This is a genomic window from Asticcacaulis tiandongensis (assembly GCF_006475605.1).
Lineage (GTDB): Bacteria > Pseudomonadota > Alphaproteobacteria > Caulobacterales > Caulobacteraceae > Asticcacaulis > Asticcacaulis tiandongensis.
Map to the genome: position 1 here is coordinate 1 of NZ_ML636837.1, position 55,917 is coordinate 55,917.

Here is a 55,917-nt window from a genome sequence, read left to right on the forward strand (position 1 = left end):
GACTACCGCCGCCTGCGTTTCCCTTTCCAATCTCACAATGTCAAAGACCCAAACAACCAGACCAGCCTAGCCGACCCGGCGAACAACTTATCCTAAGCTGTCAGAAGGAGCGGCGTATATAACCGCTATTTTTTTCCAGTCAAGCCGTTTTATAAAAAACTTCTAAACCAGATCGCCTCAATTCTCGTCGTTGCCTCAGAGCCTTTTTAGCGAAGAGCGGCGCTTATAACCGCTCCAAATTCTCAGTCAAGTCCTTATTTTAAAAATGTTTTTCAACACCAAAACCAGAAACTTAACCCCGCCAGATCCAACACCTCAAAGGCACCGTCTCCGCCAGAGCGGCGTAACTACGCCCCACCCAACTCAGAGTCAATCAAAGAAAATCACTTCCCCGATTCAGTCCACAAGAAGTCCAAATAAGCCAGACAGGCTAACCCGCCGCTATATATTGCTTGAGTGTATGGGCCTCATGTTCTGCCTGTGCGATCTTGGCCTTAACGAGATCACCAATAGAGACGATACCAGCCAGACGCTGACCCTCCATAACCGGAAGATGGCGGATACGACGATCCGTCATACGCTCCAATAAGGAATCCACGGTTTCACCCAGAGAGGCGACAATAACGTCCTTAGTCATAATTTCCTGCACGGGACGCTCAAGGGCGCTGGCACCATATTGTGCGAGCGCTCTAATGACGTCGCGCTCCGATACAATGCCAACCACGCGCCCAAGCCGATCCGCCACAACAAAGGCACCGACCTTACGCGCATATAGAAGTGCCGTTATAGAAGACACTGTTTCATCGGGCGTCGCGGTAAAGACCTGATGACCCTTGGCGTTCAGCAATTGATTTATCAGCATAGCCACCCTCTCCCATAGCGCTATACAACAAGAGAGGCAGAATTACCCACAGGGAGCAGACTGACAAGCACTAATTTGACTAAAATGTCAAATCTGCGTGAAAGAACGATTTGTGAAAGAGTTTAAGCCAGATGCCTATGGTCAGAAGACCGAAGACATAGCCGAAAATATGCGCTTCCCAGGCAATAGGCCCGCTGCCCGGCGTTATAACCACAAAGGCCGACAATATATTGATAAGCCCCCAGGCCAGTGTCATACCTACCACACGTGGATGCGTTAATGGCAGGAGGTAGCCGCGCCCAAGACGGATAGCCGCCCCCATCAGGCCGGACACAGCACCGGAAGCCCCAATCAGATAGACATAACGATCCGGATAGACCGCACAGTACATCAGGCCCGCCGCTATCCCACAGACTATATAATATATAAAGAATGAGGCGGCGCCCGAAGGTCCCGTACCAAAAGCGCGTGCCACACCGCTGGCGAAGGCCAGTGCGAAGAACCCGTTAAGCAGCGCGTGCCCCCAGTTACCGTGCAGAAACAGCGACGTCACCAGATTGTATGAGGTTGGCACAGAGAGCTGCGCCGGATTAAGGCCGAACAGATAGACCAGATGCTCATCTGTGCCAAAAGTGGATTGCAGCGCATAGAGCCCCAAAATGAGCCCGATCAGCGTCATGGCTGGCCAGGGCGCGGTAAAAATAGGCTCTTTCACAGGGTGATTCATTACGGATTTTCGCTCTCTGGCCGATATTCGTAGCGGCATATAGACCACATTTAACCTTAAAGGACTGAATTTTAAGCCCGCATGCCACTTTTTCCTGAAAAATATACCTAATTTTTAAGGTTCCGCACGAGATTGGCACTCTTATTGCTTTCCCCTTTCAAGCGAAGGGGACTGCCCCCGACAGGAGTGTTCCATGTCTTTTGGTAAAATTTCGGCCATCGCCCTCATGGGGGTAATGATCGGATCCGGTGTACAGGCCCAGTCGATGTCGACGGCATCGGCAGGTTTTGAGACCGGTTATGGCCGCGCACGTGGCGCGGAAGAACGCGCCATCAACCCATCCACGCGCGATGCCAACGGCAATCGTCTGATGCTTGACGGTGTGATTGTGACGGGTTCGGACAATAGTGTTTATTCCCAATCGCGCACCTATGGGGCGGGCGATTCCTATTCCGGCGCAGGTGCGCTCGGCGGGGCCACGGCGATCGGTAACTATCTCTCGGTCGTGGTTCAAGGCAACTACAACACCGTGATCATCGACTCCACACAGATTAATAACGGTGACATCACCGCGACCAACAAGAACCAGACCGCGACTGCCGGTGCTGAAACGGATATTACAGGAAGCCTAGCATGGTAACCCCCAAGACAAGAAAATCTTTTGCCCGCACCCGCACAGGCCTGAGCCTGATTGCCCTGGCTGCCGGTGCCATGACCTTAAGCGCCTGTGTGTCACCAACGGCTGGCCCAAGCGGCCTCTATGCCCGTCCTATCGGCAATGCGCCGGTAACTGCCAACCCGACGGCCTATTCTGACGCACTGGTCTGCCTTGGCACCTACGCCCGTCAGCACCGTCTGGCCTCGCCGCGTATGGCCGTTGGTCGGATTTCTGACTATACGGGTAAGGTCGAATATGAAGGTGGTCGCAAGATCACGCAGGGTGCATCCCTGATGGCCATGACCGCACTGGCCAAGTCCGGTGCTCGTCAGGTCGAGCGTTTCGACACTTCGGTCTCCGAGCTTGAGCTGAAATATGCCAACAATAAGCTGATTACCGATGCCCCTATGGCCAACCCGCTTGAGGCCGGTGATTATCGCCGCATCATGGCCGGTCAGATTGCCGGTTCCGATTTCCATATCGTCGGCGGCATTACCGAACTGAACTACAATATCCGCTCAAGCGGCATTGATGCCTATGTCGGCGATGCCGATCCGCGTGACACCAAGGGCATTTTCAACGGTCGTCTTTATGTGATGAACGTTGCCCTTGACCTGCGTCTGGTCGATACCCGCACGCTTGAGGTTGTGGACGTCATTTCCTATCAGAAGCAGATTATTGGCCGCGAAATCAAGGCCGGTGTATTTGACTTCTTTAACGGCAACATCTTCGACATCTCTGCCGGTGAAGGCGGCCTTGAGCCGATGCAATTGGCGGTACGCGCCCTTATTGAACGCGCCACCCTTGAGTTCATGGCCAATCTCTATGGTGCTTCCGGCCCCGAAGTCTGCCTGAGCGCCGATAACGACTTCCTTAATTACGATGACCCGACCATTGGTCGCACCGGCGCTCTGACGCCCGCCTATGATAATCTGGAGCAGAACAATGCTGGCACGCGCGAAGATCCTAACCGTTGGCACAATACTCGTAGCCGCTCCGGTTCTTCTGAGCGCAACAGCCGCTACTAGTCAGGTCGTTATCGACAACGTTCAGTTGGAATCCGGCGATATCTTCGCCAATAACCAGTTGGATGTCGTCGAGAACAATGGCCTGACGCAAGCCCTGACGACGGCGCATGGCAATACGGTGAGTGGCGGCAATAGCTTTGTCGACGCCACCGTCACCTCGCGTCAGACCCTTGAAGGCAATGCCAGTGCCCGCACGGTCATTAATGGCACAGCCGCGCCTGAGGATTACCGCAGCTCTCTGGGCACCGGTGTGCATGTCACGACCCAGACAACGGGTAACTATGGGGCGCATACGGCCTGGCAGGGCAATGCCGTGACGGATACACAACAGACCGTTGACACGGCCACTGTTCACGCCGGCACGCAGATCAATTCGGATAATAATTCGATTTACCGCAGCGGCGAAGTCAACACACTGGCCATCGCCAACCATCAGGCCTATCAGGTCGATCAGGGTCGTCTGGAAAGCACAGCCGTTCAGACATCAAACGCTGAAACCCGCGCCCGCACAGGTGTTGTGCTGCGCTATTCGCCGTCGCCTAATCTCTATACGGCCAGCGCAACCAGCAACAACTACACATCCAATAGCGATGATCGCGGATCGCAGGAACATGTAGTGACGCAAGACGTAACCGGTCGCACCGAAGCTTATGTCTCGGCCAATCTGGGCAACTCCTGGCACGTCGCCAATCAGTCTGCGGCCACCGGCAATAGTGTGAGCCTCTATAATACCGGAGGGTCTCTGGTTACCGAAACGGCCCAGACCAATGAAGGTCAGGTGCAATCCACCAGCGTCATGACCGCCTATCAGTATGGCGAAGCCCATTCACAGGCCTATGGCGTCGGCAACACTATGTCCGCAGGTAATGGCGATATCTATCTTAATATCGACAACAACCAGTTCAATTCCGGCCCTATCGATGTCCTGGCTTCGTTCGAAAGTCAGGGCAGCGGTTATGACACCTACGTCACCGCCGATGCCGTGGGCAACTCAGCCACGGGCTATGCCTGCGGCGACTGCCGCGCGGACATGACGGTCACCAACCGTCAGACCAATACCGCAGGCGTCAACGCAACCGCAGACGTTAGTGTAAACTCGGGACGCTCGATTGTCTCCACTGCCCGCGCAGTCGGCAATTCGGCCACCTATTATGTTACGGGCAACCGCTAACAGCCTGTCTGAGATTTAACTTTATTCAGACACAAAACTTTGTAAGGGTCGCGTCCATATTTAATGGAGGCGGCCCTTATGTTTTCGCGCAAACTGTTTGTTTGTACCCTTATAAGCTTTGCAATGGCCTCAACGGCCCTGACGCCCGTAAGCGCTTATAGCGCCCCTCCTGCGAAATCCACATTGGTTGCCGCGCCCAAGGGCGGGATTGAGTTCCCCCATGACCATAGCGACATAGCGCCGGATCCGGCCACCCGTTTCGGTCGCCTGCCGAACGGTTTTACCTATATCATCTATCCCAACAAAACACCGCCAGGCGTGGTGTCCGTGCGTTTGCGTGTTGCCGCCGGTTCGTTGCAGGAATCCGATCAGCAACTCGGTCTGGCCCACTTTGTCGAGCACATGGCCTTTAACGGCTCAAAGAATGTGCCCGAAGGCGAGATGGTGAAAATCCTCGAGCGTCATGGTCTACAGTTCGGGCCGGACACCAATGCCTATACGTCTTTCGGCGAGACGGTCTATATGCTCGACCTACCGAAAAATGACGCGGAAATCGTCGATACCGCCCTGTTCCTGATGCGTGAAACGGCGGGCAATCTGAACATGGATATTGCCGCCATTGATAAGGAGCGCGGTGTGGTTCTGGGCGAAGAACGTGTGCGCGATACGCCACCGCTCAGAGCCTATGTCGATTTCATCAAGACCGCTTTCCCGAACCAGCGCCTGTCGAAACGACTGCCGATCGGCTCGGTGGACACCATCCGCACCGCACCAGCTCAAGCCTTCGTCGACTATTATAATGACTTTTACCGGCCTGAGCTGACCACCCTGATTGTGGCTGGAGACATCAATCCTGATGAAATCGAAGCCAAGATCAAAGACCGCTTCACCGATCTTGAGGCGCGTTCCGACCGTCCGCTTCAGGATACGGATTTCGGCCCCTATACGCCTCTGCCCCTGACGGCACACAGCTATACCGAAGCGGGTTTGCGAAAATCCATTCAGATCAACTGGTTCAAACCGTTTGATGATCGCTATGAAACCCAGTCAGTGCTTGAGGAAACCCTGCTCGACAATCTCACCCTAAGCATTCTCAATCAACGCCTTGAGCGACTGGCCACCAGTGATACCGCCGAATTTATTTCGGCTGGCGCAGGTCAATCCGGCCTGCCGCACACCGCCGACAGCGTGTCACTGGCGGTTATTCCGAAGCCCGGCCGTGACCGTGAATCCTTTGAACAGGCCTTCACGACCTTGCGCCAGTTTGAAGCCTTCGGCGTGACTGACGCAGAAATTGAACGGGTTCTGAGTAACTGGGACGCCAGTTACGAGGCTGCGGCCAAGGGGGAAAACACCCGCAATACAGGCAGCATTGTCAGCGGCCTGACCGGTGGCCTTGAGGATCGCAGCGTCTATAATTCGCCCTCTCAGGCGCTGGCATTATATAAACAGTTGCGTCCCAAACTGACGCGCGATGCGGTCAATGGCCGTGCCAAAACGCTGTTTGCCGGCGATGGCCCTATGATTACCCATACGGCAGACGACCTGAAAGGCTTTGACAAGCCCGCCATGATCGCCAGTTTCAATGCGGTGCGCAGCCTGGCCCTTGAGGCGCCGATAGCCGTTGAGAAAAAGGCCTGGCCCTATACCGATTTCGGACAAGGCTCGGCTCTGGTGAGCGAAACCCAGCTGGCCGATTTAGGGGTCACCCAACTCAGCTACGCCAATGGCGTCCGCGTCAATATCAAACCCACGGACTTCAAGGATAACGAAATTCTGGTTTCGGTACGTTTGGGTAAGGGCGTTCGTGATTTCGGCACAGCCGATGCCGCCCCCATCACCGCCGCCAACTGGACGGGCATAACCGATGGCGGTCTGGGGCAGCTTGAGGCCGAAGAAATCCGCGAAAGCCTGTCGGGCCATATCTACGGCACCAGCTTTAACATAGGTAATGATGCCACGACCCTTTCGGGTACCACTACGCCTAACGATTTTGCCCTTCAGCTTCAGTATATGGCGGCTTTCCTGACCGATGCCGCCTTCCGTCCGTCAGCGTTTGAACGCATCAAAGGCCTGCTGCCTGACTATTATGCCAGCCTGTCGACCACCCCTAATGGCGTCTTCAGTCGTTACGGCAGTGTCATTTTGCATGGCGGGGATAAACGCTTCGGAATGCCGGAACCCTCAGAGGTTCTGGCGCTTGAAAATCAGACCCTGAAAACACTGGTTAGCGGCATATTCACCGGTGCTCCCCTTGAGATTACAATAGTCGGTGACATCACCCCCGAAGCGGTCAAGGCACAACTGGGTGACACCTTTGCCGCCCTGCCTCCGCGTCCTGCACCCGCCACAAAGGACATGTCTGCGGATGTGCGCTTCCCGCGTGACGGACTGCATCAGGTACTGACCCATCAGGGCCGTGACGATCAGAACCTGAGTCTGCTGGTCTGGCCCGCAACGGATTTTTACGCCAACATCCCCGAAAGCTATGCCACGGAGCTTTTGTCAGCGGTTCTGACCTTACATCTGACCGAGGAAATCCGTGAAAAACAAGGTGCGGCCTATGGCTCAACCTCAAGCGCCAGCCTGTCCGGCACCTTTAAGGACTTTGGTTACATCACCGCTTCGGCCACGGTCAAACCCGATATGGACCAGACCTTTTACGATTCCGTGGTCGCCATTGCCGAAGACCTGAAAGCCAGACCGATCAGCGATGACGACCTGCTGCGCGCCCGCAAGCCGGTGCTTGATCGTCAGGAGGTTCAGATCAAGACCAATGGCTACTGGCTCGGGGCCTTAAGCGGCATTCAGTCTGATCCGCGTCGCCTCGATAATATCCGTGAGCGCAAACAACGGCTTGAGCAGGTGACGCCTGCCGAGATTCAGGCCGTCGCCCAAAAGTGGCTACAGTCTGACCGCCTGCTGCGCATTCAGGTGAAACCCGCTGAAAAGGCAGAATAGGCAAAACAAAACCCCCGCCTCGGAAACGAAGCGGGGGTTTTGTTTAGACTAAGGTTTTTTGCGCTTACTGGACGAAGCCACCGACCCCACCGTCAAACACCATGTTCGACGAATAGGAGGCTGAGGATTGTTTGACGATCTCGCGTTGCGCCATATAGCTCTCGGTGGTCGTCAGTGTCAGAAGCTTAGTGCCTGCGCCGAATTTACGCAGCAGCGAGCGCTCATTACAGGCGCGGGCCGACTTCTGACGGCGGCATTCCAGACGACCGCCTTCGTGCCAAAGGGCATCGTTTTTGGCGCAGTCATAGCTCTTGCCATCGGCAATATATTGCAGGCGTGTACCGGCAATGCAGCGATAGACTTCGCCGGTATAGTTGCCATTGACGTCACGGCCACCAAAGACCTGTGAGGCCGGATGCGGCACACCCTTATCGTCAATACAGGATGCCTGAAGCAGCACTTCGCGGGTCACGATGCGTGAGGCTTCGTAGGATTCAAAGCCGCGCTCTTCCGCGCCCTGTACATTCAGGCCCATGCTGGACGGGATGCCTTGCGCCTGTGACCAGTTGCCATAGCCGCCGCCATAATAGACCGCGCCGGAACCGGAACCGTTATAGGAACCGGGACCTGCGTGTGCATTGGCATTGGCGCGGACGTTCACGTTGACATTGACGTTGACATTGCCACCGCATTTACCGCCACCGCAGCCCGGCATGTTCGGCCCACCCGGATGCACCGGTGGTGATGGCGGAGGCGGAGGCGCACAACCGTTTGAACACTGAGCCTGAGCCACCCCTGCGCCGCCAATGATGGCCACGACTGCCAGAGCGGCAAAAAAACTAAAAGGCTTCACGCGCATATGACGCTCCATAAAAGTCCAAATCCGTCAGATGTTCCAAATCAGTGCAAACGCATCTGTGGACATCCCTATCCGGACGATCTTAGCAAGAACCGTACCGGACTAATCCCCGTCAACTTATCCTGCTAAACTTGTCGTTTCCTTAAATTCAGACGTAAAATGCGAAAGAGTTTTCACTTTTTACGCGTTTTCAATGCCAATTTTCGGGCCTTTTGTGCCCCCCGGGGGATAAGACGCCCCCCAAGATGGTCCAAGATGACACAGAGACGCGGGCTTTGCGCCGGTCTCTTGATCAGCCCGCCTGACTGCGTCATGCTCAGGGTCATGACAGACACAAAAGACACCCATCAGAAACGGCTTGAGCAGCTTCAGGTATCATTGGTTGATGCCCAGATATGGTCGCAGGCCGAAGGCAAGAAGATCATTATAGTGTTTGAAGGCCGAGATGCCGCCGGTAAGGACGGCGCCATCAAGCGGATCATTGAGCCTCTGTCCATACGCCAGACCCGTGTCGTTGCCCTGCCGAAACCGTCTGATCATGAAAAGAGCCAATGGTGGTTTCAGCGCTATGTCGCGCACCTGCCGGCGTCAGGTGAATGGGCCCTGTTTAACCGGTCATGGTATAATCGCGCCGGTGTCGAGCGGGTCATGGGATTTTCAAGCGCCCATGAGCAGGAGATCTTTCTGCGCGATGTCAGGCCGTTTGAGACCATGCTGCACGATTCCGATATCACCCTGATCAAGTTCTGGCTCGATATCTCAAAGGATGAGCAGAAGGCGCGTCTGGAGGCGCGGCGTTCCGATCCGCTGAAGCGCCTTAAGGTGTCCGATCTCGATAAGGTGGCGCAGGATAAATGGGCGGATTATTCCAAGGCCCGCGATGTCATGCTGGCGCGGTCGCACCATGATGAAGGGGCCTGGTACTGCGTTAAGACCAACAACAAGAAAAAGGCGCGGGAAAATATCATCCGGCACATCCTGACGGCCATTGGCTGCCCGGCCTACAGCCAGACGCCGGAACCACCTGACCCTGAGGTGGTCTTCAGTTATGACGAGGTCATTGCCGGTAATAAAACCCTGTTCAAATAGAGGGTTTAATGGACGTTAACCTTGTTTGGTAACGCTTTCTTGACTCTGTTTAACCATCATGGCGCGACTGTGTCCTGCTGAGAACAGCGGGCGATGAACAAAAGGTTCCGAGTTAAGTTTACCGTGATGACCGAAGCCCCCCTGCATTCCCCCCGTTCAAGGGCCGCATTGAAAGTGTGCGGTGAATGCAATCTGTGCTGCACGGTGTACGACACCCCCGACATGGGCAAGAAGGCAGGCCAGACCTGTCAGCATTCAAAGTCTGATGGCGGATGCGGCATTTGGGGCCTGCATCCCGAAAGCTGTCAGGATTTTAAGTGCCTGTGGCTCAAGCATGATGACCTGAACGGTCTGTGGCGACCGGATACCGCCGGTTTTGTCATGCGCTTTGAGGCCGAAGGCAACAGCCTGTGTGTCGATGTGGATCCTCAGCGCCCGAACCACTGGCGACGCGAACCCTATTATGATCAGCTAAAACTATGGTCAGAAGGCATCAGACGCGGCGACAGCCGTGTGCTGGTCTATGCGGTCGAAGGCCTCTATGTCGTGACGCCTGACGAAGACCTGCTGCTGCGCAAACCGCGTCGCGGGGATCGTCTCGAAACCGGTATGGAATATACGCTGTTTGGCCTGACACCCTTCGCGCGCATTGTACCGGCGGCACAGATCCGGCAGTTAAAACGCGCCTGATTCCAAAAAGACCTGATCCTACTCGACTTTTGATACGGGCCGGTTCATCAAGGCATTATGAGCGAATCCGATCCCCTGTCCTTACCTGATGCGGCCCGAAAGAACTGGGTCGACGCCTATGCGCCCGCCTCTGTGCGCCCGTGGCTGCGGCTGGGGCGCTTTGATCGTCCTGCCGGTATCTGGCTCCTGTTTTTGCCGGGTATGATGGGGCTGCTTTATGGTGCAACGACACCGTCATGGGAGCTGGCCTATAAGCTGGTGCTGTTCCTGATCGGGGCCGCCCTGATGCGCGCCGCCGGATGCGCCTATAATGATATTGTTGACCGCGATATTGACCTTAAGGTCGCGCGCACGCGCCTGAGGCCGATTCCGTCCGGTCAGATTAGCATTAAACAGGCCGCCGCCTTTATTGTCGCCTGTTCGCTTATCAGTTTCCTGATCCTCATTCAGTTAGGCACCACGGCTATCTGGCTCGGGTTCGCGTCGTTGGGATTAGTGGCCGCCTATCCGTTTATGAAGCGCATCACCTGGTGGCCGCAGGCCTGGCTTGGCCTGACCTTTAACTGGGGCTTTCCCATGGGCTATGCGGCGATTACCGGACATATCACGGTCGCCGCCATGATATTTTACAGCGGTCTTATCTTCTGGACCATCGGTTATGACACCATCTACGCCTTGCAGGATCGTGAGGATGACGCCCTGATCGGTGTTAAGTCCAGCGCCCGTATTATGGGGGACAAGGTGCATCTTGGGGTCGGCATCTGTTATGCCATTGCCGTCGCCCTTACCGGATTAAGCGCCTATCTCGGCGGCCTGTCGCCCCTGTTCTATATTGGGCTTGCGGGTGTAGCGGTGCATCTGTGGCGTCTGGTGGCGACACTGGATACAGGCGATGGAGCCGGTGCGCTGAAACGTTTCAAGGCCAGTGGCCTTACCGGCCTGATCTGGGCCATAGCCATTATTCTGGGTCATCAGGGAGTATAACCATGCGCATCGCCCCTAAACTTATATCTACGCTGATGGCGACCGGTCTTTTAGTGACCGGTGTCGTTTCCTGCTCAAAGCCAAAAGACGAAGCCGCGGCAACAAGCACCCTGCCCCTGAGCTATAGTCACGGGGATGAAAATGCCGAGGTCAGCCTGACCCTGCCTGTGGATTTCCGACGCTTTCCGGCCCTGCATGAAACCCTTTATAGCGAAACCGAAACCGAGCTTAAGGCCTTCGTTGAGAATGCCACCAAGACCCGCGCCGACCTTAAGAGCGAAGGCTTTGACTCACCGCCCTATTTCCGCACGACCGTCTGGCACCTAAGCGGTGAAAGCCCGCAACTGGCCTCCTTCTATGCCGAGCATATGGAGTTTAGTGGCGGCGCGCATGGCAATATGAACTTCCAGACCATTTTGTGGAACAAGACGGACAATCAGCCGCTCGACTCCGCGGCCCTGTTCGTTCCCAATGCCGATTTCAGGGCGGTAGATACCTATCTCTGTACGCAGATTGAGGTCGAACGGTCGCGCCGCAACGAAACCCCGACACGTCAGAACCCCTCTGGCTTTCCTTGCCCGAAATTGCTTGAAAGCCGGATCATCCTGATCCCGTCAACAATAGCCGATAAATTCGGGGCGGTCGAAGCGCTTTACGCTCCTTATGATGTTGGCCCCTATGCCGAAGGTGCCTATCAGATCCGCATCCCGCAAAACCTGCTGCGTGAAGTGATTGCGCCTGATTATCGCGCCAATTTCGCCGGTGAGGCCGTGCCGCCAGTGGCCAAAGATAATGCGGGCTGATAGGCGCGAGACCTTTATTCGTCATCATACCGAGGCCTTGCCGGTACCGGCTCTGGCCGATATCCGGCTCTATCAGGCGCATGAGGTCACCGGCCTGTGGCAGATGACCGAAGCAGAGCTTGAGGCCCATAATCTGCCGCCGCCCTTCTGGGCCTTTGCCTGGGCTGGCGGTCAGGGTCTTGGGCTTTATATTCAGGACCATCCGCATATTGTTAGAGGTAAGCGCGTGCTTGATCTGGCCTGTGGGTCAGGGTTGGTCGGCATTGTTGCGGCCAAGTGTGGCGCAGCCGAGGTTACGGTCAATGATATTGATCCGTTCACGGAGGCGGCCTGTGCGCTCAATGCCGAACTGAACGGCGTGACGTTACGCTTTGACGGCTCTGATCGGCTGTCAGATGATATTCCTGAGGTCGATGTCATACTGGCCGGTGATATCTTCTACGAAAAAGGCATGAGCTCCGCCATGCTGACATTTTTACGCCGTGCACACGATAAGCATATTGCCATCTTTCTGGGTGACCCGCACCGTAGCTATCTGCCGCGTGAAGGCTTAAGGCGTGAAGCGCACTATGAGGTCGCCACCCAGACCACGATTGAGGACAGCCCCACAAAAACGGTCAGCATCTGGAGCCTGATATGAGTAAACACCACAAGATTGACTATATCGAATGGCCTGCCGGTGATCTGGGGCCGGTGCGTGAATTTTACGCTCAGGCCTTTGGCTGGGGCTTTGTTGATTATGGCCCGACCTATACCGCCCTTAGTGGGGCGGGTCTGGATGGCGGGTTTGACGCCGATGTGACGCACGCGACACCCAAACCGCTGGTGATCCTGTATAGCGACAACCTTGAGCAAAGCCGTGAGGCCGTGATTAAGGCCGGTGGCATCCTGACGCAGGATATTTTTGACTTTCCCGGCGGGCGGCGCTTTCAGTTTTCTGACCCGTCCGGCAATGAGCTTGGGGTCTGGAGTGATAAATAATTCACTTTGACCGGCAGGGCGATCAGGCCATAAGAGGATAATTTTCATATCCTCAATTTTACGGCCCTATGTCCGAACGCCTGATCACACAGTTAAATATGCGTCTCAAACCGTTTATGACTGATCGCACCCTGCGCTGGGGTTTGGGCGCGCTGGTGCTGGTACTGGCGCTGTTTAATTTCATGCGCGATCTCAATGATCCCAACAAGGCGTTCTGGGACGAAAGCTATTACGTCACCGCCGCCCAGCGCTATGAGGAACAGACGGCGCAATATGCCTCGCACCCGCCGCTGGGCTTCATGCTGATGGTCACGGGACGGGCAATTCTCAATGATAATAAACATATAGATGCCCATGAGGTCGCACGGGTCAAGAAGATAGACACGCGCGAAATCCCCAAAGGCTACAGCTTTGCCGGTATCCGCCTGATGGGGGCGCTGTTCGGGGTAGCCGGTGCGGTGCTGTTTTATCTTATCTGCCTGACCCTGACGCGTGAGGCCTTTTCGGCGTTTATTTTCAGTCTGTTATATGTTTTTGAAAACGCCTTCATTGTGCATTTTCGGGCGGCGCATCTTGATCCGTTTCAGATTACCTTTGCGCTGGCGGGGATTCTGGTGTGGCTCAGGGCCTTTGACGACAAAAGGCATGACGGGCTTAAGTCTGTGGCCCTGTTTGGGGTGCTGATCGGCCTGTCGTTCATGGTCAAGGTCAATACACTGGTGCTGCTGGTGCTGCCCGGACTTACGGTGCTGAGGGACATACTCAGGGCGGGCAAGTCATTGCCAAAGGTGATTGCTGACGGCCTGATGAAAGGCGCGGTGATGGTTGCGTCCTTTGCCGCCGTGGCCGTGGCGGTGTTTGCGCTCCATACCCTGATCAACCCAAAGGCGCCTGATTTTGCGTCCGAGTCCGGCAGACGCGACAAGGCCTATATGAGCGAGGCCTATATTGGCTGGCTTGAGGGGCGTGAACCCTTGAGTGCCACGGTGATGATCGATGCCACCAAGGGCTATTATGCCTATATGAAATACGATTTCACCGGCATCGTAAAGACGGAGAAAAACGGCTCGCGTCCGGCGGCCTGGCCGGTGATGTCAAAGATCATCAATTACCGCTGGGATTCCGGCGGCGGTCAGACCAGCTATGTGCAGATGGTGGGTAATATCTTAAGCTGGACGCTGGGCTTGCTGGCGCTTGGGGGCGCGGCTGTGTTGCTGATCCTCAGGTTTTATCGGTCACGCCCCTGGCTTGAGACGCGCGAGATGGACATGATGGCCGCCGTCTTTGGGATGTATCTCATCTTTATGGGGCTGCATATCTGGCTGGGCACCCAGCGGGTCATGTATATCTATCATTATTTTACCGGCCTGATCTTAAGCTATATGCTGTTGCCGCTGATCTGGCAGGTGCTTAAGGGGCGGTTTGTCGTGCTCGAAAAGCAGAAGGATTACGTCCTCGGTGGCCTGTGTGTCGGCATAGGGCTTTGCTTTTTGTGGCTAAGCCCCCTGACCTATCATTACCCGCTGACCCGCGCCGAGTGCGAGGCGAAGAACATCCCGTTCAGGATTGTGATCTGTCAGCCGATAGCTAAGCCAAATACCCCACCACCCCAATCCTGACGGATTGCGGTCCCCCTCCCCGCCAAAGGCAGGGAGGAGATTTAGTCGAGTTGCGGGAAGGCGATATCGCTGATGACCCGTTCGCCGCCGTGACGTGACAACTGCACCACCACATCAATCAGCGATGAGGCATAGGCCAGGGTTTCGCGGCGGGTTAGTTGCGTGCCGGACTGCATGACCATCAGGGCAATCTGTTCCAACGCCCCCTGAGGCGTATTGGCGTGCACGGTGGTAAACGACCCCGGATGGCCGGTGTTGATGGCGCGCAGGAAGGTGGTCGCCTCCTCGCCCCTGATTTCACCGACAATGATACGGTCAGGGCGCAGACGGAGGCTAGCCTGCAACAGATCATTGATCGTGACGCGGGCTTCACCGGTTTCGCCCTTCACGGCCACCAGCCCCAGCGCGTTTTCATGCGGACAGGCAATTTCCGGCGTATCCTCGACCATGATGATGCGTTCATGCAGCGGCACGGTTTTCAGGAGCGCATTGAGAAAGGTCGTCTTGCCCGATGACGTACCGCCGGAAATCAGGATGGTCTTGCGCGCTGCAACGGCTTCGGTGAGGAACTTCACCGGCTCACGGCGGGCATAGTCAAGGTCTTCGTCGCGGTTTATCGTCGGCACGGGGACGATCGGGCCGCGATCATAGGCCGACAGGTCGAGATCAACCATCACATGACGCCGGATGGCCAGCGCCCAGTGTTTGCGTGTGGCGGGTGGCCCTGCCAGTTGTACGCGCTCACCGCCGGGGAGACTGGCCGACAACAAGGGGGTTTCACGGCTGATGCCCTGATGGGTCAGGCGCGCAATCTGTGCCGCCAGACGCCCCAGAAGGACGTCATCGACCTCAGGGGCGGCAACCTTCAGCATCTGCGGCTGACCGGAGATTTCGACCCACATTTCACCGGGGCGATTGACGAGGATTTCCGTTACGTCTTCACGCTCAAGCCAGTGCGCAAACGGCTTAAGCCATGTGCGCAGATAAACGCCGTCAACAGGTGTAGCCATTAGTCAGCCACCGAGAAATCAAGGTCGCGGGCGACGAAGACCTGAACCGGCGTGCCCTGCGCGACCTTGATGGTCGGTGGGATGCGCATGTTTTCCTGCAAGGCTGAAGTCGCCGCATTGGTCGCATCGCTTGAGGAGCCGATGACGATCGTATTATTGCGCGAGCCGCCGGAGGCCACGACGCCATTGATCACCGACATCAGTATGGCCGAGCCGAAACGCTTGGCAAAATGGGTATCGACCGATCCTGACAAGCCCGCCTGCCCCATATCATCGGTGGCCGGAGACCCCAGTTGCACCGACACGCCATCGGGACGGATGACACGGTTCCAGATGACAAAGGCGCGGGTCACGCCCAGTGACAGGCCGCTTTTATACTGACCGATCAGGCGGCTGCCGCGCGGGATAAGTACGGTCTTGCCGTCAAAGCTGCGGACATCGCGTGTCACCAGCGCCCGTGCATAACCCGGCAGATCGGAGTTCAGCGCCGTCTCAAGGACCGCCGGAATGATTGCCCCTTGCGGCAGGGTTTCGGACGGGTTTTCCATGCGGCTGGCGCGGTTGGACAGGTTCGAGGTCTGGTTCGAGAAAAACTGATCATCGCCACTCAGCATCGGGGCGTTACCGCCCGTCGCGGCAGCGGCCACCGGTGTGCCATCAGGTGCCAGTTGAATGGGGATGGAATTATCAAACACCATGACCGCTGCATTGGAACCACCCGCCACACCCTCGGCGCGAGACGGCGATTCAGGGGGCATGGGCTGCGGTGGTAAGGGCTGCGGCGGCAGGGCCTCACCTTCGGGCAGAGGGGTTGCCGGAAAATCCATAGTCCCGTCAGGTGCAGCCGGCGCAGGGGCTACAGCGACAGGGGCGGCCGGTGGTGGCGGCTGGCGATTGCCGGACATACTAAAAAGCGTTATCCCACCGAGCACACAGGCCCCCAGAACGCCTGCGGCCAGCCCCAGACTATCGCCCACGGTTGAGGATTTGGCGACGGCAGGCATGGCATTGACCGAGGCGGCTTCAAGCGCTTCGGGCGGCAGGTCGCGGCGCGGGTCTGAACCGGTTTTATCCTTGCCCAGCATCAGTTACGTCCTCCGAACCATGACTTTTTCGCCTTGGCTGTACCGAGCTTTTCACCATCGGCGACCGGATCACCGGGACGCGGCGCACGCGGTTGCGGCGACAGGGCATCGAGCGAGGGCACAATGAAGGCGTCGTTGTAAAGTACCGCCGTCTGATCGCCGCTGCGGAGCGTAAAGGCGCGCGCCACCACATCGGCGACCATATAGTCGCCGCGACTGGCATAGTTGATCAGGCTTTCGGTATTACCCGACGTCACGGCATAGACCGCCGGTGCGGCCACGCCGTCGGCCCATAGAAAATAGGTCGAGGTGCCGTCATCAAACACCCTGAGCGGCACCAGTTCTTTCTGGCCGGAATAGGTGTAGCTTGAGTTGCGTTTTACCGGCAGCGGCAGGTCGCCTTCGGGATCAACCGGGGCGGCCAGACTTTGCAGCGCCGTCAGATCGACCGGTTCATCCTTATAGGTAAAGCGCAGGTCATAGACGACATCGCCCCGTCGGCAGGCCGCATTTGAGGCGGTGCGCAGTTCGAAATTATAGCGGTGCCGGTCAGTGACCACGCTCATATTGGAAAAGGCGTTTGGTGAGGTCGGCTTCAGGAACAGAAGATCGCCGCGTTTGTTCGGCGCGACCTGCCATTGTGAGGCGTCCCCCAGACCGATATTTTCCACACGTTCACCGGCACCAAAGGTCACCATGGTCTGAAAATTGACGCAGGCCTCAAGGCGCACCACCGCCCCTTCGTTATGTTCAACCGTGCGGATACGCGGCTCTGACGACGCCTGTAACGGCAAGGCCAGAAGCCCGGCGGCACACAAACCGGTGACGATAAAAGAGGAAGATTTCATCATGAACTGCTTAAAGGCTTGGTGACGGTGGTTGTGGCGGGGCGGTTGGCAGAGCGGAAACGTTGTCCCAGTCCCTGAGTGCGGCGGGGTGTGGCGGTGGCTGGTGCCGTGCCGCCTTCGGTAAAGACGAGGCGTTCACCGCTTTCGCGGGAAGCCGCGCTGGCGTTTTCGCGGTCGATCGCTGTGACCAGCGTATCGCTGCGGCGATCCGTGCTGCCTTCGGCGGTGGCGGCGACGGTTTGAGCGGCCTGACCGGCGGCGACAAAGGCCGACAGGGTTTGCGCCTCCTGCGTCTGGCGGTCGGAGCTTGTTTTGTCACGCAGAGCCGCCTGCCAGTCGCGCACCAGCGAACCAGCCACCCACATCAGCACGGCTAAGAAAGCGGCATAGATCAGCGACCCCATAAAGAGGATAACCATCGGCTGCACCATGCGCACCGAACGCATCGGGTCTTCGGCTATGAAATCGATCAAGGGGATAAACAGGCTTAGGGCCGTTGTACCGCCTAAGACCGCCAGCATGGGGGCCAGGGCAAAGACTACGCTTGTCCGGAGCCAGCCATTGAACAGGCCACGGGTCTGACCGAACAGGGCCATAACGATAAAGATCGGCCCGAGTATCAGAAGCAGGTTCAACACCATGCGCGACAGGATCAAAACCCCAAGCGTCGAAAAGAGCAAAAACAGGCCGCTGAGCCAGAAAAGCGTGACCGGCATGGACTTGGCGGCGAGGAAACCGGTTTGCTGCCCGTCTGCCTGATTCTGTACCGTTTCAAGGCTTTGGGCGATTTCAGCAAAGCGCACGAACAGGGCATCAAGCCGTTCGGCGAAGTTCATGACGGCGCTGCCTTTTTGCCCAAGAAGCGCGGCAGCGATCTGATCCGGGCCGCCCATCAGGAGCCCGTAGAAAATCGCATTGTAAAAGGGCCAGAATGAGACAAAAACCAACACCAGCACCATGGTTATGATGCGCGGGGACATCATAGGCAGTGTCAGACGCGTACGTCCGGTCAGGAAGCCATAGGCCAGTAGCGCGACATAGATGATCAACAACAGGGTCAGGGCATAGCTGAAGGCCCCGCCCGCACCGAACAGACGGTTATAGCCTGTGGCGACTGCCTCACCGATCTGGCAGTCCATGGCCCGCAAGGAGCCTGAAACCGAGGTTTCGCCTACAAGTGTGATCGGCGGGCAGTTGCTCATGAAGCCGCCTTTTGGGCCGCCAGAGGGTTACCCGGATAGGGGTAACCGACCAGATGGGGCCACCACAGTGACGGATGATCGCCATATTGCGCCCGAAGCTCATCGAGATGGCGCACCGTGGCTTCGCGGCCCGACAGCAGGGTAATGACATCGGGCTGTGCCGACAGGTCAAGGCGGGCGACAACGCTATGGTTGCCGTGCTTGACGAGAAAGGCGCGCGAATGGGCCGGAAGGGCGCGGATAAGTTCCAGCTCATGCTCGGTCAGGCCAAAGCCTTCGCAATAGTCTTCGAACTGGGCGCGGGGATTAGGCATGAAAATCTGGGTCGCCGACTGTTCGATGATCGCGGTCGAAATACGGCTGTCCAGCGCATCGCGCGCTGATTGCGTACCAAAGCCCAGAATGGCGTTGCGTTTACGCAAGGTCTTCATCCAGTTACGGATTGCGGCGGCGAACACCTCATCATCAAGCGCCTTCCAGCCTTCGTCGATGATCAGAATTGTCGGCGTCCCGTCAAGGCCTTCCTCCACGCGATGGAACAGATACAGCATGCACGGCGTGCGCAGGATCGGATCATTGAGCAGCTGGGTCATGTCGAAACCCAGCGTGCGGGCATTCATGTCCAGCCGGTCGGTGGCGTTGTCGAACAGCCAGGCCTTATCCCCGTCACCAGTCCACGACGAAAGCCGTGCGGCCAGATCCCCGTGCGTGGGTCTGCGTATCCCCCCAAGCAGTTCGCGGAAATAACGCAGGCGGCGATATTGCGGGTCCTGTTCGTAATTGGATTCAACGGCTTCGGCGATAATCGCCTCTTCTTCGGCGCTCAGGGGCTGGTCGGGTTTATGTACCAGCTGGGCGATAAAACTGCGCAAAAAAGCGCGGTTTGAGGGCGAATCCGGTAGCTGGAGGGGATTAAAGCCGGAAGGCTCACCCGCACGCAGGGTATCGTAGTGGCCATCAATGGCGCGAACGAAAATTTCTGCCCCGCGATCCTTGTCGAAGATGACGGTGCGCGGTTTGAATTTCTGCGCCTGCGCCGCCAGAAAATTCAGCACCACCGTCTTGCCGGAACCGGACGGGCCTATGACGGTGAAATTGCCAAGGTCGGCCTTATGGAAGTTAAAGAAGTACGGCGTGCCGGAGGTGGTTTCAAACACCGTCACCGCCTGCCCCCAGTGGTTGCCTTCGGCCTGACCTATGGGGAAACCGTGGAGGGAGGCAAAGCTCGCGTAGGCACTGGTGGAGATCACCGCCTTGCGGGCAATATAGGCTTCGTTGCCGGGGAACTGCGCCCAGAAGGCCGGTTCGAGGTTGATGTCTTCGCGCACCGCCACGGCCCCAAGATCGGCCAGCGCTGCCAGTGCCTGAGCCGCAGCCGGATCAAGACCATTTAAGGTCGGGGTGCGGACACAGAGGCTCAGGTGGTGTTCGCCCAGCCCCAGAGAACCGGTGGTCAGGTCGTCTCTGGCCTTCATCAGGCCCTGCCGCAGGCTTTGGGCCTCTTCGTTGGCGGCACGCAGACGGCGCAGGGCCAGACTGATGCGCTCCTGACCGATCTGACGGTCAATAAAGCCATAGCTTTCGGTCAGGGTCATTTCAAACGGCAGACGTAAGAGGGCATCGCACATGCCCGGCGTGGCGTGCGGCGGATAGTCCTTGAGCGAGAGCATGGCCGCATATGTCTTGCCTTCAGTAGCAGCGGATTGCTCTATGGCCTCAAGGCCGAAACTGGTGCGGCGATAGGGGATATATTGGCCGATGTCGCTGGTGGGACGCAGCACAGGGCGCAGTTCGCCATTATAGAGCGCCGACAGAAGTTCCAGCGGCTCCGAGCAGCGGCCCGCAGCGGATTCGTAGCCGCCCAGTACACGCGGGCCATAGGCCGAGAGTGCCGCCAGAAGCGCATCGGTGGCCGCCTGAATCTCACGATGGTCGCGCGCAAGGCCTGCGGCCTGAGCGTCTTCGCCCACACCCTGCCCTAACAGACGTAAGATGCCTTCGGCAAAACCGACCTTCCCCTTGGGGTTACGGCGCACCACCGTCAGGAACAGGTCATTGACGAACATCTGACGCGAGGACAGGCGTTCCTGCCATTTGTCGTGGATCAGGCCACAGATGGCGTCATCATAATGCGCGTTCTGGGTGACGCTGACGCGGCGGCGGATGATGTGGTGATAGAGGACAAACCGCGAAGAGCCTATGGCCCTGAGGGCGGCGGCGCGGACGATCTGGCGGTGATTGACCTCATCGGTGTCTGCCGTCTCAAAGGCAAAGCCTTCGAGGTGGATCGACTGCATTAAGGAACCGTCGCGCAAGACGACCGTGCGGTCATCATACAGACGGTCATAAGGGAGGCGGTCCCCCGCCCGCTGTTCTTTGGCGAACCAGCGGCTGAAACCTTGGGAGGGGGCGGGTTTTGCACTCATGTGAAATCAGGGTCTGTAGGAATTACAACGCCAGAAGCGCCAGTTGGGAATACGCGGGCAGCGCGACACCTTGGCCATCCACAGGTCAAAGATGCGTGGCTCACGCAGACAGGCCAGATAACCGATGACATGCACCAGTAGCGCTACACCCAGAGCCCAGAAAGAACGGGTAATGAGGAAGGCCTGCGTCGTTACCACGCCATTGATGATGAAATAGCTGTAGGTGACACCCGCAAACATCTGCGGCTGGGTCAGGGCCTTGAAGACCGGTGTCCTTATAAGATCGGCCACTTAACCGCCCGCCGCCTGACGGATACCGCCAACAATGGTCGCCGCGCCAAACAGGATAAAGCAGCCAAGGATTACCGTCGCGCCAAACTTCCAGTTCAGGCGTCCGGTCAGCATCATGAAGCCGATCATGGCGACGGCAATGACAGCGACGGCGGTGGCGACATTACCGAGCAGTGAACCTTGAATCCACAACAGGGCATTGAGGATCGGGCCGGAACCTTGCGGGTCCTGCGCGAAGGCCTGCGTGGCCATTGCATTCAGCCCGGCCGCCAGCGCAAACCCGAACGCCGTCCGTTTCAGGGAAACTGGCTTAAGCTGAAATGTGGTGTGAAACATACCCGACCCCGATCCTTATAGTTGATTAGGCGACACTTAAGTAACTGACCCGCACTGTCAAGACAGTCTGTTGAACCCTGAGGTCGCGCTTCGGTATCATGGGTATATGACAGTCATGTAACTATCAAAAAATATTCCGTTGGCGGTAAATTATTTTGTGGGTGGTCAGGGGCGCGGAGGCCGCATTTCGCGCCTTAAGTGTGCACACGGGTGTTTGGCACAAGGTTTGAAACCAGACAGGCGAGGCGTACCGAAACGGCACGCCGCATTCAGGGAAAAAATCCCGATAGGAGCGCCTGATGGCTACTGATATTGACCTGCATCTGGGTAAGCGTCTTCGCCGCCGCCGTCGTCTGCTGGGCCTGACGCAACAACAACTGGCGCTGGCTGTCGGCATTCGCTTTCAGCAAATCCAGAAATATGAGTGCGGGGCCAACCGCATCTCTGCCGCCCGCCTGTTCCAGCTGGCCAAGGCGCTGGAAACACCGGTCAACTATTTCTATGACGGGCTTTCGGATGAAAGCGTCGAAGCGGCACCGGTTCAGAATGACGGCATCGAAGTGTTTTCACGCAAAGAAACCCTTGATCTCATTCAGGCCTATTATCGCCTGTCGGAGCGTCCACGCCGCCGTTTGCTCGATCTGGCCAAGTCGCTGAATGGCGAGAGCGAACTGCCGCAGTAAGCGATAATTGCAAAAGAAAGTAAGATACCCCACCACCCCGCCGGTAAACCGGCGCGGTCCCCCTCCCCATTAAAATGGGGAGGCATGAAAAAGGGGACGATTGCGGTTTTGAACGGAAGTCTCTACACACTCAGGAAATATAATATTTTCGGGGTGAACCATGGCGTCTCTTTCAACCGCAGAGCTGAAAGCGCTCGAACTCTTTGCGCTGCAACTGGCTGAGGCCGCCGCCAAGGTGGCCCTGCCGCTGTTTCGTGTCGCCGATCAGGGGGAAGTGTCAAAAGACGGCCATTCGCAGGGCTTTGATCCCGTTACCGAAGCTGATCGCGGAGCTGAACGGGCCATACGCGCCCTGATTAACACCCATTATCCTGACCACGGCATCATCGGTGAGGAATATGGCGAAGAGCGCTCAGATGCCGAATTTGTCTGGGTGCTTGATCCGGTCGATGGCACCCGCGCCTTTATTTCCGGCCTGCCGTTGTGGACGACACTGATTGCCCTTAGGCATCACGGGCGCCCTGTGTTGGGGATTATTTCCCAGCCGTTCCTGAAAGAAATTTTCCTTGGCTCGCCGCTGGGGTCGCGCCTGATTACCCCTGAGGGGGAGACGCCGCTTAAGGTTCGCGATGGTGGCACACTGGAAAATGCGGTGTTTGCGACCACCGATCCTGATCTTTATTATGATGGCGAACATGCGGCGTTTTATAACTTACGCAACAAGGTACGCCTGATGCGGTATGGCTGTGACGCCTATGCCTTTGCCATGGTCGCTCTGGGGACGATGGATGCGGTGGTTGAGACCGGCCTCAAGGCCTGGGATATCGAAGCGGTTATTCCGGTGATTGAAAATGCCGGTGGTGTGGTGAGCAACTGGCATGGCGAGACGGTAGGCCAAAACGGCGGTCAGGTGATTGCCGCCGGTAGTCGGGCGATACTGGACGCGGCGGTTGGGTATCTGAAGCCGGTGGCGGATTAGGAAGATACCGCAAGAAGTAAGATTCCCCCTCCGGCGGGCAAGCCCGCCACCTCCCCCGGCAAGCCAGGGGAGTATGAAACACACAGGTTGGCCACCCCTCACCCCAACCCTCTCCCCTCAGGGGAGAGGGAGCTATAGGGCGAGAACGACCTTGCCGGTGTGGGTACCGCTATCGAGATATTCATGGGCGGCAGCAACCTGAGGGAAGTCAAACACCTTATCCAGCAAGGGCCTGATGCGGCCCGACAGGATATGCGGCCAGACATGGGTGCGCACCTCTGAGACCAGACGGGCTTTTTCGTCGGCGCTGCGGGGTCTGAGCATCGAGCCGGTGATCACGGCCTGTTTTTGCATGACCCGCGCCAGATCAATCTCGACCCTTGACCCACGCGCCATGCCGACCTGAACGATGCGGCCTTTGGGGTTCAGGCACAGGATGTTTTTTGCCGTATAGTCACCGGCAATAATATCGAGCACCACATCCGCGCCGCCAAAGGCTTTGGCGGGCGCTACGAAATCTTCGGTTTGGGTATCAATCACCAGATCGGCCCCAAGTGCGGTGATCCATTCCATGCGTTCTGCGCCGCGTACTGTGGCGATGACCTGTGCGCCGAAGGCTTTGGCCATCTGAACCGTCATGGCCCCGATGCCGGAATTGGCTCCATGCACCAGCACGGTTTCACCGGCCTTAAGACCGCCATGTTCGATCAGATTGGCATAGACCGTCAGGCAGACCTCAGGCAGGGCGGCGGCCTCGGCTGGGCTCCAGCCTTCAGGTATCGGCAACAGGTGGCGGGCATCGATCCGCACATAGTCGGCATAGCCACCGCCATTAACCAGCGCACAGACCAGATCACCGGTTTTCCACAGCACATCATCGCCATAGGTCGGTTCGGGGTGGATGGTTTCAATCACACCGGCCACCTCAAGGCCCAGAACCGGTGAGGCCCCTGCCGGTGGCGGATAAAGTCCCTGTCTTTGCAGTATATCCGGGCGGTTAACCCCTGCGTGGGTGACCCGTAACAGCACATCTCCGGCTTCGGTTTGCGGCAGGGCTGCCTCGGTTATAAACAGGCTGGCGGCAGTTTTCCCGTCACCTTGCACAGCTACGATACGCATGGCTGATTCGTTTTCCTTGATTTCTTCGCCTGAGAAGCGTTTTACTATGCCACCCTAACGGCAGGTGCGGCTGACGCACAATGCCTCTTTTTGTACAGGACGGAGGTGTCAGATGTCAGACGATGATTCAAACCAAGACTATGACACCGGTGCGGAAGCCGGTTCGGCCCTGCACGCCCTGACGCACGAAGACCTTAGTATATATAGTGTTGAAGATTTAACGGAACGATTATCGTATCTTGGGGCCGAAACAGAGCGCACCCGCGCCGCGCTTGAGAAAAAGAAAAGCGGACGTTCGGCAGCCGACTCCCTGTTCTCCTTCAAGGGGAACTAAGCGTTTTTAAAATACCGGCTGAAATCCTGCCGCAAGGACAACTGGCACAGCGGTTGCATGTGCTTTTCACCGGTTAGAGGGCGTGATAAATTGCCCGCCTGTATTATGGAATATGTTGATGTCTGACAGCGTTGCCCGTCCGTTTGCTCCACGCGTGGATATAGTCCGTGACTTTGCCCGCTCGGATCTGTTTGACCGTACCTTCAAGGAGGGTATGGCACTGGTTGAAGAAACCGCCGCCTATCTCGATGGCGACGGACGACGTGACTCACGCATACTGAGCCGTGAAGACGCGCTGGTCTATGCCGGTGAAAGCATGCGACTGACGACCCGCCTGATGCAGATTGCCTCCTGGCTTCTGGTGCAGCGTGCCGTGCGTGAAGGGGATATGGACGCGCAGGACGCCTGTGACGAGAAATATCGCCTGTCGCCGGTCAATGCGGTGCATCTGGGGGAAATGCAGGAGACCTTACCCGAAGGTTTGCTGCACCTTCTTGATCGATCGAACCGCCTCTATGAGCGTATCTCGCACATGGACAAGCGCATGTTCATCGATGAGGACACCGATACGCCTGCGGTTAATGCCGTGCTCGATCAGATGCAGCGCCTGAAGAACGCCTTCGCGCTGAAGGATTGATTTATCTGACGCCCTGGGGCATGGCATAGGCTCTCGGCCTGTCACGCATTTTTATCCGAAAAGTGCGTCACACCTTTCGGAATGCGTTTGCCATGTCACATAGCTGCCAGCTTTATCTTATTACGCCGCCTCAGATTGCCGATCATGCGGCCTTTGCCCGTGAGTTGGAGGCCGCCCTTTCGGCTGGGCCCGTGGCGGCCTTGCAGATCAGGCTCAAAGACACGTCGCTGGATGAAATCCGCAGCCTGTCGCGCCTGATAGCCCCCATTGCCCATGCGCATGGCGTGGCGGTTCTGATGAATGATCATGTGGAACTGGTGCGCGAACTGGGGCTTGATGGCGCGCATGTCGGGCAATCGGATATGGCGCTTAAGGACGCGCGCCGCCTTCTGGGGCCTGAGGCCATGATCGGTGTCACCTGCCACAACAGCCGCCATCTTGGGTTTGCCGCTTCTGAAGGGGGGGCAGATTATGTGGCCTTCGGGGCGTTTTTCCCGACCTCGACCAAAGAGGTCGAACATATGGCCGAGCCGGAAGTGCTCACCATCTGGCAGGAAAGCATGGAAGTGCCGTGCGTGGCCATTGGCGGTATTACGGCGGATAATGCCGCAGAGATGGCGGCGGCAGGCGCTGATTTTATCGCCGTATCCGGTGCGGTCTGGAACCATAAGGACGGTCCCGCAGCGGGCGTTAAGGCATTGATCGGGGCTTTGGGTTAGGACTCTGCTCTTCCAGACGATAGGTCGCAGAGACCCTCCCGTCACTTTGCTTTCGCAAAGCGCCACCCTCCCGCAAGCAGGAGGGAGAAGAAAGTAAGATCACTACGCCAGCCTATCCCCTTGCGCGGGCGCGCTTAAAAGCGTACTAACGCGCCCGAGCTTTCCGAGTGCCGCTAAATGGCGCTTGTTTTCCTGCACCCTTTTGACAAGTCGTATCCTATGCCCAAAATCAACGCCAATACCATCAAGCCCGGCATGGTGCTTGAATACCAGAACGGCCTGTGGACGGTCGTTAAAACCGAGCATGTGAAACCCGGCAAGGGTGGCGCTTTTGCTCAGGTCGAGATGAAAAATCTCGTGACCGGCACCAAACTGAATGAACGCTTCCGCTCTGATGACTCGGTTGACCGCGTTACGCTTGAGCAGCGCGACCATTCTTTCCTGTATGAAGACGGCGACATGCTGGTGTTCATGGATCAGGAAAACTATGAGCAGATCAGCCTGTCGAAAGAATGGGTGGGCGAGGATCAGGTGCGCTTCCTGCATGACGGCATGGTCGTCATCATCGAATCGCACGACGAAAAGCCGATTGGCATGTCCCTGCCGGACACGGTTGTGCTTGAGGTTGTTGAAACCGAGCCGACCATCAAGGGTCAGACCGCTTCGTCTTCCTATAAGCCCGCCAAGGCATCGAATGGTATGCGCGTCATGATCCCGCCATTCATGGGTGTGGGTGAACGCATCATCGTTTCGACCGAAACCGGCGAATATATGAAGCGCGCGGACTAAATCAGATACGCAAAAAAGTTTCACCTTATGGTGAATACATTTTTTGCGATCCATTACGGTCACATCAGGACTTGGGGCAGCCCTTCGTCCTGATGTGTCTTTTTTACTTTCAGGTGTTTTGTCGTGATCCTTCAATCTTCGCTCATTCAGGTTATGGTCGCCTCCATCCGCAAGGCGTGCAAGGGCGTAGCCCGCGACTTCGGTGAGGTCAGCGAACTTCAGGTATCGCGCAAAGGCCCCGGTGATTTCGTTACCGCCGCCGACAAGCGTGTTGAAGGCGTACTGTTTGAGGAATTGTTGCGTGTTCGTCCCGGTTACGGTTTTTTAGGCGAAGAACAAGGCGCGTTTGAAGGCACCGACAAGACGCATCGCTGGATCGTTGACCCGATCGATGGCACCACCAACTTCATGCACGGCATCCCCGTATTTGCCTGCACCGTGGCGCTGGAGCGTGATGGTGAAATCGTCGCCGGTGTGACCTTCAACCCCGTGACCAATGATCTGTACTGGGCAGAAAAGGGTAAGGGCGCCTATCATAACGACCGTCGCCTGCGCGTTTCGGCGCGCAAGAACCTTGAGGACTGCCTGATTGCTACCGGTGCGCCGTTTATCGGCAAGCCCGGACATGCCCAGTTCCTGAAAGACCTGCACCAGATCATGCAGCGCACCTGTGGCATTCGCCGTCTGGGGGCCTGTTCGCTTGATCTGGCCATGGTCGCCGCCGGTCGGGTCGATGGCTACTGGGAACGCGGTCTGAAGCCGTGGGATATGGCGGCGGGTCTTTTGCTGATCACCGAAGCCGGTGGCAAGATCAGCTCGATTGATACGGACGAAAGCCCGATGGTAACCGGCGAACTGATTGCCTGTAATCTGGATCTCTATCCGGCGTTTCTGGAAAAGCTGCATATGGCGAAGTGATCGCCTGACAGGTCAGGAAAATAAAAAACGCCGGTCTGAGGAATCAGGTCGGCGTTTTGTTTAGTAAGATGCCCCCTCTGTCACGGCTTTGCCGCGACATCTCCCCCGGCAAGCCAGGGGAGTATGACCAGATAGTGTGTCAGGCTTCGAGCCAGACTTCCTCATCGCCCGGTTTGGGCGGCGGACGGAAGCCTCGGAACACAGTGGCCACCAGATGCTCGGCTTCCCATTCCTGCATATTAGCCACGCGACCGGTCAGGAAGCGGAACATCAGGGGGCCATAGAGAATATCCAGCCCCATCTGCATATCGATATCCGGACGGATTTCGCCGCGTTCAACCCCGCGCTTCCACATCACCGCGACTTCCATGCGGCGGGTGGTCAGAAACTGTTCCAGCAACACCTTATGGAAGGCTTCGTCGCCATGGCTTTCAGCCAGAATCATGCCGAGGGTGCGTCCGGCCGGGCTTTGGTAGAAACGCACAGCCTCAAGCAGTTGCAGCACAAAATCGCGCTCGGCAGAGCCGGTGTCCGGTGTCGCCACATCTGATTTGAGTTGCGACATGAAGGCGTCAAAGGCGATATGCACCTTGTTGGGCCACCACTTATAGAGCGTGGCCTTTGACACTCCGGCTTTTTTGGCGATGGCCTCAGCCGTGATGTCACGCACGTGGCTGTCCTGCAAAAGCTCAAGCGTGACGTTCAGTATATTGGTACGTGCGCTTTCCGAACGCGGCCGCCCCCTGCCCCTTTTGGCTGGCGAAGGCTCAATGTCGTCAATAATGACATTATCACTCATATAGACCGTCATAACCCCTCCGGCATCCCTGATGCTCTAATGTTGTTTGCGCTGATTCTGTTTATGTTTCCGGCGCATTTTTTCAAGCGGCTCTGTCAGACGACAAACTGATGCGCGCCCAGTTACGCATTTCGGTCTGGGCTTTCTCAAGGCACGACAGGGTGCGTTCGTAGGTTTTCTGACCCAGCACCAGACGCAAGGGCGGTTTCGTCGCATCCACCAGCTGCAAGGTGGCGTCTACCGCCCCTTGCCAGCCATTCTGTTGCAGGTTCTGGGCGTTACCCACCGCCACAATCGTCACCTGAATACCTGTGGCCTCCAGTTCATGGGACAGGGCCTCGGACACACCGTCTATGGCGCGGCGCGCGGCGTTGTACAGGCCGGAAGTACCCTGCTCCGGCATGGCGGAAACATTGATCACATGCCCCTGACGGCGATCGCGCATACAGGGCAATATGGTGCGGGTGACGTTCAGCATACCAAACAGATTAACATCAAAAATCCGGCGGACTTCGCTGTCGCCCGTGGTTTCAACGGCACCGGTCAGGCCGCAAACCGCCGTATTATTGACCAGCACATCTATCTGACCAAAGCAGCTGATAGCGGTTTGCACCGCCGCGGTCACTGAAGCGGGCTTCGACGTATCCATCCCGATGCACACCAGCGCATGTTCATAGCCGGACAGTTTGGTGCGCAGGCGTTCGGGCTGTGCCGACACCGCCAGCACAAAACCACCTTCCGACAGAACCTTCTGGGTCAGGGTGAAACCATACGGGCAATCAGCATCGGTGATAAACCACACCCGCTGGCGGGTAGCCTCGTTATCTTCAATTAAATTCGTCACGATAAATACCTGATATCTGGGCGGCCTGCGCAATCGTTAGATCGATCGTCAGGTTAAAAATAGGCAGATGATTACGCGCTAACGCAACAGGGTACTATTTGCGATCATATAAAACCAAACGTTCAGTATCTCAAGAAATAAGATCGTGATCGACGATAAAAAGGTCACAAAACGTTGTAAAATTACAAAATAAATTATCTTTGGGCGGCATAATACAACCGCACCCGTCATAATTGCACGGTATTATAATGCAGTAATGAAACAATCTGACATTGATGTGACCGATCAGAAACGCAAAACGGGAGGCAAGCGCGAACCTGCCTCCCGTGTATTAAGTTATCGACGAAGCCTTAAGCCTTGTCTTTGTCCTCAGCCTTGTCAGATGTTTCAGGCAAGGCTTCGGGGGCGTCAGGCACTTCGGGCACTGCTACCGCCAGAGGCTCCGCTTCGGTTTCCGTTGACGGCACCGCCAGATTGAAGCTGTGCTCCACCAGAACGCCGGTGTCCTCATCGCGGATGATTTCTTCGCCGTTCAGCACCTTCTCGATTTCTTCGCCGGTCAGGGTTTCGACATCGAGGAGCGTCTGTGCCAGACGGTGCAGGGCCTCAAGATTTTCAGTCAGGATGCGTTTGGCTTCGTCATAACCGGTCTGAACCAGCTTACGCACCTCGGCATCGATCTGCTGGGCGGTGGCTTCGGAGACGTCACGGCCAAGCGCACCATATTCATCTTCGGCGTCCTTATAGTTGACCAGACCGAGCGCATCCGAATAACCCCAGCGGGTGACCATGGCCTTGGACAGGCGCGTGGCTTGTTGAATGTCGGACGAGGCACCGGAGGTGACCTTTTCCTTACCGAAAATCAGTTCTTCGGCCACACGACCGGCCATCAGAATGGCCAGACGCGAGGTCATCTGCACATAGTTTTGCGAATAGCGGTCGCCTTCGGGCAACTGCATAACCATGCCAAGTGCACGGCCGCGCGGAATGATGGTCGCCTTGTGCACCGGATCGGCCTCAGGCGCGCGCAGGGCGACAATCGCATGGCCACCTTCGTGATAGGCGGTCAGCTTCTTTTCTTCGTCGCTCATGGCCATGGACTTACGTTCAGCACCCATCAGCACCTTGTCCTTGGCGTCTTCAAAGTCCTTCATGGTAACCAGCTTGCGATCCTTGCGTGCCGCCATAAGCGCCGCTTCGTTGACAAGATTCGCCAGATCAGCACCGGAGAAACCGGGGGTGCCACGGGCAATGACCTTAACGTCGACGTCCACCGCCAGAGGCACCTGACGCATATGGACACGCAGGATAGCTTCACGACCGGTCAGGTCAGGGTTCGGCACGGTTACCTGACGGTCAAAACGACCGGGACGCAGCAGCGCGGAGTCGAGCACGTCAGGACGGTTGGTGGCGGCAATGATGATAATGCCTTCTGAGGCCTCAAAGCCGTCCATTTCCACCAGCAACTGGTTGAGGGTCTGTTCGCGTTCATCGTTACCACCGCCATGACCGGCACCGCGATGACGACCGACCGCATCGATTTCGTCGATGAAGATGATGCAGGGCGCGTTCTTCTTGGCCTGCTCGAACATGTCGCGGACGCGTGAGGCACCGACACCGACGAACATTTCCACAAAGTCGGAACCTGAAATCGAGAAGAAGGGCACACCGGCTTCACCGGCCACCGCACGGGCCAGCATGGTCTTACCCGTACCCGGAGGGCCAACGAGCAGCGCACCCTTAGGGATCTTGCCGCCCAGTTTCTGGAACTTGGTCGGGTCTTTCAGGAAATCGACGACTTCCTGAAGCTCTTCTTTGGCTTCATCGACACCGGCGACGTCGCTGAACATCACGCGGTGCTTGTGCTCGGTCAAAAGACGCGCCTTGGACTTACCAAAGCCCATAGCGCCGCGACCACCGCCCTGCATCTGACGCATGAAGAATATCCAGATACCGATCAGCAGGATAAACGGCAGAAGGCCCGACAGGATCGACACCAGCACAGAGGTGTTGGCCGATTTGATCTTGACCTCTACGCCCTTGCTGTTCATCCGGTTGAGCAGCTCTTCCTGCGGATAGGGCACAACCGTCGTATAGCTTTCCTTGTTTTTCAGGATCACCTTGGCATTATCACGATGCAGGTTTACCTCAGCCACTTCGCCCTTATCGACACGCTCAAGCAGCTGCGAATAGGTCATATCCTTCGGCGCGTTGCCATAGGGCGTGTTCCCCCCGTTCATGGCGACATATCCAAACAACAGACCCGCCACCACCATACCGGCAATGATCAGCGCGCGATAATTCATTATTTACCTCAATGCTCAGTGCAATCTGTATACGTATATAGTAGGCCTTAGGCCTGTGCGCCAGAAATACCGTTCCGGCATTATGTATTAATCTCTGCCTCATGACGCCAAAGCCCCGCATGGGCGCAAAAACGTCTGTGAACCAGACTTTTAACCTCACCGCCCGTGGGCGAAAGGTGCAAAACCCCGCTCACGTCGCGCCAGACCGGCACACCGGCACGCAAGGCGGCCGGTAAGGCCTTCAGGGCCTGCACATCCTGTGCCGCCAGATGGCGCATCTGGCCCTTGAGCGGCATAATATCTCCGTCTATGCCGCCCGCCGTAATCTCAAAGCGACCGTCCCAGATCACGGTTTCACCCGCCCGAAGCGTCACCGGCGGCAACGGATTACGGGCAAATTCGCCGCTGTTTCGGCCAAATATCACCTGATCGGACAGCCTCCAGACTCGCGCGCCGCACAGGCTGTGATTCAGGCTGTCCAGCAAACGCAGGGCTTCATAAATTGTCCATAGGGAGTCCTGACGCGGCAGGCGAATACCCCCGCCTGCACAGACCAGTGCGCAGGCAATGACATGGCGCGCATCCGCCATCGGCATGTCGAGCAAGGCTTTATATTCAAAGCGCAGACTGCCGCTTATGAGGTCATGGGCGGGTACAGGAGGGCGCGCACCGGCGGGGCTTTGATTTTCGGGTATGATGACGGGGGTTTCGGTCAATGTGCGCCGCGCCAGCGACCGCAGATAGGCCGGATTATCATTGGCCGGATCATCAATATAGGCAATGCCCGCCACCTTGAGCCATTCCCGCAATCGGGCGCGACCAACCCCCAGAACCGGCCGCAGGTAAAACAGGTCACGGCCTTCGGGCCACAGGGGCGACGGCCCCCAGGCTTTGGGGGCGCTGACGCTTGAGCCCATATCGCGCATCAGGGCCGCTTCCTGACCATCATCGGCATTATGCCCAAGGCACAGAATCTGAATGTTCTTTGCCCGCGCCGCCTGATTAATCAGGGTGTGACGGGCCTGTCGCGCCGCCGCCTGAATGCCGGTAACGGGTTTGTCGCCCTGCCATTTGAGCGGTGTAAAGCCTAGCCTGAGGTCTGTGCACAGGGCTTGGACCGTTTGCGTCCAATGGGCGCTTTGCGGGTTAAGGCCGTGGTCAACGCAGAAGACGTGCAGGGGTCTTTGCCCCCAGAACCACAGCAGGTGCAAAAGGGCTATCGAATCCCCGCCACCGGACACCATCACGCCGAGCGGCGTCTGACAGGCGGCATCGAGAGGATTGAGGCCACGTAAAAAACCTGCCCACACATCGGGGCAGGTTTGATTGGCCTTATCAATACGGGCTTTGAGGCTTAGGTGCACTTGCCCCGGGCCGCCAGCGCCCTGGCTTCGGACTTCATGGGTGTCGAAGCCAGCGTGCCGTAGCGTTTATCAAACTCCGTCAGGGCGGCGCAGGATTGCTTCGCCTGATTGGTTTCCGCCAGTGCCGAGGCCAGTTTCACAGTCGCTTCGGGGGCCCAGGTCGTCTTGGGCCAGCCCTTGAGCGAGGTGGCATAGGCACCGACCGAGCCAGTCTTGTCGCCTTTGAGCGAACGGATCTGTCCGAGACGGAACCAGGCTTCGGGCGTTTGGGCGGCATTCGGCCAGTTGGTGGTGAAGGCTTCGAAAGCGCTGCCGGCGGCATCGACATCGCCATTGGTCAGCAGGCTGTAGGCCTGATCGAAATCGCCATCGGCGCTGCCGGTAGAAATGGGGGGGGGTGGCGGCGGGCCGTACTGGGCCTCAATGTCTTTCAGGTGGGCTTCGTTCTGATCGACGCGCTTGGTCAGGGTGTCCAGACGCGCGGCCATGTTTTCATTTTCACGCTTGAGCTGGACATTGGCGTGATTGGCTTCCTCAAGCTGGCCGGTCAGGCGGGTGATCTGGTTTTCCTGATCATCAAGCTTACGCGACAGGATATCGACCGTCGCCTGAAGGGCCACAACTTCGGGGTCCGGCTCAATGAGGATCGGCGGCGCATTCTTGTTTTCAACCTTTTGCACCGCGCGTTCCAGACGGCGCAGATTACGGTCAAGGCGTTCAAGGCGCTTCTTGTCCCATTCAATGCCCGGAACGGTTTCTTCCTGACGGGTCGAAAACACCTGAGCTTCGGCGGGACTATGCGCCATCCCAAGCGGTGCAATGACCGCGAAGGATAAGACTGTTGCCATTAACAGCCCTTTAGAGCGAGAAGACGTCCCTGTTTTCATACTGCCTGTCCTGTTTACTGTAATCTGTGGTCGCCCAAACCGGCTGAAACCCGTTTGTCTATTGATAACCGTGGTTATCCAGACTGTCGAGGCTACAGATTCAAACAGGCTAAAATAAGACTGAGGCCTTAAGGACAGCGGGCCGAACCCCGCAAGGAGTCCGGCCCGTTTTCGTATTTTTAAGCCGCAATCGGCCTATTGTGCCGCCGTCAGCTTGTCGTTTTGAACCCAGCCGACATTGTCATTGTCGTCAATGACTTCCCACCACATGCCTTCCTTGTTACCCGTTGGGTATAGCAGCAGCCCTACAGGCAAGGCGCGCACGACACCGCCGCCGGTGGGTGCACTGCGCAGGGTCGTGGCGGTGGCCACCGTAAAGCTGCGGCTTGGGGCAGCAGCCTTACCGCCGACATCAATGCCGCCAAGCTCGGCAACCATGTTGCCGTAAGCAACAATAAAAGCCTGCGTGACAATGCGGCCGATTTCGGTGTCTTCGTAGCCGCCGCCAACGGCGCCGCCCAGACCAAAACCGCCACCACCGGCACCCCAGCTCAGGTCGTTTTTCGCCGCTGTGCCTTCAAAGGAAAAGGATTCCGTTGTGCGCACGTCGGTCAGGGACAAGACCGTGTTGGCCTCAAGCTTCTTGGTGCGTAAACCGCCGACAACGGCACCGGCACGACCGCCAATAAGCCCGCCTACGATGCCTGCCGCAGCATTACCACCGGTGTTAGAATCGGCAGCGGCCACTTCGGCCACCAGCACGAAATCGGCGGCCTTGACCTGATTCTGGCCGACATTCGAACCGCGTTGCAGGCCGAGGTTCTGATTGAGGTTACGTTCGGCCTGAGCGGCATTCAGACCCGCCCCGCGATCCACCAGAGTGAAGCAGCCGGATTTCTGAACGATCACGCGCAGCAGCTTTTGCGGCGGGGCCAGATTGCTTTGGGTCCAGCCATAGGCGTCATCGCCATTGACGATGCTTATCGTTCCGAGGCTTTTGCTACAACGCGGAATCTCGGCAACCATCTTGTCCTGTTGCTGTTGCGCCTTGGACGCCTTGGCTTGCGCCATGACCGAGGGAGCAAGTGAAACTAACGCCAGGGCTGTTCCGACAGCCAGCAATGAAGATTTCTGCATCATGATAATCCCCGCTATTTCCCGCTTTGTAATGAAAAATAAATGGCCCTTCGCACTATGCGCGGCGCACAAAATCGCGGCATGTTTTCGCAGCGTTTGCCCGAGGGGTCAAGGCCGTTGCGCCGCCAAAAGCGGCACCAGAATGCCGCTGACGGGTGTGGCTATGCCATGCTGTCTGCCTTTGCGCACAATGACGCCATTACGGGCATCCCATTCCGTTTCCAGTCCCGCCCGCCAGTCCTCATACATGGAATTGGTGGCGTTCGTATCTTCGGCAAGAAAGCGCGCCATTTGCTGCTCAATCAGTTCATCCGGCAATCTGGCCCCTTCGGCGCGACCGACCGCAACACATTCCTCAAGCACGGCGCGAGCAATTGCCGCCACCTCTGGGCGATGCAGAACGCCCATGGGCTGTCCGGTCAGCGCCATGACCGCGCCCGCCGGGGCATTGACACAGAGCTTTTTCCAGTTTTCGGTCACGTAATCGGACGTAGGCGTGGCGTCAACGAAGCTTGCGGCAAACAAGGCGCACAGATCGCGGCCATCATGTGTATCTGCGACCGTCAATCTGGCGCGACTGTGCCATTCAACCACACCTGCCGACGAACGGACGGCCGGAAGATCGACAATCACCGGCACGACCGTGGTGCGGGCATCGATCCACGGGGCCACACGGGCTGCATGTTCGACACCGTTTTGCAGAACCGCCAGTCGTGTGTCCGGCCCAAGCGTCGCCTTAAGCCAGTCGGCAGCACCGGCAACCTGATGGGATTTCACACACAGAAAGACCCAATCGGCGTCATTCGTGGCCTCAGCAGGCGTGATTATGACCTGTGCGGGCCAGACCTGAGCGGGTGTACCGGTTTTGGTGACGCTTAGGCAGTCAAAATGGCTGCGGGCCGCAAAGGTGACGGCGTGGCCCGCCTGAAGTAGGCCACCGCCGACACTCAGGCCCACAGCGCCCGGCCCGATGAGGATAATCTTTGCCATTACGTACGTCCTGCGTTGAAAAACTCATAAAAAAAGCCCGGCATGACGCCGGGCTTTCTGTGTATTTTCCACAAAAGGCTTATTGAGCGCCTTCGGTGAGGGTCGTCTTGGCGTTACGGTTTTGCGCCCAGGACTCTTCGTTAGAGCCGGAAGCAATCGGGTTTTCCTTACCGTAAGAGATGGTCGAGATGCGGCTTGGGACAACGCCCTTGGAGACCAGATACTGCGATACCGACTCAGCGCGGCGTGCGCCGAGGGCAAAGTTGTATTCACGGGTGCCGCGTTCGTCGGCATTGCCTTCGATACGGATCTTTACGTTCGGATAACGCACCAGCCATGCGGCCTGAGCGTCAAGGATAGCGCGGGCATCAGCGCGAACCGAAGACTGGTCAAGGTCGAAATAGATGCGGTCGCCGACATTAACAACGAAGTCCTGCTGCGAGCCAGGCACCACACCGACCGGTGCCGGCGCAGGGGTTGGAGTCGGTGCAGGGGTCGGCGCAGGCGTAGGTGCCGGTGCAGGAGTCGGCACTGGAGCGATCACTTCTTCCTTAGGCTTCGACGAACAGGCCGCAATCGAAATAGCTGCTAGAGACACCACCGCGAACTTCACAACGGTTTTTTTAGAGATGGACATCGAATGTAATTCCTTCATCACGGAGAAAATGTTTGCGGCCTTTGAGGCCGGATTGGTAAAAATCTATACACCAGAAGCGATTAACGCCTACTATTGATACGACTTGATTATTTGTCAAACCCATAAGTCGCGTAATGTAAGCGATTGTTACTAAAATCACACGTAAATTTCCGTTATAGATTTACCGCCTAAAAATAAACAGACAACCAATGTCTGGAAATACGGTAACGCCTCAGGAGGGAGGTCCGTCCTCGTCCGCTCAGGCTTAGGCTATTTTCGCTACAGTGTTGCGACAGTAACGGGTGCCTCCGCATTCAAGGGCGGCACCGCGTCACGGTAAGGCCTATTTCAGGCGCGGTGACCATGCCGGATCAGAGGCACCGCCGGAATAGGGTACGGGGCGCTCGATTCGGCCGGACACCTCAACCATCCACAGGGAGGGCATTGCTCCCGGAGGTTCACGGAAGAACATGATGTATCGACCATTGGGTGCCCATGTCGGGCCTTCTTCGAGGTAGGACGAGGTCAGAAGGCGCTCACCCGATCCGTCGGGGCTCATGACACCAATCGAGAAGCGCCCGCCCTGTTGCTTGGTGAAGGCGATCAGGTCACCCTTTGGGCTATAGACCGGCGTGGAATAGATGCCGCCGCCAAACGAGATACGCTTAACGCCGGAGCCATCAAGGTTCATGGTGTAGATTTGCGGTGAACCGCCACGGTCGGAATTGAACACGATCTTTGAGCCATCGGCTGAGAAAGAGGCCGAGGTATCAATCGCCGGATCACGTGTCAGGCGCGTAGTGGCGCGCGACCGCAGGTCCATAAGATAGATGTCGGTGTTACCGCCCTGAGCGACCGAATAGGCGAGCTTCGTGCCATCAGGTGAGAAGCGCGGCGAGAAGACCATGCCCTGAATCTGACCGACCGATTCCTGACGGCCGGTTTCAATATTGAAGATAAAGATACGCGCCGAATCTTCACGCAGCACCATATAGGCGACTTCCTGAGAATCTGCCGAGAAACGCGGCGTCATCACCTTATAGGAGCCATCGGTCAGGTAGGAGGGATTGGCCCCGTCCTGATCCATGATCGCCAGACGTTTGATGCGGTTACCGCGTCCACCGCTTTCGGCAACAAAGACGATGCGCGTATCGAAATAGCCTTCTTCGCCGGTCAGGCGCTCATAGATGGCGTCGGCGATCTTGTGGGCGACACGACGCCAGTTTTCCGGCGTGGCGGTCAGGGATTGCCCCAGAAGCTGGCGCTCGGAAAAAACATCCCACAGACGGAAATCAACCGTCAGACGCCCTTCGGCATCAACGCGGGCCATGCCGTTGGCCAGAGCCTGTGCGTTAATGGTCTTCCAGCTGGCAAAGGTCGGTGAGGCATTGATATCAACGCTTTGTTCGATAAAGGCCGCCGGATTGATCGGCTTGAAGAAACCCGAACGTTCAAGGTCAGCCATAACGACCGAAGAAATCTTGCTGCCGATATCTGAGCCATCCGCCGAGCCGATCTGGATAGCGATAGGCATGGGCTCAATGACGCCGGAATCGACCTCAGCACGCAGGGGCGCATTCTGGGCCATGACCGCAGGGGCGCTCAGGCTGGTTACAGCCAGACACAGGGCAGCCCCCCATGCCAGCAACTTACCGATTGTCTTCGACGGTTTCATTGTTTCCTCGTACATTTTAACACCAGAGCCTACAGACCCTGACAGGCTTTTTCCGCGTTGAAGGTAATTTCCAGCGGCTGATTATACAGCCCATCCGGCAGACCTTCGTATAGTTCACCGCGCTTGACCGCCAGCTGCGCACGGGCGGCAGCGGCCTCCCATACCGGATCATTACGCCTATTCTTCCAATCCGGCCCTTTTATGACGCGGCCATTGGGCGAAATGGTAAAGCCCATGACCGGCTTAACCGTATTGCCGCCCGGCACATCGCAGTTCGGCGACCAAAGTCTTTGCAGACGTGAGGTCAGGGCATTAAGCGCCGGCCCTGTATCGCGCGCATCCGCACCGCGATTGGAGGCACCGTCCGTCGCCGTGGTCGAAGGCCGCGCCGGTGTGCGGGTATTTGACCGCGAGGGCGTGGACTGGGTACGGCTCAGGCTGTCGAGGTCCAGACCGCTTGAGGGCGGCTTTTTCGGTTCGGCCTTCTTGGGTTCCGGTTTTTTGGGCTCAGGTTTGGGCGTGGGCTTCGGTTCCGGCTTTGGCGCAGGTTTTGGCGTTGGGGTGGGTTTAGGTGTTGGCTTAGGCTCAGGTTTGGGTTCCGGCTTAGGCGCAGGTACCGGCGCGGGTTCAGGCTCTGCGGGGGCAGCCGGTTCCGGCATGGGTTCCGGCTCAGGCGGCAGCACCGCCGTCTCATCAACCGGCGACGGAGCCTGAGCGAAGGTCGGAATTTCCGAGACGATCTGCACCGGCACGGAGGAGACTTTCAGGGTCTCAGGTTCGCTGCCCCAGCGCAGCAAGGCAAACAGAACCACACCGGCATGCAGCGCAATCGATCCCAGTAATGCGGGGCCCATACGTCTCATGGCTTAGGGGGTCACCTCTGGCTGGGTTTGCGGCGCGACGGCTTCGGGTGCTCCCATGCCTTCGGTCATCAGGTTGATCTTGCCATAGCCTGAGGTCGACAGACGCGCCATAACACGCGCTACGGTTTCGTAAGAGGCGGCGCCTTCGGCACGCACATAGATCGCCTTTGAGGTGTCGCCGCGGCTGATGGCTTCGATACGTGGCACAAGCTGATCAAAGGTCGCCGGATCATTTTGCACATAGATCGCGCCGTCACGCTGAATGGAGACGGTGAGCGGATCACCTTCGTCCTGCATCGAGGCGGCTTCGGTTTTGGGCAGTTCAAGCTTGATGCCCGACGCCAGAAGCGGGGCCGAGATCATGAAGATGATCAGCAGCACCAGCATCACATCGACCATCGGCGTGACGTTGATTTCAGACAGCGCCCCGCGTCTGCGTGAGCGCCTGCCGCGTCTTGAGCGTCCGCCGGAGGAGGTTGAACCCATTGCCATGGTCTGCGCTCCCCTTAGCCGCTGATCTTGTCGGCCAGACGGCGCGTCACAGACACCAGCAGCTCGTCGGAGAAGTTTTCCATGCGCGACGTAAAGCGGCCGACCTGCGTATTATAGATGTTATAGGCGGCATAGGCCGGAATAGCGGCGGCCAGACCGATGGCCGTGGCAAACAGGGCTTCGGAAATGGCCGGTGCTACGGTCGCCAGATTGGTGTCGCCTTGTGCCGCAATGGCGGAAAAGGCATTCATGATGCCCCATACCGTACCGAACAGACCGAGGAACGGCGAGGCCGTAGCCACCACCGCCAGAACACTAAGGCCCTGCTCAAGCTCATCCGATTCGGAGGCGATGACGTGGTTCACTTCGCGGTCAATCTGACCGAGCAGCAGATCGCCCTGCGCCGGTGAGATGGCGCGGCCCTTATGGTCACGCCAGGCCGAGGTCACCGCGACCAGAAGCTTCGGGAACGGCTCTTTGGGGTGATCACCGAGAGACACGGCAATATCATCGAGGGCGCGGCCCGAAGACAGGGTCTGTTCAAAGGCGGTCGCTTCCTTGTTGAGGCGCGACAACTGGAAAGCCTTTTGAATGATGATGGCCCACGACCATAAAGACGCCACCGTCAGCATGATCATTACTGACTTTACCACCCAGTCGGCGTGCAGGAACAGTTCGATAAAGCTCAAAGATTCGGCGACAGGGGCGGCGGCCATAAATGTAGCTCCCAGAAGAATAGGTTTCCAAAGCCCGCAACAGGCAAAATATCTTTACAAACCATAAATGATTAATGAAGGGTCAAGGCGCAGCCATATCCCTCGCAAAACGCACCTTGCCTGAGGCATGACGACATTTCTATGGCAGCAAAGGCACAAGTAGATACTTTTCTGCCGCATTGGCTATAAACGCGGCGTAAAAGCTACAGACTGCCAAGCTTCTCTGCTTCGGCACGGGCGCGGATGTCGCTGTGGTGTTCGGGCAGGAACTTGGTTTTGACAATATCCAGCAGGCTTTTGGGCAGGCGGCGCGGACGGGCGGCCATGTCGATGCACACCAGTTGCAGCTTACCGCTGCACAGAAGCTTGCCCTTACATTCGATACGCTGGGTCAGGTAGAATCTGGCCCCCTGCCCGTGGTCGATTTCACTGCGTACCCACAAAACATCATCAATACGCGCCGGGGCTTTGTATTGCACCAGAACTTCAGAAACCGCGAAGGCCAGAGGGTCCTGCCCCCGCGCCAGTTCGGAATGGTGGATATCGAGGCAGCGCATGAAATCCGAGCGGCCCCGTTCAAAATATTTCAGATAGTTGGCGTAATAGACGACACCGGAAAAATCGGTATCTTCGTAATAGACGCGGATAGGCAAGGAGTGGGTACGCCCGTCGATAAAACCCGACAAAGCCCCTTCGACCAGATAATCGATGTCTTTCATCTCTTGCCCCGCTCAGTTCGCACCTGCGGCATAAGAGAATGGGTTGAAACGCCCGCCCTGTCGATAACAAAATTAACCATAAGGCAATTTTTGCGCGTAGCTAAAACTAACCCACTATCGTCAGGCGAGTTTCAGTCGAACATATCCCCTTGCGGGGCGATACGACCATCGGGCGGCGGCGTCAGACCAAGATGCACATAGGCCCGCGCACAGGCCATGCGCCCGCGCGGTGTGCGTTGAATAAAGCCCTGCTGCATCAGGTAAGGCTCGATCATGTCCTCGACGGCATCGCGTGATTCGGCAATGGCGGCAGCAATGGTTTCGACGCCCACCGGCCCGCCGCCGTAGTTTTCGATCATCGCCGCCAGATAACGGCGATCCAGCTGATCCAGACCCGAAGGATCAACCTCAAGGCGGGCCAGAGCCTTGGCGGCGGCTTTTTTGTCGATGCGCTCGACATTATCCGCCGTGGCGAAATCCCTGACGCGGCGGAGCAGGCGTCCGGCAACGCGGGGCGTACCACGTGAACGGGTCGCGACCTCTAAGGCGCCATCTTCGGTCAGGTGCGCCCCAAGCTTTCTTCCGGTCGAGACCACGACCTTGACCAGTTCTTCGGGCGTATAGAATTCAAGCCGCAGCGGAATGCCGAAACGGTCACGTAGGGGCTGAGACAACAGGCCCGCCCGCGTCGTTGCCCCCACCAGCGTAAAGGGTGCAATATCGATACGCACGGTGCGTGCCGCTGGCCCCTCGCCGATAATCAGGTCGAGCACATAGTCTTCCATCGCCGGATAGAGGATTTCCTCAACCACCGGACTGAGGCGGTGAATTTCGTCGATGAACAGGACGTCATTGGGTTCAAGATTCGACAGGATCGCCGCGAGATCACCGGCCTTAGCCAGCATCGGGCCGGAAGTGGCGCGAAACCCTACCCCCAGCTCGCGGGCGACGATCTGTGCCAGTGTCGTCTTGCCAAGACCCGGCGGGCCGTAGAACAGGACGTGATCCAGCGCCTCCTTGCGCGCGGCGGCGGCGGCGACAAAGACCTTGAGATTGGCCTTGAGGGGGGCCTGACCGACGAAATCATCGAAGCTTTGGGGGCGCAGGGCCCGGTCGGCGGCGAAGTTGTCCACCTCATAGTCTGTTGCCTCACCCGATACGATACGTGACATGAGCGATTACCGTCCCAGCACTTTGAGCGAGGCGCGGATAACCGCCGCCAGTTCGGCTTCGGGGCCAAGCTCACGCAGGGCGTTTTCTACGGCCACACGCGACTGGGTTTCGGAAATGCCCAGCCCCATCAGGGCCGCAACGCTCTCGCCATTGACGCTGACCGGTGCCGAAGCGGCGGCGGTCGACGCAGAGGCCACACCAGTCGGCGGCACAAACACACCGCCGGTCGTCAGGGCCTTGCCCTTAAGCTCGATGACAATGCGTTGCGCCAGTTTCGGCCCGACGCCATTGGCCTTGCCCACCCGTGTCTTGTCTTCGTTAGCCACGGCAATGGTCAGGTCTTCGGGGGTCAGAATATCGAGCACCGACAGGGCCGCCTTGGGGCCAACCCCCTGAACGTCCAGCAGTTTGCGGAAAGCCTGACGTTCATCCTTACTGAGGAAACCATAGAGGCGTGTGCCATCTTCGCGGGTCTGACTTTCGATGTGCAGGATGATCTCGGCACCCGCCTCAGGCAGGGCCGCCAGAGTGCGTACACCGCAGCGGACATTATAGCCGACGCCGCTGACCTCAATCAGCAGTTCCTCATCATCGCTTTCGAGCAGCGCGCCTCTTAAACGTCCGATCATGCGGCACCTTTTGTCAGTTGTTTCATCTTACGTTTATGCGCGTGAGTTATGGCACAGGCCAGAGCATCGGCGGCATCAGCATTCAGGCCGCCTTCGGCTGTGGCCGCGCGCGGCAGGAGCCGCCTGACCATAAAGCCTATCTGTTCCTTGTCGGCGCGACCGGCCCCGACGACGGATTTTTTGATATCAAGGGCGGCATATTCCGCAACGCTCAGGCCCGCCTTGGCCGGTGCAAGCATGGCGGCGGCCCGCGCATGACCCAGTTTCAGCGTCGAGGACGGGTTCATATTGACGAAGGTTTCCTCAATCGCCGCTTCGTGCGGGCGATACTGATGGATGACCTCGGACAGGCCTTCGAACAGGTGCAGAAGGCGGTGCGCCAGTTCCGCCTTATCATCCGGCAGGATGACGCCGTGCGCCACCCAGTTGAGGCGCGCGCCCTGCGTATCGATCACGCCCCAGCCGAGGCGACGCAATCCCGGATCCAGCCCGATAATTCGAATCGTGTTCTGCATTCGTTCATATGTACCCGTGAGAGGCCACCAAGGCAATCATCAAGCCTGCGCTTTGGCCGCTGTTTTGCAGGATAATTGTCATTTCCCCTGCGCGTGAGAGATAGATTGTCAAAAAGGGCTATTCGGGGTTAAGGTTCTATTAAGGGTGCCGGGTAAGGGCGAGTGAGGGGGCTGTGATGAGACAGGCAGGTTTACCGCAAAACGGAAAGACACATCGCATCGGGGGTCTGATCGGTTTCGGGCTTCTGGCGATTATAGGCATCGGTGCGTGCGGGCTGGCGCTCAGCTATGGCAAGGCTCCGTTCAATGCCGGTCTGCAACTGAGCGACTGGGTCAAATGGGTGCAGATCGAAGGCACCGCCTCAGGGCTTTCGGCGTTTTTTGGCATATTGGGGCTGATAGGCCTGACGGGGTTTGTTAAGTCGCTCCTGCCCACAGGCGCACGGGTTGCGCCGGTGAGGGCTGAGACGCCCCCTGTTGCGGAAGCCATTATACCTGATGACTTTGTTGAGCCTGATAGCTTCGTTGCACAGGCGGCAGATATCCCGCCGCCGCAACCCACCGCAGAAATCATCCCCTTTCGTCAGGAACCGGTGGCCGTTGAGGCCGCACCAGAGATCCCTGCGCATACTGAGCCAACGCATACTGAAATAGCCGATCCTATTGCGCAGGCCCTGCTGGCGGAAGCGCCGGATACGGAAATTCAGGCCCCTGCCGCCGATATTGATGCCGTGATCCATTCGGCCATGCGCTTCATTGAAACGCCTGATCCGGCCCCCCAAAGCGTCACCAGCATTGCCGAGGTGCATTCGTTGCGGGAGATAGCCGAGGAAAGCGATACGCCGCCGCCTTGCCCGCTGTCGGAAGCACTTATCGACCGTATTGAGCCGGAACACGAAGCGCCCGTCACGCCCCCTGCGGCGGGGATCAGTGAAAACGCGCAAGCCCTGATTGTTGCAGCCACTCAGGTCGCCCTGTCGCAATGGCCGGAAACAACCCGCCCTATTGCCGAGGCGGAACTGAGCACACGGCTGGCGCAACTTTATTATGACCCTTCGCCGGATTGTCGCGAGGTGTTTGAAACCATTGGCGCCGGAGACCTTAGCGGGGCCGCCGAAAAGCTGAAGGCGCAGGCAGGGCTTGTGGCGAACACCGTTCCGGCACGGGCCGCCGATTTGTGGCGCATATATGGCGCGCTGCATATGGGACGTGAAGACGATCAGGCCATGTATGCCTATGAGCAGGTATCGCTGCTTGATTCGTCCGATGCCAATATTCACCTCTATCTGGTGCGCCGCTATGAAATGGCCGGTCAATCTGAGGCCCTGTTGCCGGTGATCGCGCGGGCCCTGGCGGTGACGGATGACGCGAGCTTGCAGAATGATCTGCTCACCCGTCAGGCCGAACTGGCGCAGGCCGCTGAGGATTGGGGTACCACCGCCAGCGCCCTTGAGGGCTTAAGCGTCATTCGCGCGCGTGAGGCCGAGGCCGATCCGGACAATCTTCAGAAGCGTTCGGCCCATGCCATAGCCATGGCCAAACTGGCGCAGGTGCGTGAGCGTCTGGGAGATTTCCCCAAGGCCGGGCCGCTTTATGAACATGCCCATGAGGTGTTTGCCGAGCTGTCGGCCAAGGTGCCAGATCATGCGGGCCTTAGGGCCATGGCGGAAAATGCCCTGCGCGATGCCCGGCGTTTCAGGGCCTAGGCTATAGCGGTGATCTCAATCACGGTGTCGGATATCGTCACCTCGTCACCCGTTTCACGGCCCATGAGGACGCGTGCCAGTGGCGAGACATAGGAGAGGCTGCCTTTGGCGGGGTCGGCCTCGTCTTCGCCGACAATGCGGAAGCTTTGGCGGCGGCCATCCTCACGCAGTATGTCCACCCGACAGCCGAACACGACCCGATCCGGCGAGGCGACCGGCTCAATCTTTTGTGCCGACCCGAGACGCGCCGTATAATAGCGCAGATCACGCGTGGCGCGCGCCATAGCGGTGCGGTCGTCACTGACCTCACCGGAGGCTTGCGCGGCGGTATAGGCGGCGCGGGCCTCAGTGAAGGCGGCCTCAAGCTGCGCCAGCCCTTCGGGTGTCACATAGTTGGGATGTGGCGATATCGGCCGGTCGGGCAGATTGGCCGCTGCGGCTTCGTGATCTTCGTCTTTGGTAAAGGCTACACTCATGGCTCTCTTACTAGGGTTTGTCGGGTTATGATTCAATGCAGGGAAGATACCCCACCCCCACAAAGGCAAGCCTTTGTGGTCCCCCTCCCCATCACAGATGGGGAGGTATGAAGGCAAGGCGCGGCCGGAAAAGGTAAATCATTCTGAAAAAATACGTAAAAAATACGGTTTCGAGGTGGAAATTATTTCCAAACCGGCTTTTATGAGGTTATTTTTACCCAAAAGCATGAGGGGGACTGCCTTGTCAGGTGTCATTGACGAACTCGATGCCCGTATTCTCGATCTGGTGCAGGACGACGCCAGCCTGTCGGTGGCGGAAATTGCCGAGAGGGTCAATCTGTCGCCGTCTCCGTGCTGGCGACGCATCAAACGCCTTGAGGAAGCGGGGATTATTACCCGTCGTGTGACCCTGCTTGATCCGGATATTCTCGGGCTGGGGTTCGAGGTCTATGCCGCCGTCAAGCTGTCGCATCCGACGCGCGCCAATCTTGAGGCGTTTGAGGCGAGACTGGTTGACTGGCCCGAAGTTGTGTCCTGCGCTACTGTGACAGGCCGCGAAGACTATATGCTCCGGATCGTGACGCGTGACATGCACGCCTATGATGATTTTATGCGCGATCAGCTTCTGGCATCGGATCTGGTGGCGGCCATCGAAAGCCGCATTGTCATCCGGCCCGTTAAAGCCACCTCTGCCCTGCCGCTGAAGCTGGTGGTGCCCACTATTGATAATTGATTTCGCCTCAGCCTTTCTGACGGCCCCCATTGTATAATTGCATATAAGGTCTTCTTTTTATGAAAAAGCCACTCGTCGCCGCCCTTTTCGCCACGCTGGGTTTAGGTCTGTCCGGTAACGCTCTGGCGCAGAAGACTCATACGGTGGCGAATGGCTCTGACCTGTCGCAATTTCGCAGTCTGCGCGCTGAGGGTATGGCGGCCTTAGAGAAAAATGACCGACAGAACGCCTTGCGGCTGTTTACAGAAGCCGGAAACATCCTGCCGGATTCGCCGTCTATTCTGCTTCTTAAGGCGCAAGCCGAGCTTGAGCTTAACCGCCGCCCCAATGCCAAGGCCCTGCTGAGCGAATATGTCCGGCGCGGCCTGACGCTTGATCTGGGGCGACATTCGGAATTTATTCCAATCTGGGATGAAACGCTTGAGGCGAAGCTGGCGGAAAATCGCAGTGCGAAGGGGGCCGTCAATATCCTGCACACCCTGCCCGATCTCAATCTGATTGAAGCCCTGACCGTGACCGATGAGGGCGTGATCATTGTGTCGGCCATTCATACCGGCTCCATCAGCCGTGTAACGGATGCGGGATTAGAGAAAATTGTCGCTTTCCGGCCCGGCGTGGCGGCGCAAGGGGTGACCTGGCGCAACGGGCAGCTTTGGGCGACCACAGCGGCCACGCGCCAAACCAAAGGCTTCGACGGGCCGGGAAAAATCACCTCAAAGATTATTCGCATTGATCCGGCAAACGGCACGATTGCCGAGACGTTTAATACCGATATCAAGCGTCGCCTGTCGGATATTCATGCCGGTGCCGAAGACCTCTATGTGGCTGATTTTGATACCGGCGAGGTGCTGCGGCTCAATGGCTATAAAGGCACACCTGAGGTTCTGATCCCCGAAGGCTATCTGGAGGCCCCGCAAGGGCTGGTCGAAAGCGCGGACGGGCGCTACCTGATGGTCGCCGATCACAGTTCGGGCCTGTACCGCGTTGATCTGCACGAAGGCAGCCTGATCCGCCTGATGGCACCGAACGAAACGGTGCTGATGGGGATGGACAGCCTACTGCTCTATGGCAACGACATTATCGCCGTTCAGAATGGTCTTAAGCCGGAGCGCATTCTGCGTCTCAGAATGCAGCCTGACTGGGGCGGCATTGACAGCGCCGAAGTCATCCTGCGCGGCGGGCCGGATGTGCAGGAGCCTTCGGGCGCGCAGATTGTCGGGGATCGCCTGATCTTTGTCGCCCGCAGCCAGTGGTCGGAATTTAATGCACAGGGTCTGTCGGATAATGACACGCCGAAACCGGCCCTTATTGGTGAGATCAGGCTTCAGCCCTAAACCCGATTTTATGTCCTGCGGTCTGTGAATTGACTCCCGAAGCACAATATGCAAAGTTTACTTTGCATATTGCAAAATAAACTGGGCAATTACCTACCTCTGGGAGACTGAAATGACACCGCGCCCTCAATCCCGCCCACGCCTTTATCTGCTCTTTCTGGCCTTTTGTATTATTCCCGGCCTCTCGGTCATCGCCGCCATTCCATGGCTGAAGACACAGCCGGACAATCTGGTGTTTCTGCTGACCGGAATTGCTGCGGCTATCACTATTCTGGCCAGTCTGGCACTTGCCATTCTTCATGATCGCTCAATGGGAGAATGGGAGCGAAGCAATTCACGTTTTTCCGTCTTTTGGGGCGATGCGATTGGCACATCTCTGGTGGGTTTGCTGCTTGCGGTACCTGTATTCCGCGATTGGGTCGTGTCCATAGTCACCGCTTTCTCCGGGACAGCCAACATAGATGCGCAATCTGTCATCCTCGCTTTCGTGGGCGGCTTCATCACGGTTGTCATGGCGCGCGTCCTGTGTATGGCGTTGATCAGCATCGGCTGGACATTCTGGAAGTCACGACCGGCCCGCGAAGTATGAAAAACCGCATCCGTGTGCTTCGTGCTGAGCGCCGCTGGAGTCAGGCCGATCTGGCGGCTCAGGTTGGGGTATCGCGCAACTCAATCATTTCAATCGAGAATGGCCACTTCGACCCATCACTTACGCTCGCTTTCGATATTGCCGCAGCATTCGAAATGAAAATCGAGGACATTTTCGAGCGCGAACGGGGCAAAAGCGCGTAAGGGCATAACTGAAAGTCACACACTTTAGCCTTTATGCCCCCTCCGGCCAGACAAGCTGGCCACCTCCCCCGCTATGCAGGGGAGGATGAAAGAGGCCGCTTCGCAAAATTGTGAACGCGGCCAGGAGATCGGCGCTTGCCATTCTATAATTGCGAGTTATTCTCATTATCGGAATCGCACAATGAGGTCACGATCATGATTTTACTGACACTTGGGGCGCAGAACATGGCGCAGCTGATGACCCCCAGACCTGACCCTGCCCGCCCTCAGTCAAACGGCGTGGTTGCGTTTGTAAAACCGACCACGCCCCGCAATGGCACAGTCAAGACGGGCTGATCTGACCCGATCACCTGCGCGTTAACCTTCTGACACTTAAAAGCGCCAATATTACCGCCTTTTCAACTGTGTTTATGGTTAACAAAAGTCTTTACGCAAATTAACCTTTGTGCCACCACTGGCATTCTTCGTGCGTATAAACACGCAGAAGGTTCAGGTCTGTGCCGTTTAAGGACAATAGTCCATTGACGCAGACCGGACGCCAGACAGGGAATGATGGTTTAAGATGCGTGCGGTTTTCAAAGCGACGACTATAGTTTTGGGTGTTCTGGGCGCGTTGTACGCGCCGCTGGCTCAGGCCGCGCACCTTTCGTTTGACCGCGTCACCGCCCCCGCTGCGCCCACTGATACCCGCCTCAGTGCCGACCTGAATGGGGACGGCCTCAAGGACGAGGTCTGGTTCAGCCATAATGGTCAGGATCGTCTTCATCTGCATGTGCGCTTTGCCGGTGCTGATTTTGGCGACGACCAGATCGTCACCGGCCTTGATGCCGCACAGGCGCATCAGCTTCAGAGCACCCCTGCGGGGATTTACCGGCTGGATTGTGGTGATTTCGCCAGCGCCTGCGATCAGGAAATTGTCCGTACCGATCATGACGGACTTATCCTCAGCTTAGATGAAGGCCTGACCATCCTCATTCACTGGAACGGTGAGGCTTTCGAGCAGGATTTCGTTGCCAGCAATGAGGTGCGTCTACGTCGCGCCATGGCCGTCCGCTTTGCGCTTAATCTCTGATTAACCGAAAACCTTAGGCAATCGTAAGTTTCTTGACATTAGACCCTTGGGGCAAGGGGTGGCTTACGCGGGGTAAGCTTTAAAAAAACATGTCGGAAACAAATGGGACGATCTGCAGATTATTCTAATGAGAAGTGCGCCATAGCCGGTGCGTTGGATCTGGTTGGGGAACCCTGGACATTACTGATTATCCGCGATGCCTTTCGCGGGTTCAGCCGGTTTGAGCAATGGCAGAAAAATACCGGTATTGCGCGCAATGTGCTGGCGGCGCGGCTGAAGCGGCTGGTGGCCATGGGCATCTTACAGGCGCGTCCCTATCATGAGAAACCGTTGCGGCATGAATATGTGCTCACCGATCGCGGGCGCAGCCTTAAGGGCGTGCTATTGGCGCTCTATGGCTGGGGGCAGGAGCATGTCTACAAGGACCGGCAGCCGGTGCTGACCTTCCGCCACCGTCAGACCGAAGAAACCCTCAGGCCGCGCATATATGATGAAGGCACAGGGTCACGCATTTTCCTTCAGGATATTGTGTTTGACTATAATCCCGAAGCGCCCAGTCTGGCGGAAATCTATGCAGAGATAGACGTATCAGACAATAAGGGCTGAGTGCGTTCAATAAAGCCGCCACCCAAGACGCGGTCTTCGTCCTCGGCATCATAAAGCACGCAGGCCTGACCGGGTGCGACGCCTTCTTCGCCATCGGCAAACACAATCTTTAAGGCACCGGCTTCGAAGGCCAGATGCGCCGGAATCGGCGGGCGGGTCGAGCGCACACGCGCACGCACCGGCAGAGCTTTTTCAGCCGCCGCTTGCAAACTGTCTTCGTCCCCAAGCCAGTTGGTTTCCTTGAGGATCAGGGCCTTGGTCAGCAGCGCCTCACGCGGGCCGACAATGACACGACGCGTTTCCGCCTCAAGACGGATAACAAACAGAGGCTCACCCACGGCGATATTGAGGCCGCGCCTCTGACCGATCGTATAGCCGATAATGCCCTCGTGCTGACCGAGCACCCGCCCGTCGATATGGACAATTTCGCCGGTTTCGCGGCCCTGAGGGCGCAGACGGTCGATGAGGTTGGTATATTTGCCCTCAGGGACGAAGCAGATGTCCTGACTGTCGGGCTTATGGGCGATGTTCAGTCCCAGTTGGCGGGCAATGTCGCGCACCTGCGGCTTGGGGATCTGCGCCAGCGGGAAGCGCAGGAAATCAAGCTGTTCCGACGTTGTGGCAAACAGGAAATAGGACTGGTCACGGCTCTTGTCGATAGCGCGGCGCATCTCAATGCGGTTGCCGGTGTCGGCGCGTTCGACATAATGGCCCGTGGCCATGGCTTCGGCCCCGAGATCGCGGGCGACATCGAGAAGATCGCGGAACTTGACCGTCTGATTGCAGCGGATACAGGGTACAGGGGTTTCACCGCGCAGGTAGGAATCGGCAAATTCCTCGATGACCGAATCCCTGAAGCGGCTTTCATAATCGAGGACGTAATGGGCGATGCCGATCTTTTCCGCCGCCACGCGGGCGTCATGAATATCCTGACCGGCGCAGCAGGCCCCCGTCTTTTTCAGAGCCTGACCATGATCATAAAGTTGCAGGGTGACGCCGATAACTTCGTATCCGGCGACATGCAGAAGGGCGGCAACGACGCTTGAGTCCACCCCGCCGGACATGGCCGCCACAATACGCGCACCCACGGGTAAGCCGACGCTTGCGCGTGTGGCCTCAATCGCAGACGTCAGATCGGCGGATTCGAGCGCAGGAATGGGACAGGCGATGGTCATACGCGCCTAAATAGGCGCTTTATCGTCAAATGAGTAGGGGTTGAGGGAAAAAATGCACTACGCCCTTCTCCTCCCTGCTTGCGGAGAGGTGGCCCTAAGGGCCGGAGGGGTATTCTTCTTTGTGCTTCAAGTAAGAAACCCTCCCGTCACTTTGCTTTTTCGCAAAGCGCCACCCTCCCGCAAAGCAGGAGGGAGGAAGGCAGATTTCAGGTGGCATCCTGTCAGGGCGACGGACGAGCCAGGCTACCGTTCCGGCAATAAGGCCGCATATGGCTACGAGTACAATATCTCCCCACGATAGCCATGAAAGAAAACCGCCCATAACAAATGCGGGCAAACTATGCCAGACAAGTGCAGTAATGCTGCGTTTCTGCATCTGCCATTGTATCGGCAAGCCGATCAGACACAGGGCGAGAAAGAACCCAATCCCCGCAAAAATACCCCACCAAAAGGTCATACCCCATGTGCTGCGATAAATTTGCAGGCTGGGCTGGCGAACATAGTTTGTGACCAGATCATAGAGAAACAAAAAGGCCGTTGCGATTATGGCCCCGACAAGACAGGCAAAAACTGACTTTGCGAGTTTTGCAGCGCGGTCTTTAGTCATCAACCTGATCTCATTTGGCATCAAGGAATGCTGTTTGCGGACGAATAATGAGCCATGCCAGACCGGCATATATAGCGCCCGCGCAAATGCCGAATACTGACGCATGTAAGAACAAACCACTGTCAAAAGTTCCGCTCAGCCAAACATATAACAAGGGAGAGATTTGTAAAATCAATGCGCCTATGCTTGCCCCCAAGAGCATGGTGCGCCAAAAATCGGTTATCTTACGGCGTATTAAGGCATCCATGACAGGCGTCCCTATCATTAAAAGAAGTATCAGGGATGTAAGCGCTGATGCGATATAAATAATAAGGGGGCCGAGGCTAACAAAAGGCCAGAAAATCACCTTGGTCAGACCTATAAATCCAGTATGCGGATTTATTATCTCAAAAGTAACAACAAACGGCCCAACTATATAGCTGCCGATCAATGCGCTGAACAGATAGCCAAGAAAAACCCTCTTCATACTGCCCCCCTTAACCGCCCCCAACGGATGCAGGGCTTAGCCTGCGCGGCGTTTGCCATCCATCAGCATCGACATCAGCGCCCCCAGAACCGCAGACAGTTCGTGGCGGTGGACGACACGATCGACCATACCTTTTTCCACCAGATATTCCGCCCGCTGGAAGCCTTCGGGCAGTTTTTCGCGGATGGTGGTTTCGATGACGCGCGGCCCTGCGAAGCAAATCAGGGCATTGGGTTCAGCCAGATGGATATCACCAAGCATGGCATAGGAGGCCGAAACCCCGCCGGTCGTCGGGTCAGCCAGCACCACAATATAGGGCAGTTGCGCGGCCTTGAGTTCCTGAATGGCCAGCGTCGTCCGCGCCAGCTGCATCAGGCTCAGGGTGCCTTCCTGCATACGCGCACCGCCGGAAGCCGTAATGGCCACGAGTGGACATTTACGTTCAATGGCGTAGCGGGCCGCGGCGATAAAGGCCTCACCGGCCGCCATACCGAGTGACCCGCCCATAAAGGTAAAGTCCTGCACCAGCACGACGCAAGGCACGTCCTGCACCTTACCATAGCCGATCTGCATGGTGTCCTTGGCGCCGGTTGAGGCGCGAGCGGCCTTCAGGCGGTCGGCATAGGGCTTGCCGTCAGAAAAGTGCAGGGGGTCTTCGGGGACGTTGGGCGTGTCGAGGGCTTCGTATTCGCCGTCATCGAACGTATAGCTCAGGCGCGTTTGCGCATTGAGGCGCATATGCCGACCGGTCGGCGTCACCCACTGGGCGGCCTCAAGGTCGGGGCGGTAGATCATCTCACCGGTGTCAGGGTCCTTGACCCAGAGGTTTTCCGGCGTCTCACGCTTGGGCGACACCAGTTTGGACACGCCGGGGGCGATCTTGGCAAGCCAGCCACCGCCTTCGCGGCGCTCAGGAGTATTACGGGCGTTTGGCAATGGACGTCTGCTTTTTTCCAGTTTATCGGCAATGGCCATATGTTCAGTCACTCCGTCGGCGAGTCATTAATCTGCTGCCTCATGTTATCCAAAAACCGGCACCCACTTTTTGGCATGAGGCACGTATTACACACGCGCCTGATGTACAGCCTGAGCCAAAACGCGCGCGGTTTCCAGCACTTTTGTTACAGCCTGAGCGTTTTCAGGTAAAGATTTCTTGATTTCATCCACCAGAGCCGAACCGACCACGGCGGCATCGGCAATGCGGGCCACTTCGGCGGCGCGTTCCGGTGTACGTATGCCAAAGCCGACCACGACCGGCAGACCTGACGCCGCCTTGACCTTGGCCACTTCGGCGGCGATGCCACCGGCATCGACTTCCTTGACGCCGGTCACACCGGCGACCGAGACATAATAGATGAAGCCCTTGGTGCGTTTAATGAGTGTCTGGAGACGCGCGGCATCGGTCGTAGGCGTCGCCAGACGGATCAGGGCCACATCGGCGGCATCGAGCGCATCGCTCAGGCCATCGGCTTCTTCGGGCGGGCAATCGACCACGATCAGGCCGTCAATACCAGCCTCAGCGCAGGCATTGGCAAAGCCTTCATAGCCCATGTTCTCAACGGGATTCATATAGCCCATCAGAATCAGCGGAGTGTCCTGATCGGTTTCGCGGAACCGCCGCGCCAGTTCAAACACCTGAGCGATCTTTGTTCCGGCCTTCAGCGAGCGTTCTGCCGCCAGCTGAATGGTCGGGCCTTCGGCCATCGGATCAGAGAAGGGAAAGCCCAGCTCAATGATATCGACACCGGCAGCGGGCAAGCCTTTGAGGATTTCAAAGGACGTTTCCACATCGGGATCACCGGCCATGATATAGGACACAAAGGCCGATTTGTTTTCCGCCTTCAGCTTGGCGAAACGGGCATCAATACGGGCGACGCTCATGCTCAGAGGCCTCCCATTTGCTGACCCAGCGCATTGGCGACAGTGAAAATGTCCTTATCACCGCGTCCTGACAGATTAAGCACCACTATACCGCCCTTACCCACTTCCTTAGCCAGATCGCCGACACGGGCAATGGCATGGGATGATTCGAGTGCCGGAATAATGCCCTCAAGCTTCGAGGTCAACTGGAAGGCTTCGAGGGCCTCTTTGTCGGTCGCTGTCACGTAGCGGGCGCGGCCCGTGTCAAACAGGTGCGCATGTTCCGGCCCGATGCCCGGATAATCAAGGCCTGCCGAAATGGAATGCCCCTCAAGAATCTGGCCGTCATCGTCCTGAAGCAAATAGGTACGATTGCCATGCAGGACGCCCGGACGACCGCCATTGAGCGAGGCGGCGTGGCCGTTATAGACCTCAAGGCCATGACCGGCGGCTTCGACGCCGACGATTTTCACGCTGTCGTCGTCAATAAAGGGGTGGAACAGGCCGATGGCGTTCGAGCCACCCCCCACAGCGGCGATCACCGCATCCGGCAGACGGCCTTCGAGTTCGAGAATCTGTTCTTTCGTTTCCTTGCCGATCACCGACTGGAAATCGCGCACCATCACGGGATAGGGGTGCATGCCTGCCGCCGTACCGATCATGTAATAGGTGTCGTGGACATTGGTCACCCAGTCACGCAGGGCTTCGTTCATCGCGTCTTTCAGCGTACCATTACCGTTGGTCACAGGGCGAACCTCTGCCCCCAGCAGGTTCATGCGGAAGACGTTGGGCTTTTGGCGCTCAACATCAAGCGCACCCATATAGACGATGCACGGCAGGTCAAAACGCGCACAGACGGTGGCCGAGGCCACGCCATGCTGACCGGCACCGGTTTCCGCGATGATGCGCTTACGGCCCATACGCTTGGCCAGAAGGATCTGGCCGATGCAGTTATTGATCTTGTGCGCGCCGGTGTGGTTCAGCTCTTCGCGCTTGAAGTAAATCTTTGCACCACCGAAATGCTGAGTCAGGCGCTCAGCATAATAGAGCGGTGACGGACGACCGACGAAATATTTCAGCAGGCTGTGGAACTCGGCCCAGAAGGCTTCGTCTTTTTTGGCGTCTTCCCACGCCTCATTCAGTTCCAGCACCAGCGGCATCAGGGTTTCAGGGACATAGAGCCCGCCGAAATCACCAAACCGGCCCTTGGCGTCCGGCATGTCATAGTGGTTGGGAATGGAATGTGTGTCGGTCATGTCTGCTTGGCGTTGTTAATGAACTGCGTAATCAGGGACGGGTCTTTTAAGCCGGGTGCGCGCTCAACACCAGAGGAAACGTCCACTAAAGGGGCTTTTGACAGGGAAATAGCCGATGAAACATTGTCGGGATTAAGCCCACCCGCCAGAAACCACGGCTTATGGCCTCTGTAATGCTGCATCAGGCTCCAGTCGAAGCGCGCGCCGACACCGCCGGGCAGCGCCGCCCCTGCCGGGGGTTTGGCGTCAAACATCAGGTAGTCAACATAGGGTTCATAGG

At 57.4% G+C, this 55,917-nt stretch carries 61 protein-coding genes (1 of these 61 only partly in view); 26 read left to right on the forward strand and 35 right to left on the reverse strand.

The window, feature by feature from the left end; genetic code table 11:
- Window positions 1-430: 430 nt before the first annotated feature.
- Both E5201_RS00005 and E5201_RS00010 read right to left on the reverse strand, forming a co-directional pair.
- Window positions 431-862, reverse strand: a complete 432-nt coding sequence (locus E5201_RS00005) for a CBS domain-containing protein (protein WP_140983952.1) — start codon at window positions 860-862, stop codon at window positions 431-433.
- Between the two features lie 79 nt (window positions 863-941).
- Window positions 942-1,577 (reverse strand): rhomboid family intramembrane serine protease, encoded by a 636-nt coding sequence (locus E5201_RS00010; protein ID WP_181404488.1) that lies wholly within the window; start codon window positions 1,575-1,577, stop codon window positions 942-944.
- A 205-nt stretch (window positions 1,578-1,782) separates the two neighbouring features.
- Here E5201_RS00010 and hfaA point away from each other — a divergent pair, with 205 nt between their 5' ends.
- The 4 genes from hfaA (at window position 1,783) to E5201_RS00030 (ending at window position 7,407) form a co-directional block, all read left to right on the forward strand.
- Window positions 1,783-2,229, forward strand: coding sequence for a holdfast anchoring protein HfaA (hfaA, locus tag E5201_RS00015; protein WP_140983954.1), 447 nt, complete (start codon window positions 1,783-1,785; stop codon window positions 2,227-2,229).
- Window positions 2,223-3,275 carry a holdfast anchoring protein HfaB gene (hfaB, locus tag E5201_RS00020; RefSeq protein WP_140983955.1) on the forward strand — a complete coding sequence of 351 codons (1,053 nt, stop codon included), beginning with the start codon at window positions 2,223-2,225 and terminating at the stop codon, window positions 3,273-3,275. The genes hfaA and hfaB overlap by 7 nt, the downstream gene beginning before the upstream one ends.
- Window positions 3,193-4,446, forward strand: coding sequence for a holdfast anchor protein HfaD (hfaD, locus tag E5201_RS00025; RefSeq protein ID WP_140983956.1), 1,254 nt, complete (start codon window positions 3,193-3,195; stop codon window positions 4,444-4,446). Before hfaB ends, hfaD begins: the two co-directional genes overlap by 83 nt.
- A 78-nt stretch (window positions 4,447-4,524) precedes the next feature.
- On the forward strand, window positions 4,525-7,407 hold the full coding sequence (locus tag E5201_RS00030) for a M16 family metallopeptidase (protein ID WP_246050332.1): 2,883 nt from the start codon (window positions 4,525-4,527) through the stop codon (window positions 7,405-7,407).
- A gap of 64 nt (window positions 7,408-7,471) precedes the next feature.
- Here E5201_RS00030 and E5201_RS00035 read toward each other — a convergent pair whose 3' ends face one another.
- A complete protein-coding gene (locus tag E5201_RS00035) occupies window positions 7,472-8,266 on the reverse strand; it encodes a hypothetical protein (protein ID WP_140983958.1) in 795 nt (264 codons plus the stop codon).
- A gap of 324 nt (window positions 8,267-8,590) precedes the next feature.
- Between E5201_RS00035 and ppk2 the strand changes: the two genes are divergently transcribed.
- The 7 genes from ppk2 (at window position 8,591) to E5201_RS00070 (ending at window position 14,432) form a co-directional block, all read left to right on the forward strand.
- Entirely contained in the window at window positions 8,591-9,355 is a 765-nt protein-coding gene (gene ppk2, locus E5201_RS00040; RefSeq protein ID WP_140984580.1) for a polyphosphate kinase 2, read from the forward strand.
- A gap of 126 nt (window positions 9,356-9,481) precedes the next feature.
- Complete coding sequence (locus E5201_RS00045; RefSeq protein WP_140983959.1) at window positions 9,482-10,045, forward strand: hypothetical protein; 564 nt, start codon at window positions 9,482-9,484, stop codon at window positions 10,043-10,045.
- Window positions 10,046-10,102: 57 nt separating this feature from the next.
- On the forward strand, window positions 10,103-11,029 hold the full coding sequence (gene ubiA / locus E5201_RS00050) for a 4-hydroxybenzoate octaprenyltransferase (protein WP_140983960.1): 927 nt from the start codon (window positions 10,103-10,105) through the stop codon (window positions 11,027-11,029).
- A 2-nt stretch (window positions 11,030-11,031) separates the two neighbouring features.
- A complete protein-coding gene (locus E5201_RS00055) occupies window positions 11,032-11,832 on the forward strand; it encodes a DUF3298 and DUF4163 domain-containing protein (RefSeq protein WP_140983961.1) in 801 nt (266 codons plus the stop codon).
- Window positions 11,822-12,472 carry a class I SAM-dependent methyltransferase gene (locus E5201_RS00060; protein WP_140983962.1) on the forward strand — a complete coding sequence of 217 codons (651 nt, stop codon included), beginning with the start codon at window positions 11,822-11,824 and terminating at the stop codon, window positions 12,470-12,472. The genes E5201_RS00055 and E5201_RS00060 overlap by 11 nt, the downstream gene beginning before the upstream one ends.
- Window positions 12,469-12,813, forward strand: coding sequence for a VOC family protein (locus tag E5201_RS00065; RefSeq protein ID WP_140983963.1), 345 nt, complete (start codon window positions 12,469-12,471; stop codon window positions 12,811-12,813). Before E5201_RS00060 ends, E5201_RS00065 begins: the two co-directional genes overlap by 4 nt.
- A gap of 116 nt (window positions 12,814-12,929) precedes the next feature.
- Complete coding sequence (locus E5201_RS00070) at window positions 12,930-14,432, forward strand: phospholipid carrier-dependent glycosyltransferase (protein ID WP_219993528.1); 1,503 nt, start codon at window positions 12,930-12,932, stop codon at window positions 14,430-14,432.
- Between the two features lie 41 nt (window positions 14,433-14,473).
- Here the strand turns inward: E5201_RS00070 and virB11 are convergent, their stop codons facing one another.
- Genes virB11 through E5201_RS00105 form a run of 7 tightly spaced genes read right to left on the reverse strand, consistent with a single transcriptional unit; the run spans window position 14,474 to window position 21,630 of the window.
- Window positions 14,474-15,442 carry a P-type DNA transfer ATPase VirB11 gene (virB11, locus tag E5201_RS00075; RefSeq protein ID WP_140983965.1) on the reverse strand — a complete coding sequence of 323 codons (969 nt, stop codon included), beginning with the start codon at window positions 15,440-15,442 and terminating at the stop codon, window positions 14,474-14,476.
- On the reverse strand, window positions 15,442-16,527 hold the full coding sequence (gene virB10, locus E5201_RS00080) for a type IV secretion system protein VirB10 (RefSeq protein WP_140983966.1): 1,086 nt from the start codon (window positions 16,525-16,527) through the stop codon (window positions 15,442-15,444). Before virB10 ends, virB11 begins: the two co-directional genes overlap by 1 nt.
- The gene (locus E5201_RS00085; protein ID WP_181404489.1) at window positions 16,527-17,375 is read right to left on the reverse strand and encodes a TrbG/VirB9 family P-type conjugative transfer protein; all 849 of its coding nucleotides are present in this window, start codon (window positions 17,373-17,375) and stop codon (window positions 16,527-16,529) included. The genes virB10 and E5201_RS00085 overlap by 1 nt, the downstream gene beginning before the upstream one ends.
- Window positions 17,375-18,577, reverse strand: a complete 1,203-nt coding sequence (locus E5201_RS00090; protein ID WP_140983968.1) for a TrbL/VirB6 family protein — start codon at window positions 18,575-18,577, stop codon at window positions 17,375-17,377. The genes E5201_RS00085 and E5201_RS00090 overlap by 1 nt, the downstream gene beginning before the upstream one ends.
- Window positions 18,574-21,003 (reverse strand): VirB4 family type IV secretion/conjugal transfer ATPase, encoded by a 2,430-nt coding sequence (locus E5201_RS00095; RefSeq protein WP_140983969.1) that lies wholly within the window; start codon window positions 21,001-21,003, stop codon window positions 18,574-18,576. The genes E5201_RS00090 and E5201_RS00095 overlap by 4 nt, the downstream gene beginning before the upstream one ends.
- Window positions 21,004-21,009: 6 nt before the next feature.
- A complete protein-coding gene (locus tag E5201_RS00100) occupies window positions 21,010-21,294 on the reverse strand; it encodes a VirB3 family type IV secretion system protein (RefSeq protein WP_140983970.1) in 285 nt (94 codons plus the stop codon).
- Window positions 21,295-21,630 carry a TrbC/VirB2 family type IV secretion system protein gene (locus E5201_RS00105; protein WP_140983971.1) on the reverse strand — a complete coding sequence of 112 codons (336 nt, stop codon included), beginning with the start codon at window positions 21,628-21,630 and terminating at the stop codon, window positions 21,295-21,297.
- A 299-nt stretch (window positions 21,631-21,929) separates the two neighbouring features.
- Here E5201_RS00105 and E5201_RS00110 point away from each other — a divergent pair, with 299 nt between their 5' ends.
- Both E5201_RS00110 and hisN read left to right on the forward strand, forming a co-directional pair.
- The gene (locus tag E5201_RS00110; protein WP_140983972.1) at window positions 21,930-22,313 is read left to right on the forward strand and encodes a helix-turn-helix domain-containing protein; all 384 of its coding nucleotides are present in this window, start codon (window positions 21,930-21,932) and stop codon (window positions 22,311-22,313) included.
- Window positions 22,314-22,473: 160 nt separating this feature from the next.
- On the forward strand, window positions 22,474-23,292 hold the full coding sequence (gene hisN / locus E5201_RS00115) for a histidinol-phosphatase (protein ID WP_140983973.1): 819 nt from the start codon (window positions 22,474-22,476) through the stop codon (window positions 23,290-23,292).
- 132 nt (window positions 23,293-23,424) lie between these two features.
- Here the strand turns inward: hisN and E5201_RS00120 are convergent, their stop codons facing one another.
- Complete coding sequence (locus E5201_RS00120; RefSeq protein ID WP_140983974.1) at window positions 23,425-24,411, reverse strand: NAD(P)H-quinone oxidoreductase; 987 nt, start codon at window positions 24,409-24,411, stop codon at window positions 23,425-23,427.
- A gap of 112 nt (window positions 24,412-24,523) precedes the next feature.
- On the opposite strand from E5201_RS00120, the gene E5201_RS00125 reads away from it, so the two are divergent.
- From E5201_RS00125 to E5201_RS00145, 5 genes are all read left to right on the forward strand, one after another.
- Entirely contained in the window at window positions 24,524-24,745 is a 222-nt protein-coding gene (locus E5201_RS00125) for a DUF1192 domain-containing protein (protein WP_140983975.1), read from the forward strand.
- A 118-nt stretch (window positions 24,746-24,863) separates the two neighbouring features.
- Complete coding sequence (gene rcdA / locus E5201_RS00130) at window positions 24,864-25,382, forward strand: protease adaptor protein RcdA (RefSeq protein WP_140983976.1); 519 nt, start codon at window positions 24,864-24,866, stop codon at window positions 25,380-25,382.
- Window positions 25,383-25,474: 92 nt separating this feature from the next.
- Complete coding sequence (gene thiE, locus E5201_RS00135) at window positions 25,475-26,101, forward strand: thiamine phosphate synthase (protein ID WP_140983977.1); 627 nt, start codon at window positions 25,475-25,477, stop codon at window positions 26,099-26,101.
- A gap of 219 nt (window positions 26,102-26,320) precedes the next feature.
- Window positions 26,321-26,890 carry an elongation factor P gene (efp, locus tag E5201_RS00140; protein WP_140983978.1) on the forward strand — a complete coding sequence of 190 codons (570 nt, stop codon included), beginning with the start codon at window positions 26,321-26,323 and terminating at the stop codon, window positions 26,888-26,890.
- 123 nt (window positions 26,891-27,013) lie between these two features.
- On the forward strand, window positions 27,014-27,808 hold the full coding sequence (locus tag E5201_RS00145; protein ID WP_140983979.1) for an inositol monophosphatase family protein: 795 nt from the start codon (window positions 27,014-27,016) through the stop codon (window positions 27,806-27,808).
- 139 nt (window positions 27,809-27,947) lie between these two features.
- Here the strand turns inward: E5201_RS00145 and E5201_RS00150 are convergent, their stop codons facing one another.
- From E5201_RS00150 to ruvC, 16 genes are all read right to left on the reverse strand, one after another.
- The gene (locus E5201_RS00150) at window positions 27,948-28,619 is read right to left on the reverse strand and encodes a TetR/AcrR family transcriptional regulator (protein WP_246050333.1); all 672 of its coding nucleotides are present in this window, start codon (window positions 28,617-28,619) and stop codon (window positions 27,948-27,950) included.
- Window positions 28,620-28,689: 70 nt separating this feature from the next.
- A complete protein-coding gene (locus tag E5201_RS00155; RefSeq protein ID WP_181404490.1) occupies window positions 28,690-29,451 on the reverse strand; it encodes an SDR family NAD(P)-dependent oxidoreductase in 762 nt (253 codons plus the stop codon).
- A gap of 350 nt (window positions 29,452-29,801) precedes the next feature.
- Window positions 29,802-31,757: an ATP-dependent zinc metalloprotease FtsH gene (gene ftsH / locus E5201_RS00160; protein WP_140983981.1), complete on the reverse strand. Its 1,956-nt coding sequence runs from the start codon at window positions 31,755-31,757 to the stop codon at window positions 29,802-29,804.
- An 80-nt stretch (window positions 31,758-31,837) separates the two neighbouring features.
- On the reverse strand, window positions 31,838-33,121 hold the full coding sequence (tilS, locus tag E5201_RS00165; protein ID WP_140983982.1) for a tRNA lysidine(34) synthetase TilS: 1,284 nt from the start codon (window positions 33,119-33,121) through the stop codon (window positions 31,838-31,840).
- The gene (locus tag E5201_RS00170; protein ID WP_246050334.1) at window positions 33,112-33,969 is read right to left on the reverse strand and encodes a tol-pal system YbgF family protein; all 858 of its coding nucleotides are present in this window, start codon (window positions 33,967-33,969) and stop codon (window positions 33,112-33,114) included. The genes tilS and E5201_RS00170 overlap by 10 nt, the downstream gene beginning before the upstream one ends.
- A 234-nt stretch (window positions 33,970-34,203) precedes the next feature.
- Entirely contained in the window at window positions 34,204-35,148 is a 945-nt protein-coding gene (locus tag E5201_RS00175; protein WP_140983984.1) for a CsgG/HfaB family protein, read from the reverse strand.
- Window positions 35,149-35,253: 105 nt separating this feature from the next.
- Entirely contained in the window at window positions 35,254-36,135 is an 882-nt protein-coding gene (locus E5201_RS00180; RefSeq protein ID WP_140983985.1) for a 2-dehydropantoate 2-reductase, read from the reverse strand.
- Between the two features lie 79 nt (window positions 36,136-36,214).
- Window positions 36,215-36,772 (reverse strand): peptidoglycan-associated lipoprotein Pal, encoded by a 558-nt coding sequence (pal, locus tag E5201_RS00185; protein ID WP_140983986.1) that lies wholly within the window; start codon window positions 36,770-36,772, stop codon window positions 36,215-36,217.
- 343 nt (window positions 36,773-37,115) lie between these two features.
- Complete coding sequence (gene tolB, locus E5201_RS00190; protein WP_140983987.1) at window positions 37,116-38,447, reverse strand: Tol-Pal system beta propeller repeat protein TolB; 1,332 nt, start codon at window positions 38,445-38,447, stop codon at window positions 37,116-37,118.
- A 29-nt stretch (window positions 38,448-38,476) separates the two neighbouring features.
- Complete coding sequence (locus E5201_RS14730) at window positions 38,477-39,310, reverse strand: hypothetical protein (RefSeq protein ID WP_181404491.1); 834 nt, start codon at window positions 39,308-39,310, stop codon at window positions 38,477-38,479.
- Window positions 39,311-39,313: 3 nt separating this feature from the next.
- Entirely contained in the window at window positions 39,314-39,802 is a 489-nt protein-coding gene (locus E5201_RS00205; RefSeq protein WP_140983989.1) for an ExbD/TolR family protein, read from the reverse strand.
- A 14-nt stretch (window positions 39,803-39,816) separates the two neighbouring features.
- Complete coding sequence (tolQ, locus tag E5201_RS00210; RefSeq protein WP_140983990.1) at window positions 39,817-40,518, reverse strand: protein TolQ; 702 nt, start codon at window positions 40,516-40,518, stop codon at window positions 39,817-39,819.
- Between the two features lie 203 nt (window positions 40,519-40,721).
- Window positions 40,722-41,237 (reverse strand): tol-pal system-associated acyl-CoA thioesterase, encoded by a 516-nt coding sequence (gene ybgC, locus E5201_RS00215; protein ID WP_140983991.1) that lies wholly within the window; start codon window positions 41,235-41,237, stop codon window positions 40,722-40,724.
- 131 nt (window positions 41,238-41,368) lie between these two features.
- Window positions 41,369-42,409 carry a Holliday junction branch migration DNA helicase RuvB gene (gene ruvB, locus E5201_RS00220; protein ID WP_140983992.1) on the reverse strand — a complete coding sequence of 347 codons (1,041 nt, stop codon included), beginning with the start codon at window positions 42,407-42,409 and terminating at the stop codon, window positions 41,369-41,371.
- A 6-nt stretch (window positions 42,410-42,415) separates the two neighbouring features.
- Window positions 42,416-43,039 (reverse strand): Holliday junction branch migration protein RuvA, encoded by a 624-nt coding sequence (gene ruvA / locus E5201_RS00225; RefSeq protein ID WP_140983993.1) that lies wholly within the window; start codon window positions 43,037-43,039, stop codon window positions 42,416-42,418.
- Window positions 43,036-43,554, reverse strand: a complete 519-nt coding sequence (gene ruvC, locus E5201_RS00230; protein WP_140983994.1) for a crossover junction endodeoxyribonuclease RuvC — start codon at window positions 43,552-43,554, stop codon at window positions 43,036-43,038. Before ruvC ends, ruvA begins: the two co-directional genes overlap by 4 nt.
- A 176-nt stretch (window positions 43,555-43,730) precedes the next feature.
- Between ruvC and E5201_RS00235 the strand changes: the two genes are divergently transcribed.
- Window positions 43,731-45,260 (forward strand): tetratricopeptide repeat protein, encoded by a 1,530-nt coding sequence (locus tag E5201_RS00235; protein ID WP_140983995.1) that lies wholly within the window; start codon window positions 43,731-43,733, stop codon window positions 45,258-45,260.
- Here E5201_RS00235 and greA read toward each other — a convergent pair.
- Window positions 45,257-45,736, reverse strand: a complete 480-nt coding sequence (gene greA, locus E5201_RS00240; protein ID WP_140983996.1) for a transcription elongation factor GreA — start codon at window positions 45,734-45,736, stop codon at window positions 45,257-45,259. The two genes, E5201_RS00235 and greA, sit on opposite strands and share 4 nt — an antisense overlap.
- A 241-nt stretch (window positions 45,737-45,977) precedes the next feature.
- Between greA and E5201_RS00245 the strand changes: the two genes are divergently transcribed.
- From E5201_RS00245 to E5201_RS00270, 7 genes are all read left to right on the forward strand, one after another.
- On the forward strand, window positions 45,978-46,469 hold the full coding sequence (locus E5201_RS00245; protein WP_140983997.1) for an Lrp/AsnC family transcriptional regulator: 492 nt from the start codon (window positions 45,978-45,980) through the stop codon (window positions 46,467-46,469).
- Window positions 46,470-46,528: 59 nt separating this feature from the next.
- Window positions 46,529-47,803 carry a YncE family protein gene (locus E5201_RS00250; RefSeq protein WP_140983998.1) on the forward strand — a complete coding sequence of 425 codons (1,275 nt, stop codon included), beginning with the start codon at window positions 46,529-46,531 and terminating at the stop codon, window positions 47,801-47,803.
- 112 nt (window positions 47,804-47,915) lie between these two features.
- A complete protein-coding gene (locus tag E5201_RS00255; protein WP_140983999.1) occupies window positions 47,916-48,392 on the forward strand; it encodes a hypothetical protein in 477 nt (158 codons plus the stop codon).
- Entirely contained in the window at window positions 48,389-48,595 is a 207-nt protein-coding gene (locus tag E5201_RS00260) for a helix-turn-helix transcriptional regulator (RefSeq protein WP_140984000.1), read from the forward strand. The genes E5201_RS00255 and E5201_RS00260 overlap by 4 nt, the downstream gene beginning before the upstream one ends.
- Before the next feature lie 195 nt (window positions 48,596-48,790).
- Entirely contained in the window at window positions 48,791-48,931 is a 141-nt protein-coding gene (locus E5201_RS14735; protein WP_181404492.1) for a hypothetical protein, read from the forward strand.
- Window positions 48,932-49,157: 226 nt separating this feature from the next.
- The gene (locus E5201_RS00265; RefSeq protein WP_140984001.1) at window positions 49,158-49,667 is read left to right on the forward strand and encodes a hypothetical protein; all 510 of its coding nucleotides are present in this window, start codon (window positions 49,158-49,160) and stop codon (window positions 49,665-49,667) included.
- A gap of 102 nt (window positions 49,668-49,769) precedes the next feature.
- On the forward strand, window positions 49,770-50,273 hold the full coding sequence (locus E5201_RS00270; RefSeq protein ID WP_140984002.1) for a winged helix-turn-helix transcriptional regulator: 504 nt from the start codon (window positions 49,770-49,772) through the stop codon (window positions 50,271-50,273).
- Here the strand turns inward: E5201_RS00270 and mnmA are convergent.
- From mnmA to E5201_RS00305, 7 genes are all read right to left on the reverse strand, one after another.
- Window positions 50,237-51,448 (reverse strand): tRNA 2-thiouridine(34) synthase MnmA, encoded by a 1,212-nt coding sequence (gene mnmA / locus E5201_RS00275; RefSeq protein WP_140984003.1) that lies wholly within the window; start codon window positions 51,446-51,448, stop codon window positions 50,237-50,239. The genes E5201_RS00270 and mnmA overlap by 37 nt on opposite strands.
- Window positions 51,449-51,542: 94 nt before the next feature.
- On the reverse strand, window positions 51,543-52,055 hold the full coding sequence (locus E5201_RS00280; protein ID WP_140984004.1) for a hypothetical protein: 513 nt from the start codon (window positions 52,053-52,055) through the stop codon (window positions 51,543-51,545).
- Between the two features lie 10 nt (window positions 52,056-52,065).
- The gene (locus E5201_RS00285; RefSeq protein WP_140984005.1) at window positions 52,066-52,521 is read right to left on the reverse strand and encodes a hypothetical protein; all 456 of its coding nucleotides are present in this window, start codon (window positions 52,519-52,521) and stop codon (window positions 52,066-52,068) included.
- 36 nt (window positions 52,522-52,557) lie between these two features.
- A complete protein-coding gene (locus tag E5201_RS00290) occupies window positions 52,558-53,496 on the reverse strand; it encodes an acetyl-CoA carboxylase carboxyltransferase subunit beta (protein WP_140984006.1) in 939 nt (312 codons plus the stop codon).
- Window positions 53,497-53,583: 87 nt separating this feature from the next.
- Complete coding sequence (gene trpA, locus E5201_RS00295; RefSeq protein WP_140984007.1) at window positions 53,584-54,402, reverse strand: tryptophan synthase subunit alpha; 819 nt, start codon at window positions 54,400-54,402, stop codon at window positions 53,584-53,586.
- Window positions 54,403-54,404: 2 nt separating this feature from the next.
- Entirely contained in the window at window positions 54,405-55,637 is a 1,233-nt protein-coding gene (gene trpB / locus E5201_RS00300; RefSeq protein WP_140984008.1) for a tryptophan synthase subunit beta, read from the reverse strand.
- On the reverse strand, window positions 55,634-55,917 hold the final stretch of the coding sequence (locus tag E5201_RS00305; RefSeq protein ID WP_140984009.1) for a phosphoribosylanthranilate isomerase. It continues 379 nt past the right edge of the window; 284 of the gene's 663 nt are visible here — the last part of the coding sequence; its start codon lies beyond the right edge, outside the window; its stop codon occupies window positions 55,634-55,636. Before E5201_RS00305 ends, trpB begins: the two co-directional genes overlap by 4 nt.

Excerpts from the sequence above, each read along its gene's own strand:
- E5201_RS00070 (WP_219993528.1), top strand. The coding sequence starts at position 12,930 with ATGACTGATCGCACCCTGCGCTGGGGTTTGGGCGCGCTGGTGCTGGTA.
- trpB (WP_140984008.1), bottom strand. The coding sequence starts at position 55,637 with ATGACCGACACACATTCCATTCCCAACCACTATGACATGCCGGACGCC.
- virB11 (WP_140983965.1), bottom strand. The coding sequence starts at position 15,442 with ATGGCTACACCTGTTGACGGCGTTTATCTGCGCACATGGCTTAAGCCG.
- E5201_RS00060 (WP_140983962.1), top strand. The coding sequence starts at position 11,822 with ATGCGGGCTGATAGGCGCGAGACCTTTATTCGTCATCATACCGAGGCC.
- greA (WP_140983996.1), bottom strand. The coding sequence starts at position 45,736 with ATGAGTGTAGCCTTTACCAAAGACGAAGATCACGAAGCCGCAGCGGCC.
- E5201_RS00005 (WP_140983952.1), bottom strand. The coding sequence starts at position 862 with ATGCTGATAAATCAATTGCTGAACGCCAAGGGTCATCAGGTCTTTACC.
- ubiA (WP_140983960.1), top strand. The coding sequence starts at position 10,103 with ATGAGCGAATCCGATCCCCTGTCCTTACCTGATGCGGCCCGAAAGAAC.
- tolB (WP_140983987.1), bottom strand. The coding sequence starts at position 38,447 with ATGAAACCGTCGAAGACAATCGGTAAGTTGCTGGCATGGGGGGCTGCC.
- ftsH (WP_140983981.1), bottom strand. The coding sequence starts at position 31,757 with ATGAATTATCGCGCGCTGATCATTGCCGGTATGGTGGTGGCGGGTCTG.
- hfaA (WP_140983954.1), top strand. The coding sequence starts at position 1,783 with ATGTCTTTTGGTAAAATTTCGGCCATCGCCCTCATGGGGGTAATGATC.
- rcdA (WP_140983976.1), top strand. The coding sequence starts at position 24,864 with ATGTCTGACAGCGTTGCCCGTCCGTTTGCTCCACGCGTGGATATAGTC.
- E5201_RS00035 (WP_140983958.1), bottom strand. The coding sequence starts at position 8,266 with ATGCGCGTGAAGCCTTTTAGTTTTTTTGCCGCTCTGGCAGTCGTGGCC.
- efp (WP_140983978.1), top strand. The coding sequence starts at position 26,321 with ATGCCCAAAATCAACGCCAATACCATCAAGCCCGGCATGGTGCTTGAA.
- E5201_RS00170 (WP_246050334.1), bottom strand. The coding sequence starts at position 33,969 with ATGGCAACAGTCTTATCCTTCGCGGTCATTGCACCGCTTGGGATGGCG.
- E5201_RS14730 (WP_181404491.1), bottom strand. The coding sequence starts at position 39,310 with ATGAGACGTATGGGCCCCGCATTACTGGGATCGATTGCGCTGCATGCC.
- E5201_RS00030 (WP_246050332.1), top strand. The coding sequence starts at position 4,525 with ATGTTTTCGCGCAAACTGTTTGTTTGTACCCTTATAAGCTTTGCAATG.
- E5201_RS00120 (WP_140983974.1), bottom strand. The coding sequence starts at position 24,411 with ATGCGTATCGTAGCTGTGCAAGGTGACGGGAAAACTGCCGCCAGCCTG.
- virB10 (WP_140983966.1), bottom strand. The coding sequence starts at position 16,527 with ATGCTGGGCAAGGATAAAACCGGTTCAGACCCGCGCCGCGACCTGCCG.
- E5201_RS00265 (WP_140984001.1), top strand. The coding sequence starts at position 49,158 with ATGCGTGCGGTTTTCAAAGCGACGACTATAGTTTTGGGTGTTCTGGGC.
- E5201_RS00125 (WP_140983975.1), top strand. The coding sequence starts at position 24,524 with ATGTCAGACGATGATTCAAACCAAGACTATGACACCGGTGCGGAAGCC.
- thiE (WP_140983977.1), top strand. The coding sequence starts at position 25,475 with ATGTCACATAGCTGCCAGCTTTATCTTATTACGCCGCCTCAGATTGCC.
- E5201_RS00255 (WP_140983999.1), top strand. The coding sequence starts at position 47,916 with ATGACACCGCGCCCTCAATCCCGCCCACGCCTTTATCTGCTCTTTCTG.
- ybgC (WP_140983991.1), bottom strand. The coding sequence starts at position 41,237 with ATGAAAGACATCGATTATCTGGTCGAAGGGGCTTTGTCGGGTTTTATC.
- E5201_RS00290 (WP_140984006.1), bottom strand. The coding sequence starts at position 53,496 with ATGGCCATTGCCGATAAACTGGAAAAAAGCAGACGTCCATTGCCAAAC.
- E5201_RS00085 (WP_181404489.1), bottom strand. The coding sequence starts at position 17,375 with ATGAAATCTTCCTCTTTTATCGTCACCGGTTTGTGTGCCGCCGGGCTT.
- hisN (WP_140983973.1), top strand. The coding sequence starts at position 22,474 with ATGGCGTCTCTTTCAACCGCAGAGCTGAAAGCGCTCGAACTCTTTGCG.
- E5201_RS00150 (WP_246050333.1), bottom strand. The coding sequence starts at position 28,619 with ATGACGGTCTATATGAGTGATAATGTCATTATTGACGACATTGAGCCT.
- trpA (WP_140984007.1), bottom strand. The coding sequence starts at position 54,402 with ATGAGCGTCGCCCGTATTGATGCCCGTTTCGCCAAGCTGAAGGCGGAA.
- hfaB (WP_140983955.1), top strand. The coding sequence starts at position 2,223 with ATGGTAACCCCCAAGACAAGAAAATCTTTTGCCCGCACCCGCACAGGC.
- E5201_RS00095 (WP_140983969.1), bottom strand. The coding sequence starts at position 21,003 with ATGAGTGCAAAACCCGCCCCCTCCCAAGGTTTCAGCCGCTGGTTCGCC.
- ruvA (WP_140983993.1), bottom strand. The coding sequence starts at position 43,039 with ATGATCGGACGTTTAAGAGGCGCGCTGCTCGAAAGCGATGATGAGGAA.
- tolQ (WP_140983990.1), bottom strand. The coding sequence starts at position 40,518 with ATGGCCGCCGCCCCTGTCGCCGAATCTTTGAGCTTTATCGAACTGTTC.
- E5201_RS00175 (WP_140983984.1), bottom strand. The coding sequence starts at position 35,148 with ATGATGCAGAAATCTTCATTGCTGGCTGTCGGAACAGCCCTGGCGTTA.
- E5201_RS00280 (WP_140984004.1), bottom strand. The coding sequence starts at position 52,055 with ATGACTAAAGACCGCGCTGCAAAACTCGCAAAGTCAGTTTTTGCCTGT.
- E5201_RS00110 (WP_140983972.1), top strand. The coding sequence starts at position 21,930 with ATGGCTACTGATATTGACCTGCATCTGGGTAAGCGTCTTCGCCGCCGC.
- ruvC (WP_140983994.1), bottom strand. The coding sequence starts at position 43,554 with ATGCAGAACACGATTCGAATTATCGGGCTGGATCCGGGATTGCGTCGC.
- mnmA (WP_140984003.1), bottom strand. The coding sequence starts at position 51,448 with ATGACCATCGCCTGTCCCATTCCTGCGCTCGAATCCGCCGATCTGACG.
- E5201_RS00065 (WP_140983963.1), top strand. The coding sequence starts at position 12,469 with ATGAGTAAACACCACAAGATTGACTATATCGAATGGCCTGCCGGTGAT.
- ruvB (WP_140983992.1), bottom strand. The coding sequence starts at position 42,409 with ATGTCACGTATCGTATCGGGTGAGGCAACAGACTATGAGGTGGACAAC.
- E5201_RS00250 (WP_140983998.1), top strand. The coding sequence starts at position 46,529 with ATGAAAAAGCCACTCGTCGCCGCCCTTTTCGCCACGCTGGGTTTAGGT.
- E5201_RS14735 (WP_181404492.1), top strand. The coding sequence starts at position 48,791 with ATGATTTTACTGACACTTGGGGCGCAGAACATGGCGCAGCTGATGACC.
- hfaD (WP_140983956.1), top strand. The coding sequence starts at position 3,193 with ATGCTGGCACGCGCGAAGATCCTAACCGTTGGCACAATACTCGTAGCC.
- E5201_RS00270 (WP_140984002.1), top strand. The coding sequence starts at position 49,770 with ATGGGACGATCTGCAGATTATTCTAATGAGAAGTGCGCCATAGCCGGT.
- E5201_RS00180 (WP_140983985.1), bottom strand. The coding sequence starts at position 36,135 with ATGGCAAAGATTATCCTCATCGGGCCGGGCGCTGTGGGCCTGAGTGTC.
- E5201_RS00105 (WP_140983971.1), bottom strand. The coding sequence starts at position 21,630 with ATGTTTCACACCACATTTCAGCTTAAGCCAGTTTCCCTGAAACGGACG.
- E5201_RS00285 (WP_140984005.1), bottom strand. The coding sequence starts at position 52,521 with ATGAAGAGGGTTTTTCTTGGCTATCTGTTCAGCGCATTGATCGGCAGC.
- E5201_RS00090 (WP_140983968.1), bottom strand. The coding sequence starts at position 18,577 with ATGAGCAACTGCCCGCCGATCACACTTGTAGGCGAAACCTCGGTTTCA.
- E5201_RS00205 (WP_140983989.1), bottom strand. The coding sequence starts at position 39,802 with ATGGCAATGGGTTCAACCTCCTCCGGCGGACGCTCAAGACGCGGCAGG.
- ppk2 (WP_140984580.1), top strand. The coding sequence starts at position 8,591 with ATGACAGACACAAAAGACACCCATCAGAAACGGCTTGAGCAGCTTCAG.
- pal (WP_140983986.1), bottom strand. The coding sequence starts at position 36,772 with ATGTCCATCTCTAAAAAAACCGTTGTGAAGTTCGCGGTGGTGTCTCTA.
- E5201_RS00235 (WP_140983995.1), top strand. The coding sequence starts at position 43,731 with ATGAGACAGGCAGGTTTACCGCAAAACGGAAAGACACATCGCATCGGG.
- E5201_RS00260 (WP_140984000.1), top strand. The coding sequence starts at position 48,389 with ATGAAAAACCGCATCCGTGTGCTTCGTGCTGAGCGCCGCTGGAGTCAG.
- E5201_RS00055 (WP_140983961.1), top strand. The coding sequence starts at position 11,032 with ATGCGCATCGCCCCTAAACTTATATCTACGCTGATGGCGACCGGTCTT.
- E5201_RS00045 (WP_140983959.1), top strand. The coding sequence starts at position 9,482 with ATGACCGAAGCCCCCCTGCATTCCCCCCGTTCAAGGGCCGCATTGAAA.